At 35.2% G+C, this 57,671-nt stretch carries 51 protein-coding genes (2 of these 51 cut by a window edge); 31 read left to right on the forward strand and 20 right to left on the reverse strand.

The genetic code is table 11. The annotated features are described in order from the left end of the window. The 5 genes from MKY00_RS03010 to MKY00_RS03030 all read left to right on the forward strand — a co-directional run. Positions 1–598 carry the 3' portion of a response regulator transcription factor gene (locus tag MKY00_RS03010; RefSeq protein WP_001238610.1) on the forward strand. The gene continues 74 nt to the left of window position 1, outside the view, so 598 of the gene's 672 nt are visible here — the last part of the coding sequence; its start codon lies beyond the left edge, outside the window; it ends in the stop codon at positions 596–598. Beyond that, positions 595–1,845 (forward strand): sensor histidine kinase, encoded by a 1,251-nt coding sequence (locus tag MKY00_RS03015; RefSeq protein WP_341034433.1) that lies wholly within the window; start codon positions 595–597, stop codon positions 1,843–1,845. The genes MKY00_RS03010 and MKY00_RS03015 overlap by 4 nt, the downstream gene beginning before the upstream one ends. Positions 1,846–2,050: 205 nt before the next feature. Next, positions 2,051–2,872 carry a hypothetical protein gene (locus MKY00_RS03020; RefSeq protein WP_016716421.1) on the forward strand — a complete coding sequence of 274 codons (822 nt, stop codon included), beginning with the start codon at positions 2,051–2,053 and terminating at the stop codon, positions 2,870–2,872. A 647-nt stretch (positions 2,873–3,519) separates the two neighbouring features. Next, positions 3,520–4,650: an RNA-guided endonuclease InsQ/TnpB family protein gene (locus MKY00_RS03025; protein ID WP_016716422.1), complete on the forward strand. Its 1,131-nt coding sequence runs from the start codon at positions 3,520–3,522 to the stop codon at positions 4,648–4,650. A gap of 150 nt (positions 4,651–4,800) precedes the next feature. Further along, a complete protein-coding gene (locus MKY00_RS03030; protein ID WP_029141047.1) occupies positions 4,801–5,526 on the forward strand; it encodes a C39 family peptidase in 726 nt (241 codons plus the stop codon). Positions 5,527–5,566: 40 nt separating this feature from the next. Here the strand turns inward: MKY00_RS03030 and MKY00_RS03035 are convergent, their stop codons facing one another. Beyond that, the gene (locus MKY00_RS03035) at positions 5,567–6,100 is read right to left on the reverse strand and encodes a DUF4871 domain-containing protein (RefSeq protein ID WP_016716424.1); all 534 of its coding nucleotides are present in this window, start codon (positions 6,098–6,100) and stop codon (positions 5,567–5,569) included. Positions 6,101–6,215: 115 nt separating this feature from the next. Then, a complete protein-coding gene (locus MKY00_RS03040) occupies positions 6,216–7,142 on the reverse strand; it encodes a DMT family transporter (RefSeq protein WP_016716425.1) in 927 nt (308 codons plus the stop codon). Between the two features lie 120 nt (positions 7,143–7,262). Between MKY00_RS03040 and pdxR the strand changes: the two genes are divergently transcribed. Continuing rightward, on the forward strand, positions 7,263–8,684 hold the full coding sequence (pdxR, locus tag MKY00_RS03045; RefSeq protein ID WP_016716426.1) for a MocR-like pyridoxine biosynthesis transcription factor PdxR: 1,422 nt from the start codon (positions 7,263–7,265) through the stop codon (positions 8,682–8,684). Between the two features lie 18 nt (positions 8,685–8,702). On the opposite strand, the gene MKY00_RS03050 is transcribed toward pdxR, so the two are convergent. From MKY00_RS03050 to MKY00_RS03060, 3 genes are all read right to left on the reverse strand, one after another. Then, positions 8,703–9,215 carry a GNAT family N-acetyltransferase gene (locus tag MKY00_RS03050; protein ID WP_000351212.1) on the reverse strand — a complete coding sequence of 171 codons (513 nt, stop codon included), beginning with the start codon at positions 9,213–9,215 and terminating at the stop codon, positions 8,703–8,705. Between the two features lie 292 nt (positions 9,216–9,507). Then, positions 9,508–10,971 carry a HAMP domain-containing sensor histidine kinase gene (locus MKY00_RS03055; protein WP_016716427.1) on the reverse strand — a complete coding sequence of 488 codons (1,464 nt, stop codon included), beginning with the start codon at positions 10,969–10,971 and terminating at the stop codon, positions 9,508–9,510. Positions 10,972–11,036: 65 nt separating this feature from the next. Beyond that, entirely contained in the window at positions 11,037–11,708 is a 672-nt protein-coding gene (locus MKY00_RS03060; RefSeq protein ID WP_000238954.1) for a response regulator transcription factor, read from the reverse strand. Positions 11,709–12,037: 329 nt separating this feature from the next. Between MKY00_RS03060 and MKY00_RS03065 the strand changes: the two genes are divergently transcribed. Beyond that, positions 12,038–12,160: a hypothetical protein gene (locus MKY00_RS03065; protein WP_001068392.1), complete on the forward strand. Its 123-nt coding sequence runs from the start codon at positions 12,038–12,040 to the stop codon at positions 12,158–12,160. 59 nt (positions 12,161–12,219) lie between these two features. On the opposite strand, the gene MKY00_RS03070 is transcribed toward MKY00_RS03065, so the two are convergent. From MKY00_RS03070 to fdhD, 3 genes are all read right to left on the reverse strand, one after another. Next, a protein-coding gene (locus tag MKY00_RS03070) for an IS3 family transposase (RefSeq protein WP_341034438.1) occupies positions 12,220–13,379 on the reverse strand; the annotation gives its coding sequence in 2 pieces (ribosomal slippage) (positions 12,220–13,121 and positions 13,121–13,379; 1,161 coding nt in all). Positions 13,380–13,927: 548 nt separating this feature from the next. Next, positions 13,928–14,434: a GNAT family N-acetyltransferase gene (locus MKY00_RS03075; protein WP_000405875.1), complete on the reverse strand. Its 507-nt coding sequence runs from the start codon at positions 14,432–14,434 to the stop codon at positions 13,928–13,930. Between the two features lie 231 nt (positions 14,435–14,665). After that, positions 14,666–15,472, reverse strand: coding sequence for a formate dehydrogenase accessory sulfurtransferase FdhD (fdhD, locus tag MKY00_RS03080; RefSeq protein WP_016716428.1), 807 nt, complete (start codon positions 15,470–15,472; stop codon positions 14,666–14,668). 300 nt (positions 15,473–15,772) lie between these two features. Between fdhD and fdhF the strand changes: the two genes are divergently transcribed. The 7 genes from fdhF (at position 15,773) to MKY00_RS03115 (ending at position 27,449) form a co-directional block, all read left to right on the forward strand. Further along, positions 15,773–18,709 (forward strand): formate dehydrogenase subunit alpha, encoded by a 2,937-nt coding sequence (fdhF, locus tag MKY00_RS03085; RefSeq protein ID WP_016716429.1) that lies wholly within the window; start codon positions 15,773–15,775, stop codon positions 18,707–18,709. A gap of 12 nt (positions 18,710–18,721) precedes the next feature. Beyond that, positions 18,722–19,204 (forward strand): DUF1641 domain-containing protein, encoded by a 483-nt coding sequence (locus MKY00_RS03090; RefSeq protein WP_001040528.1) that lies wholly within the window; start codon positions 18,722–18,724, stop codon positions 19,202–19,204. Positions 19,205–19,364: 160 nt separating this feature from the next. Further along, on the forward strand, positions 19,365–21,236 hold the full coding sequence (locus tag MKY00_RS03095) for a glycerophosphoryl diester phosphodiesterase membrane domain-containing protein (RefSeq protein WP_001164743.1): 1,872 nt from the start codon (positions 19,365–19,367) through the stop codon (positions 21,234–21,236). A gap of 521 nt (positions 21,237–21,757) precedes the next feature. After that, on the forward strand, positions 21,758–22,891 hold the full coding sequence (gene ald, locus MKY00_RS03100; protein ID WP_001219742.1) for an alanine dehydrogenase: 1,134 nt from the start codon (positions 21,758–21,760) through the stop codon (positions 22,889–22,891). A 103-nt stretch (positions 22,892–22,994) separates the two neighbouring features. Then, positions 22,995–24,410 (forward strand): amino acid permease, encoded by a 1,416-nt coding sequence (locus tag MKY00_RS03105; RefSeq protein WP_001284877.1) that lies wholly within the window; start codon positions 22,995–22,997, stop codon positions 24,408–24,410. Between the two features lie 265 nt (positions 24,411–24,675). Further along, positions 24,676–25,053 (forward strand): ArsR/SmtB family transcription factor, encoded by a 378-nt coding sequence (locus tag MKY00_RS03110; protein WP_000918377.1) that lies wholly within the window; start codon positions 24,676–24,678, stop codon positions 25,051–25,053. A 23-nt stretch (positions 25,054–25,076) separates the two neighbouring features. Then, positions 25,077–27,449, forward strand: coding sequence for a heavy metal translocating P-type ATPase (locus MKY00_RS03115; protein ID WP_016716430.1), 2,373 nt, complete (start codon positions 25,077–25,079; stop codon positions 27,447–27,449). 353 nt (positions 27,450–27,802) lie between these two features. Here the strand turns inward: MKY00_RS03115 and MKY00_RS03120 are convergent, their stop codons facing one another. Then, positions 27,803–29,266 (reverse strand): nicotinate phosphoribosyltransferase, encoded by a 1,464-nt coding sequence (locus MKY00_RS03120; RefSeq protein ID WP_016716431.1) that lies wholly within the window; start codon positions 29,264–29,266, stop codon positions 27,803–27,805. A 200-nt stretch (positions 29,267–29,466) separates the two neighbouring features. Between MKY00_RS03120 and MKY00_RS03125 the strand changes: the two genes are divergently transcribed. From MKY00_RS03125 to MKY00_RS03135, 3 genes are all read left to right on the forward strand, one after another. After that, on the forward strand, positions 29,467–30,738 hold the full coding sequence (locus tag MKY00_RS03125; RefSeq protein ID WP_341034443.1) for a helix-turn-helix transcriptional regulator: 1,272 nt from the start codon (positions 29,467–29,469) through the stop codon (positions 30,736–30,738). A gap of 2 nt (positions 30,739–30,740) precedes the next feature. Continuing rightward, entirely contained in the window at positions 30,741–30,866 is a 126-nt protein-coding gene (locus tag MKY00_RS03130; RefSeq protein WP_000738188.1) for an NprX family peptide pheromone, read from the forward strand. 167 nt (positions 30,867–31,033) lie between these two features. Beyond that, on the forward strand, positions 31,034–32,734 hold the full coding sequence (locus tag MKY00_RS03135; protein WP_016716433.1) for a M4 family metallopeptidase: 1,701 nt from the start codon (positions 31,034–31,036) through the stop codon (positions 32,732–32,734). A gap of 63 nt (positions 32,735–32,797) precedes the next feature. Here the strand turns inward: MKY00_RS03135 and MKY00_RS03140 are convergent, their stop codons facing one another. Further along, the gene (locus MKY00_RS03140; protein ID WP_000852208.1) at positions 32,798–33,346 is read right to left on the reverse strand and encodes a TVP38/TMEM64 family protein; all 549 of its coding nucleotides are present in this window, start codon (positions 33,344–33,346) and stop codon (positions 32,798–32,800) included. 377 nt (positions 33,347–33,723) lie between these two features. On the opposite strand from MKY00_RS03140, the gene MKY00_RS03145 reads away from it, so the two are divergent. Continuing rightward, on the forward strand, positions 33,724–34,242 hold the full coding sequence (locus MKY00_RS03145) for an RNase A-like domain-containing lipoprotein (protein ID WP_000822717.1): 519 nt from the start codon (positions 33,724–33,726) through the stop codon (positions 34,240–34,242). 15 nt (positions 34,243–34,257) lie between these two features. Continuing rightward, positions 34,258–34,530: a hypothetical protein gene (locus tag MKY00_RS03150; protein WP_016716434.1), complete on the forward strand. Its 273-nt coding sequence runs from the start codon at positions 34,258–34,260 to the stop codon at positions 34,528–34,530. 46 nt (positions 34,531–34,576) lie between these two features. Here the strand turns inward: MKY00_RS03150 and MKY00_RS03155 are convergent, their stop codons facing one another. The 3 genes from MKY00_RS03155 to MKY00_RS03165 form a co-directional block, all read right to left on the reverse strand. Further along, a complete protein-coding gene (locus tag MKY00_RS03155; protein ID WP_016716435.1) occupies positions 34,577–35,839 on the reverse strand; it encodes a VanW family protein in 1,263 nt (420 codons plus the stop codon). A gap of 234 nt (positions 35,840–36,073) precedes the next feature. After that, a complete protein-coding gene (locus MKY00_RS03160; RefSeq protein WP_014893323.1) occupies positions 36,074–37,090 on the reverse strand; it encodes an LCP family protein in 1,017 nt (338 codons plus the stop codon). A gap of 187 nt (positions 37,091–37,277) precedes the next feature. Then, the gene (locus MKY00_RS03165) at positions 37,278–38,456 is read right to left on the reverse strand and encodes a NupC/NupG family nucleoside CNT transporter (RefSeq protein WP_000668861.1); all 1,179 of its coding nucleotides are present in this window, start codon (positions 38,454–38,456) and stop codon (positions 37,278–37,280) included. A 91-nt stretch (positions 38,457–38,547) separates the two neighbouring features. Here MKY00_RS03165 and gloA2 point away from each other — a divergent pair, with 91 nt between their 5' ends. The 3 genes from gloA2 (at position 38,548) to aspA (ending at position 41,936) form a co-directional block, all read left to right on the forward strand. Next, a complete protein-coding gene (gene gloA2 / locus MKY00_RS03170; protein WP_014893322.1) occupies positions 38,548–38,934 on the forward strand; it encodes an SMU1112c/YaeR family gloxylase I-like metalloprotein in 387 nt (128 codons plus the stop codon). A gap of 107 nt (positions 38,935–39,041) precedes the next feature. Beyond that, complete coding sequence (locus MKY00_RS03175; RefSeq protein WP_000353306.1) at positions 39,042–40,340, forward strand: hemolysin family protein; 1,299 nt, start codon at positions 39,042–39,044, stop codon at positions 40,338–40,340. Positions 40,341–40,502: 162 nt separating this feature from the next. Continuing rightward, complete coding sequence (gene aspA / locus MKY00_RS03180) at positions 40,503–41,936, forward strand: aspartate ammonia-lyase (RefSeq protein ID WP_000562153.1); 1,434 nt, start codon at positions 40,503–40,505, stop codon at positions 41,934–41,936. Positions 41,937–42,108: 172 nt separating this feature from the next. Here aspA and MKY00_RS03185 read toward each other — a convergent pair whose 3' ends face one another. Continuing rightward, positions 42,109–42,474 carry a DUF3139 domain-containing protein gene (locus MKY00_RS03185; protein ID WP_001035535.1) on the reverse strand — a complete coding sequence of 122 codons (366 nt, stop codon included), beginning with the start codon at positions 42,472–42,474 and terminating at the stop codon, positions 42,109–42,111. Positions 42,475–42,589: 115 nt separating this feature from the next. Then, a complete protein-coding gene (locus tag MKY00_RS03190; protein ID WP_016716437.1) occupies positions 42,590–44,209 on the reverse strand; it encodes an L-lactate permease in 1,620 nt (539 codons plus the stop codon). Between the two features lie 811 nt (positions 44,210–45,020). Here MKY00_RS03190 and MKY00_RS03195 point away from each other — a divergent pair. Together MKY00_RS03195 and MKY00_RS03200 are read left to right on the forward strand one after the other, a co-directional pair. Further along, positions 45,021–45,308, forward strand: a complete 288-nt coding sequence (locus MKY00_RS03195) for an ArsR/SmtB family transcription factor (protein WP_000081429.1) — start codon at positions 45,021–45,023, stop codon at positions 45,306–45,308. Between the two features lie 189 nt (positions 45,309–45,497). Further along, complete coding sequence (locus tag MKY00_RS03200) at positions 45,498–45,677, forward strand: acid-soluble spore protein H (RefSeq protein ID WP_000382683.1); 180 nt, start codon at positions 45,498–45,500, stop codon at positions 45,675–45,677. Between the two features lie 43 nt (positions 45,678–45,720). On the opposite strand, the gene MKY00_RS03205 is transcribed toward MKY00_RS03200, so the two are convergent. Beyond that, a complete protein-coding gene (locus MKY00_RS03205) occupies positions 45,721–47,070 on the reverse strand; it encodes a peptide MFS transporter (protein WP_000338308.1) in 1,350 nt (449 codons plus the stop codon). A 381-nt stretch (positions 47,071–47,451) separates the two neighbouring features. After that, positions 47,452–48,417: an ABC transporter substrate-binding protein gene (locus MKY00_RS03210; protein WP_016716438.1), complete on the reverse strand. Its 966-nt coding sequence runs from the start codon at positions 48,415–48,417 to the stop codon at positions 47,452–47,454. 162 nt (positions 48,418–48,579) lie between these two features. Between MKY00_RS03210 and MKY00_RS03215 the strand changes: the two genes are divergently transcribed. The 3 genes from MKY00_RS03215 to MKY00_RS03225 are packed head-to-tail and all read left to right on the forward strand — an operon-like array spanning position 48,580 to position 51,473. Further along, on the forward strand, positions 48,580–49,584 hold the full coding sequence (locus tag MKY00_RS03215; protein WP_016716439.1) for a FecCD family ABC transporter permease: 1,005 nt from the start codon (positions 48,580–48,582) through the stop codon (positions 49,582–49,584). After that, positions 49,581–50,639 (forward strand): FecCD family ABC transporter permease, encoded by a 1,059-nt coding sequence (locus MKY00_RS03220; RefSeq protein WP_016716440.1) that lies wholly within the window; start codon positions 49,581–49,583, stop codon positions 50,637–50,639. The genes MKY00_RS03215 and MKY00_RS03220 overlap by 4 nt, the downstream gene beginning before the upstream one ends. 12 nt (positions 50,640–50,651) lie before the next feature. After that, positions 50,652–51,473 (forward strand): ABC transporter ATP-binding protein, encoded by an 822-nt coding sequence (locus MKY00_RS03225; protein WP_001167956.1) that lies wholly within the window; start codon positions 50,652–50,654, stop codon positions 51,471–51,473. A 32-nt stretch (positions 51,474–51,505) separates the two neighbouring features. On the opposite strand, the gene MKY00_RS03230 is transcribed toward MKY00_RS03225, so the two are convergent. Next, positions 51,506–52,237 carry a class I SAM-dependent DNA methyltransferase gene (locus MKY00_RS03230; protein ID WP_016716441.1) on the reverse strand — a complete coding sequence of 244 codons (732 nt, stop codon included), beginning with the start codon at positions 52,235–52,237 and terminating at the stop codon, positions 51,506–51,508. A 213-nt stretch (positions 52,238–52,450) separates the two neighbouring features. Here MKY00_RS03230 and MKY00_RS03235 point away from each other — a divergent pair, with 213 nt between their 5' ends. The 4 genes from MKY00_RS03235 (at position 52,451) to MKY00_RS03250 (ending at position 55,715) form a co-directional block, all read left to right on the forward strand. Then, positions 52,451–53,641, forward strand: coding sequence for a glycine C-acetyltransferase (locus tag MKY00_RS03235; RefSeq protein ID WP_000095907.1), 1,191 nt, complete (start codon positions 52,451–52,453; stop codon positions 53,639–53,641). 44 nt (positions 53,642–53,685) lie between these two features. Further along, positions 53,686–54,651 carry an L-threonine 3-dehydrogenase gene (locus MKY00_RS03240; RefSeq protein WP_016716442.1) on the forward strand — a complete coding sequence of 322 codons (966 nt, stop codon included), beginning with the start codon at positions 53,686–53,688 and terminating at the stop codon, positions 54,649–54,651. A 112-nt stretch (positions 54,652–54,763) separates the two neighbouring features. Further along, complete coding sequence (gene pyrE / locus MKY00_RS03245) at positions 54,764–55,306, forward strand: orotate phosphoribosyltransferase (RefSeq protein WP_016716443.1); 543 nt, start codon at positions 54,764–54,766, stop codon at positions 55,304–55,306. After that, positions 55,293–55,715 carry an NUDIX hydrolase gene (locus tag MKY00_RS03250; RefSeq protein ID WP_001189933.1) on the forward strand — a complete coding sequence of 141 codons (423 nt, stop codon included), beginning with the start codon at positions 55,293–55,295 and terminating at the stop codon, positions 55,713–55,715. The genes pyrE and MKY00_RS03250 overlap by 14 nt, the downstream gene beginning before the upstream one ends. Before the next feature lie 39 nt (positions 55,716–55,754). On the opposite strand, the gene MKY00_RS03255 is transcribed toward MKY00_RS03250, so the two are convergent. Next, positions 55,755–57,635 (reverse strand): vWA domain-containing protein, encoded by a 1,881-nt coding sequence (locus MKY00_RS03255; RefSeq protein WP_016716444.1) that lies wholly within the window; start codon positions 57,633–57,635, stop codon positions 55,755–55,757. A 3-nt stretch (positions 57,636–57,638) separates the two neighbouring features. Continuing rightward, positions 57,639–57,671: the 3' portion of an ATP-binding protein gene (locus MKY00_RS03260; protein WP_016716445.1), read on the reverse strand. 861 nt of this gene lie beyond the right edge of the window; only the last 33 of its 894 coding nucleotides appear in the window; its start codon lies off the right edge, out of view; the stop codon is at positions 57,639–57,641.

A 57,671-nucleotide genomic window follows, 5' to 3' on the forward strand; every position in this document is an offset into this window, starting at 1 on the left:
AGTAGATACAGCATTGAATGGAGAAGATGGATTATTTCTAGCATTACAAAATATATATGACGCTATTTTACTTGATGTGATGATGCCAGAAATGGACGGTTTTGAAGTAATTCAAAAAATACGTGATGAAAAGATTGAAACACCTGTCTTATTTTTGACAGCGAGAGATTCTTTAGAAGATCGCGTGAAAGGGTTGGATTTTGGCGGGGATGACTATATCGTTAAGCCGTTTCAGGCCCCAGAATTAAAAGCAAGAATTCGTGCTTTATTAAGGCGAAGTGGTAGTTTAACAACGAAGCAGACTATTCGATATAAAGGGATTGAACTGTTTGGAAAAGATAAAGATGTTCAAGTAGATGGACAAAGTATGAAGTTAACATTAAAACAATATGAGCTTCTAGAGTACCTCGTTCAAAATAGCGGAAAGATTTTAATGCGTGAACAAATTTTTGATCGTGTTTGGGGATTTGATTCAGATACGACAGTGGCAATTGTAGAAGTGTATGTACATCATTTACGTAAAAAATTAGAGCCATTCGGTTATCAGAAAGATATTCAAACCGTTAGAGGTATTGGATATATATTAAAAGAACAATGAACAAGGGAAGTATGTTTCAGAAGACGCGTATTCGATTGACTATATTGAATTCATTAGTATTTATCATTTTGATAGGCGTATTAGGTAGTATCATTTATTCTTACACATATAAGCGTATTTATAGTGGAGTAAATGAATCGATAGAAAAAGCCGTTCAACATAGAAAGAATGCAGATGATAAAAAACTACCTAAAAAAATTAGGGGATATCCTCCAATTGGGGATCCAAGGATAATGGAGTTAACTTGGATGGGAAACACGGTGGAGATAGATATTGAAAACGGCAAACGTCGTTTTATCTTTGAAGATAATTTGGAAAAGTTTTCTCCAAAGAAATTAGGAACTTTGCAAGATATAGAAGTACAAGGACAATATTTTAGAATATTTGCATTTCAGAAAGATGCAAAAATAGTTCAAATTGCAAGGGATATAACAGCTGAAAAAGAAATGTTACATACTTTATTTTTAATTCTTGTGATAGGTTGTAGCGTAGGAAGTTTATGTGCAATAGGAATTGGCTTTTTCTTAGCTGGCAGGGCACTTGTACCCATTCAAAATTCATGGGAAAAACAGCAGCAATTCGTTTCTGATGCATCACATGAACTAAGGACACCCCTTGCAGTTATTCAATCAAAAACAGATGTTTTATTCCAGTCACCATCCGCTACGATAGAAGAAAAAGCGATGGATATTTCTACAATTTCAAAAGAATGTAGGCGGTTATCAAAACTCGTTAGTAATTTATTATTGCTAGCACGTTCTGATTCTAATCAAATTGAGATGGATAAGAAAACATTTGAACTCGATAAATTGTTAGAAGAAATAGTAGCTCCATATAAGGAGATTGCTTCTTATCAAGAAAAAGAAATGATATTAAAAGTAGAACGTGGCGTATCTTTTATGGGTGATAGAGAGCGGATTCATCAAATGATGGTCATATTGTTAGATAATGCGATGAAGTATACGAATGAAGGTGGTCATATTCAAATCGATTGTACGCAAATGAACAGTTCAATTCGTATACGAGTGAAAGATGATGGGATAGGAGTGAAAGATGAGGATATCCCAAAACTATTTAATCGTTTTTATCAAAGGGATAAAGCGAGAAGTGCGTCAGAAGGAGCGGGATTAGGCCTTTCAATCGCGAACTGGATTGTAGAAAAGCATTATGGGAAAATATTAGTAGAGAGCAGATGGGGAGAGGGTACTTGTTTTGAAGTGATTCTTCCGAAAAACCAAAGAATATAAGTGAGAAGACGATCTTGTTTTTACAAGGTCGTCTTTTTTTAAGGGAAAGTTAAGAAACTATTTTTAACATGTATTATATACGGAAAGTTCGCCCTATAAAGAAGCGATTATAAAAAGGTATTTGAGTAGATTACATCGATCATAATATAGTATTAAAATTTTATGGGAATGATGGAAAAGAAAGTGTAAGAGGGAGGAATTAATTTTGAAAAAGAAAATGATGACGGTATTCACTATTGGAGTAATGAGTTTAAGTATATTAGGGGGTGCCTCTCCTTCTGAAACATCAAAAGGAAAGACAGATTACAAGCAGCGCAGCAAAGAACAATTAAACAATGGAAAGATACATGCTGTGCATACAGAAGAAAAGGCGGAGAATTTAGGGATTGAAACGGCAGGGAAAGAACAAATTACGCTAGAAAAAGAAATCCATGAGACGGAAGTAGGAAGAGAAGCAGAACAGTTAGGAATTTCGATTGAAGGAAAAGATGTTGGAACTCTTTCAGAAGAAATCTATGAAACAAAAGTGAAGCAAGAAGCGTTAAAGCTAGGCATATCAATAGAAAATACATCAATTGTAAATTTGATTACTCAAATTAATACGATTAAAATTAGCGATGAAGCGGATAAATTAGGTATTTCAACAAATGGAAAAGAAATAGAGGAAATTGCGGAAGAAATCTATGGAACGAAAGTAAGAGAGGAAGCAGGGAAGTTAGGTATTTCAAAAAAAGGAAAAGAGATAGAAGAGTTAGCACAAGAAGTGTACGAACAAAAAGTGCAAGAAGAGGCAAAAAAATATCATATTGATTTGTATGGGAAAGATATATATCAAGTATTAAGTGAAATTAATGAACAAAAGGTGTTACAAATGGCAGATGAACTTAATATGGATAAAACGAATATGAACACTCAAGAACTAGCAGAAAAAATAAAAAAAGATCAGCCTGAAAAAGGAAAAGAACTAAATTTTGTACCGGTAATTCGCACGGATGCGGACGCGTTTTATTCGTATTTAACGAACTAAGAAGGGTAACTAACTGTTACGATTTATTTAACCAATTATAACGAAAGTTAATTAAATATATCAGTAAGCCCTGCTAGTCAAGTGATTGGCTAGTAGTGAGGGTTAACTGCGGGCAATCCCTAAAGCTGATTGAACTACAACGTGGCTAGAAATAGTGAGCGTGAATGTCGCGAAAGCAGAAAAAATCAATCAGATGGTGCAAGGTTAAATCCTAAACACTAGAACAATGGGTCTTCCGCCTCGAATCATCTAAGTCAAAAGTGATAAGATGAACGTTCAACGACTATCTCGTATAACTGACGAGAGTACACCACAAGCCTATGGTGGTGGAAAAATCCTCTATCTCTAAAGAGATAAACATATAGTCTGCGCTCATGTGAAAACATGAGAAGTTCATAAGAGAACTGGCTAAGGAATTGCGCCCTTAGTTGAACGAGATACATTTAATTAAATCTATCAAACCTCATTGAACATACCGAACGTACGTGCTATGATAGGTTCAATGAGGTAAGAATAATAATGAAATTTTTACGAGTTAGTCAAGTATCAGAATTAACAGGTTTGCATCCGAGTAGTCTCAGGAGAATGCTGGTGGAACACGCTACGATTCAGAAGAACAAATCTTTCATTAAAGGAGTTACATTCTGATGATATTGGCGAAGAAAGTTAGACTGATTCCAACGCCTGAACAAGAACAAGTGCTGAGAAACCATGCTGGTGCTGCAAGATTCGCTTATAACTATTGTAAAAGAATGAGTGATAGATACTATAAGCTATTTGGAAAATCTGTTTCACAGTTAGCTTTACAGAAACGATTTACAAAGATCAAGAAGCGAAAGAGGTATGAGTGGTTAAAAGAAATCAATGCACAAGTTCCTAAACAGGCTTCAAAAGATTTTGATACGGCGAGAAAAAATTCGTTCAAAAAGTACAAAAATGGGTATCACACTTCTTATAAATCCAAAAAAGATTTGATTCAAGGATTTTATGCCAATTATGAAAGACTGATTATAGGAAAGAGAGTAGTTCATATTCAGTCTATTGGAGAAGTGAAAACAAGCCAACAACTACCAAGAAATAAAAAACCATCCAATCCAAGAGTTACCTTTGATGGTCGTTACTGGTGGATTAGTGTAGGATTCCAAGAAGACTTTGAATCACAAGAACTAACGAATGAATCGATTGGTGTGGATGTTGGTTTAAAAGAACTTTTTGTAGCTTCTAATGGTATGAAAGAACGAAATATAAACAAAGATGCCAAGGTTAAAAAACTTTTGAGAAGGAAAAAGTCAGCGCAAAGAGATATGTCTAGGAGATTTAAAAAAGGTGTGAAAATTCAATCTGCTGGATATGAAAAAGCAAAAATCGAGCACCTGCGGTTATCTAGGAAAATTATGAATATCCGAAATAACCATATCCATCAAGCAACAGCTAAATTGGTGAAAACCAAACCAATGAGAATTGTTGTGGAAGACTTATTTATCTCAAACCTGTTAAAAAACAAAAAACTATCGAAAGCATTTTCATTTCAAAAATTAAACTTCTTCTTTCAATGTTTATCATACAAGTGCGAGAAGTATGGCATTGCGTATGTAAAAGCTGATAAATGGTTCGCCTCAAGCAAGATTTGCTCATGTTGCGGAGTAAAATACGACCATTCAGTTCAACCAGAAGGACAGTGGAGTTTAAAAATACGTGAGTGGCGTTGTGCTTTATGCAATAGCCATCACGATCGGGATGTAAATGCGTCGATAAATTTATCAAGATGGGTAAAATAAATGCTTGATAATAGGAGGTAACGATACTGCCTCGTGTGGAGTGTTATACCCCTCGTCCCTTCGGGGTTGCGAGAACACGATGAAGCACTAACTTGTATAAATTTGATTGAATTGTATAGATTTAGTTAAGTTTATCGTATCGGCGTGAGAGTGATACGGAAATGGAAGTGGTATATATGTATGGCCTTACTGGGTATAGTAGCATGGAACGTATACACAAATGGAATTACAAAGTATGTGGAGAAGTTAACATTCTTCAATATACAAAGCGGAATGAGTAATAATGATGAAAAGGTCATCTTATCAAATGTACCTTTCATTCAGCAGTTACCAGAGTTAGATAGAGGTTGTGAAGTGACGAGCTTAGCGATGATGTTACAATACGCAGGTATTACAGTGGATAAGATGAAATTAGCAAACGAAATAAAGAAAGTTGATTTTATGAAAGATGGTGTACGTGGGAATCCGAATGAAGGATTTGTAGGAAATATTTATACCTTTTCTGAATCAGGATATGGTGTATATCATGGACCACTTTTTCAATTAGCGAAAAAGTATTTACCTAATAAAGCTGTGGACTTAACAGGGAAGAGTATAGAAGAACTTTATAAGAGTGTAACATCAGGACAACCGGTAGTCATGATTACAAATGCAACATTTGCGCCATTAGATGAAGATGAATTTACTACATGGGAAACAAATAGTGGAGATGTTTCTATTACGTATAATGAACATTGTGTAGTACTTGTTGGATATGATAAGGAATTTGTATACATTCGAGATCCTCTAAGTGATAGTTTAGATGTAAAGGTACCGAGAGAAAGTTTTGAAAAGGCATGGGTACAAATGGGGAGTCAGGCGATTAGTTATGTATAAGATAAATAAAATGAAGGAGGCTACTTTAGCCTCCTTCATTTTATTTGTTTTCTGTCGCATTGATTACAAACTGATCATAATATTTTTCATTCACATATATATTTAATAACCATAATCCAGATGAAGGTAGTGACATAGTGAGAGGGAGTTCGTTTGTAGTGGAATCAATTGTATTTGAAGTAGTCCAAGTTGGTTTGGAAGTTTCTTGTTGAAAGAGTACGGGTGTTGGAGTTACTGATCCTTGCTTTAGTGCAATAATAGATAGTTTTCCAGTGGGCATTTTGGGATCTAAAAAGTACCACATCATTTCATTTTTTTCATTTGCGATAATAGGGCTATCGGCCATTGCAATTTTGTCTTCGATACCTCTTAAAGGTATTTTTTCTTGTATGAAGGAGGGTGTTTCTTCCCAATTTACATCTTTTAAAATGCTAAGGTGAAAGAAGGAAGGTGCATTAACTTGAGTGGATGACGTTGCGATAGCTTCTTTTTTAGGTAATTCTGAATCAGGTTGCAATTGCGAGCATCCAGTGATGAGAAAGAAGAACAGTAGCATAGTTCCGATTTTTTTCATGGTGCCACACTCCTAATTTTGATTGTTAGTGTAATTGTATTTGCTAGAAAGCGGGACAATTCCTTTAAAGTATAAAAAGAGGTCGTAAGTTTTGTACGACCTCTTTTGACATTTTTTATATTTGTTCAGATGTAAAGGCTGGCTCATTCTCTTTTTGTGGCATCGTTAAGAAAATAACAGAAAGAACGATACATACGCCGCCTAATAATTGATATGCTCCAAAAGATTCATTCAGCCAAGCGATTGAAACGATGGCAGCTACAAGTGGTTCAATACTAGATAAAATGCTTGTTTCTGTTGCTGCTAAATATTTCAGACTACCGATATAAAGAAGAAAAGAAAGAGTTCCACTTATGATGATAAGAATAAGCATTGAAAAAGTTTTTGTTGTAAAAGTTTGCGAAAGCTGAGTCCATCCAAACGAGCGATTACAAATAAGCAGGGCAATGCCGCCAATTAACATCCCCCATCCAATTACTAGGGTTGTTCCGCATTCTTTAATAAGGGAAGCTGGATGAAGGGTATAAAATGCAAATCCAATTGCTGTTAATAGGCCAAAAATAATGGCTTCTTTCGATAAAACAATATTTTCAATTGAACCGTTTGTAATAATAAAGTACGTTCCCGTTAGCGCAGTTACAATTGCGAGTAGTTGCATAGAAGCAGGGAATTTTCGTTGTTCAAATGCGACATAAATGGTAATAAAAACAGGACCTAGAAATTGAAATAGCGTTGCTGTGACCGCATTACTAATATGAACTGTTTCGATAAAGGCGTATTGTGCACCGAGCATGCCGAGAATAGAGAAAATAATAAGTTGTATAGAATGTCTAGGGTGTTTCCAAATTTGAAAAATGTTTTGTTTCTTTATCAGTAAAAAAGATAAAATAAATATTCCCGCAAGCAGCAATCGAATTGTTAAAAAATCAATTGAGGATACATTAGTATGCTGAAATAGCCACTGAATCATTGGACCAGATAATCCCCATAATGTAGCTCCTGTAATAATCATAATGAGTCCGATACGTCTACCATTGTTCATTATCATGTTTCTCCTCTCCAGTATTTGATTTTTTATGTGTGACATGATAAAAGGAATTATATATAACTTCTGGTACTGTAAAAAGTATCAGATTTCAGTTTTATTAAGGGGTCAGATATCATGTTAGAATTAACGCCTAATTTAAATGTGAATAGTAAAAGAGCATTGTACGTGCAATTGTATGAGTATATAAAAAAAGAGATTAAAGATGGAACGATTGTCCCTTTTACGAAATTACCGGCTAAGCGAAAGTTAGCGATACATTTACAAGTAAGTAAAAATACAGTAGAGGCAGCGTACGAACAATTACTTGCAGAAGGTTATATTGAGTCGATATCGAGAAAAGGTTATTTTGTATGCAAGATTGAGCAAATGGTTCATGTAGAGGATAGCGAAGAGAGAATAGAAGAAGTACTGTTTCAGGAGAAGAGTTATAAATTTGACTTTACACAAACAGGCATTGATACAAATGCTTTTCCATTCAATATGTATCGGAAAATTGTAAATGAAGTATGGCAGCCGTATAATAACGAACTTCTCTTTCTAGGACACCCTCAAGGGGAAGCGAGCTTAAGAGAAGAGATTACGAATTATTTGTATGAATCTAGAGGTGTACGTTGTTCAGCTAGTCAAATTGTATTAGGTGCGGGAACACAAATATTAGTGAAACTATTGTTTCAATTGTTAAAGGGAAGCAATTATGCAGTGGAAAACCCAGGGTATCATAGGAAAATGGTCGTTTTTGAACAGGGAGAAGAGAAGGTTCAAATGTTGTCTTTAGATAGGGACGGCATTTGTATGGCAGATTTAGAAAATAGCAATGCGAATGTTGTATTTGTTACACCTTCCCATCAGTTTCCGTATGGAATGATTATGCCTATTACGAGAAGGACGCAGCTTTTACAATGGGCGAAGAAAGCGAAAGACAGGTATATTATTGAAGATGATTATGATAGTGAATTTCGCTATTCTGGAAAGCCTATACCGGCGCTGCAAGGGTTAGATACAGAGGGGAAAGTTATTTATATGGGGACGCTATCTAAAGCATTATTGCCATCGCTACGGATGAGCTATATGGTGTTGCCGAAGAAATTAATTAAAAAGTATCAACAGCAATATTTATTTTATACACAAAGTGTTTCAAGAATGGACCAAGAAGTGATTAGAAAGTTTTTAAATGAAGGCTATTGGGAAAAACATATTCATAAAATGCGTGTCGTCTACCGAAAAAAGAGGGATCGACTTGTCTTTGAAATAGAAAAGTATTTCTCTAATCGTGTTGAAGTGATAGGAGAAGATTCAGGATTGCACATTTTATTACAAGTGCATAATGGAATGCGAGAAGAAGAATTAATTCAAGAAGCTGCGAAACATAGTATTAAAGTATATCCTGTTTCTACGTACTATAAAGACGGTACTGCACCTGAAAATGTCGTTTTACTTGGGTTTGCGATCTTATCAGAAGAAGAAATTGCAAAAGCGATTCAACTATTAAATACAGCGTGGTTTAGAAAAAAAGTAAAAAAACATCCTCATACATGAGAGGATGTTTTTTATTATTTATTTATTTTCGTCTAAGAATAAGACCATATGCTCTTCGTCCCAATATTGTCCGTTATATTTTAATGAACGTTCTTGCACACCGAATGTTTTAAATCCTAATGATTCATAAAGTTTTTTTGCTCCATCGTTGCCAACAACAACATCAAGCATAACTTGTTCTACTTCTAAAGATTTAGCAAGTTCAAGACATTCTTTAATAAGTGCTTTTCCTGCTCCAAGTCCGCGTGCTTTTGGAGACACATATACAGAACCGATTTTAGCTTTATGTTCTTGTTTTACATATGGTTTCGTTTCCAGTGTTGCAACCCCAATTAATTTTCCATCTTTGAATGCACCTAGCGTATAGTTTTCATCTTGTGCTAATTTTTGTGCTTTATATTCAATCGCACACTCTTTATTAATAATATCTTCATAAGAAGAGCTAAAAGCTTCAGGGTTTTGCTTTAATCCTTCTACACGAAGTTCTAAGTAAATTTCCGCTTCGTCTTTTGTTAATACATGGATATCCAATTATATCACCCTCCAAATCTTTGACAAATGTATCTTTACTCCGCTATTTGTGGGCAGTAGACTCCAACTTTAAAATCCAGCGAATGCGCGGAAGTTAGATTGGAGATAACTGCCCGTAAATGCCCGATTGGTTCAACTAATGATCCATGGGGTGAACCCTTCCATGGATTAAAGTTTCACTTTATTTTATATTGAAATAAGAATAATTTCAAAAGCTTAGCCTAAATGAGCTGATTTTATGAACAAAATAACACCAGTAGTGTTTACTACTACTGGTGTTTTCACACACATATTATTCAAAAGGTAGCTCAATTATAAAGGTTGTTCCTACGCCTAATTTGCTTGTTACTAGAATGGAACCGTTATGCAATTCCACAATTTCTTTCGCAACAGCTAGCCCGATACCTTTTCCTCCAGTAGCTCTCGTTCTAGATTTATCAACACGATAAAAACGATCGAAAATATGCGGAATATCTTCCTCAGGAATACCTTCACCTTCATCTTGTACACTTATTGTAAAAGAATTTGTTTCTGTGAGTACGCGTATTGTAATAGTGGTGTTTTCTAGCGAATGTTGATAAGCATTGTGTAATAAATTTAACATAACTTGTTCCATACGTCTTTCGTCTATGCAAACTTCTAAATCGTCTTTGCAATATACATGGAGTTGCATTTGTTTGTTAGTTAATGTTGTTTTTGTTTTTTCAACCATTCGTTCTAAAAATGGTTGAAGGGTCACTTTTTGTTTTTTTATAACAAATTGGTGTTGTTCTAATTGTACAAGCATAAATAAATCTTGAACGAGATCAGTTACACTATCTGTTTCATCCTCAATGATTTGTAAGTATTCTTCTCGCTCTTCTTTCGTTAAAGTGTCTCTCTTTGCTACTTTCGCATAACCTTTCATATAGGTCAATGGAGTTAATAGTTCATGGGCGACACTAGCAAGAAATTCATTGCGTTCTTTTTTCATATAAGTTAGTTCACTGGACAAATCTTCAATCGTTTTTGCTAAGCTTCCAAGTTCATCATTCCGTTTAATACCTAATTGAATTGGCTTATTTAATTTTGACATTTTTTCTGTTGCCCTCTTCATTTTTATAAGCGGTTCTGTAATAACACGAGAAAAAACAAAGACAGAAATAGTCGTTAAAATAACAGTCAAAACACTAATGATAAGAAATTGGTTCATGAGTTTAAGCAACATATTTTCTAAAAAAGATGTTTTTAATAACATATATAACTTTCCTTGAAACTCTGCTGTATTAAGTGGGCTTACCGTTGTGATGAATTTTGATTTTTTCCAGTTTTTTTCGACAACTAATCCGTTTTCTGGAATATGTTGTGTTTTACAAGTAAGTTGTTTTTGCATCGCCTTTGTTACAGGTTCTGAAGTGGAAATGATTTTTCCATTATTGTCCGTTATAATGATAGCTATATCAGAGTTAGCAATTGATTCTGATTCAACTAAGTGTTCAGCTTCATCAGCGATATCGAACTCTGGGTATATAGGGCGCTTAGGATTTTTATTGTATTCAGCGCGTTCGCCGTGTTTCTTTTCTTTAGCAAATGCACTCCACTTTGCGCGTTGTGTAATTTTGTTACTATAGCGATTACCTTTTTCTAAAAGAGCAAGTGTTTCTTCCTCAATCCGCATTGTTGAAATGCTTTTGTAAAAAGATACGAAAGCAATTGTTTCAATACATAAAGCTAATATTAAAAAGTATGTCCCAATTTTAAGTGAAAGTTTACTCATTTTCTCACCATACCTTATTTCATATAAAGGGTCAGTGGTATGGTATTTTCCACTGACCGAAGTAATTATTCACTTTTCCATTTATATCCGACCTTATAAACAGTTTCTAAGTAATTTTCAACTGGAAATCCTTTTTTACGTAATTTATCACGGATATTGCGAATATGTGAATCGATTGTTCTATATTCAATGTCTGTTTCATAACCCCAAATTTTTTCGATTAAATCATCTCGGCTATAAGCACGGTTTGTATTTTGTAAAAATAGTCCAAGTAACGAAAATTCGATAGGAGTCAGTGAGATTTTTTCATCATACACTGTGACAGTATGTTTCGTTTTATCCCACTCAATACCATTGAAGCTAACAAATCCATCTTTCTTTGTCCGGCGTAATATAGCCTCAATTCGTGCAACTAATACATGCTCATCAAATGGTTTTGTAATATAGTCATCTGCGCCGATCGTAAGGCCTTTTACCATATCGTAATTTTGATTACGAGCTGTTAGCATAATGATTGGAACGTTGGAAATTTGACGGATTTGATAACAAGTATCCCATCCATCCATATTCGGCATCATTACATCTAACAAAACAATATCGAAGTCTTTTTGTTCTATTAACTTTAGTGCTTCAAGGCCAGAGGTAGCTTTCATACAAAAATAGCCACGAGGACTTAAGAACAGATCTAATAATCGTAACATACGTTCTTCATCGTCTACTAATAAAATTTTTACCATAATCTTGTGCACCCCAAACTGTTCATTCTACTTGTATAGTTTACATGAAAATGATAAAAAACTCTTTTTATGTGATTGAGTGGAAGAGTGATTTCTCGCTCAGAGTAATTGACATAAAAAATGCACTAGTTTTGCACAACTATTTTTTATAATAGAAAACGTAGCGACACAAAATACCCTATGTTGCGACATAACGTCATGTCATTTTATTTATAAAATGACAATTCCATTCTATTGTGTATGTGAGATAGAGAGGGTTTTCGTATTCACCTCGCATCGGATAAGAAAAATTTCCTATCTCACACTTTTTTTAAAAGGAGATCATACACATGAATCCAAAAGAAGAAATTTCAAAAAAAGAAAAGCAAGATCGTAATACGGTTGTCATGTGCGTTGCCGTATCTATGGTTATTATTATAAGTTGTGTAAATAAAATTTTGGGGATTTTATAATATAAAAAAAGCTTATTGCTGGTCATCTCCCTGTCAAGTAGACAGTCATAAAAAGAGTATTATGCCACGGCCTTTTCCCGATATTCTATCGGGGAAAGGCCGTGAAGTTTTTCTTGGAACCTTTCTGTATTATAGAATTGAATGTATTCTTGAATTGTTTGATAAGCCATTTCATACGTTTTTGGACGCACTAAATACAACTTCTCTGTTTTTAAATGTGAGAAGAATGATTCAATACATGCATTATCAAAACAGTTTCCACGTCTAGAATGACTACCGATAAATCCTAATCTTTCTAACTGCTTTGCGTAAGACTTTGATGTATATTGAAACCCTTGATCTGAATGTAAAAGTGGCTTAGTAGATAAAGATTTCCCCTCTAGTTGTTGTAATGTAGTTAAAACCAAATCTAAATCATTTCTTCGAGACAACTTCCAAGCAACGATTTCATTGTTATATAGATCTAACACAGCTGACAAATACGCGAACTGATCTCCAATTCGTACATAAGTAATATCCGTCACATACTTTTGATTTTGTTTGTCCGCTTGAAATTCTCGATTCAAATGATTTTTAAATATCACCGATGTTTTTCTTCCGTAAAATGGACGTTTTTTCCGGATAATAGATTGAACGCCTAACTCCCTCATGAGACGACGAACACGTTTATGATTCATTACCATTCCTTCTCGAGCTAAAGCACGGGTCATACGTTTATATCCATAGTAAGGGTGCTGACGATGAATAGATAAAATATGTTCTTTATGCCACATATCCCTTTTTTGATGTAAACGATGCACGTTATGATATTTTCGCCATTTATAGTATCCAGCCTTAGACACTTCTGCAATTTGAAATAACCATTTGAGTGGGTATGTTTGGCGTAGTGAATCGATAAGAGAAAATCGTTCTTTCTTTAAGACCATTCCTTCCCGTGTAGATTTGGATTGCGCTTTTTTAAATATTCAACCTGCGCCTTCAAATATGCATTTTCTTCTTCAAGACTATTAAAATTCTTACGATTCCAAGCACCACGTTGATCATCAAATGACTGCCCTTGTTGAGAGCGTTTTACCCATTCTATAATTTGTGCATCGCTCTTTATACCAAGGTGTTCACGAATTTCCCGTAATGATTTTCCTTCTTCTATTCGAAGACGAACTGCTTCTCGCTTTAGTTCTTCTGTATATTTTTGAAATGATTGTCCCTTTCTTGCCATAAAAAAATCCCCTCCAGATAAAACAGTATTGAGTCCATCATACCAGATGGACTCTTTTTTTACTGTCTACCTAAAGGGGATAATACCATGCTTCTTAAGAAGCAATAAGCTTTTTTCGTTGTTAGGGGGAGTATTTTTATCCGACTTTAATGGGCAGTAAGACCCCCACTTCAAAATGCAGCGAAAGCAAAGAAGTTAGGTGGGGGGCGGGCTTCCCATAAAAGTCCGATTGGTGAGGGCTGATTAAAGTTTCACTTTATATAATAAACCAAGGTAAAATTGCTAATCCAGAAGTTACAATTGCTGTAGTAAATATTAAAACCATAGCTCGTTTGTTTTGTTTCATGTCACATTCTCCTCTACATATCAAGTACATGCGATCAGCGTGGGATGTAGTTCCCCACTGAGTAAAGTTTCACTTTACACTTTTAGTATAATGAATGGAAAGGTTTGGTACGATCGATAAAGGTGACATGAAGATTACATTGCTGTAATGAAAAAAGCACCTTTCTTAATAAGAAGATGCTTTTAAAAACTATATTGAAGTATTAATCATTTAAGAATAGAACCATATGTTCCTCGTCCCAATATTGACCGTTATGTTTTAATGAACGCTCTTGTACGCCGTAAGTTTGGAAACCTAATGATTCATATAATTTTTTTGCTGCATCGTTACCAACTACAACATCGAGCATAAGTTGTTCTACATGTAATTTATCGGCATTCTCAATAATTGCTTTAATGAGAGCCCGTCCTGCTCCAAGGCCACGTGCTTTAGGGGAAACAAAAACGGAACCGATTTTTGCTTTATGTTCTTGTTTAATGAAAGGCTTTGTTTCTAAAGTAGCAATGCCGATTAAATCGTTATCTTTGAAGACCCCTAGAGTATACTTATCCGGATTGCTTAATCGTTTTGCCATAGCAGCTACAGGATCCTCATGTTTCAGAACATCTTCATAAGAAGAGCTAAAAGCTTCCGGGTTCTTCGTTAAACCTTCCATACAAACTTTTAAATATATTTCTGCGTCCTCTGTCGTTAATAAGCGAATTTCCATCGTTGTAACCTCCTTGGTCGATTTTAAATCAAATAAATCCATTACATATATAAGAATGTGTATGCGTTTTGTTAGCAGTCTCTTTTAATTTGTAAAAGAATGAAAAGATATATGCTACAATATTTTGTTTTTAATTATGTAATGAAATTATATATTAACTTTATTAACTATTCAAGTGTTTGATATGTTACATTTTCATAACTAAAATAACTCCTCGATTGAGGAGTTATTTTAGTTATTCGATCGATAACCATCAATTCGATGTGGATGTGTGTAAATATTACAAGATTCATTTCTAATAAATCCTACGACGGTAATGCCTAAATCGTGAGCGAGTTGCAATGCTAATTTTGTTGGTGCGGATTTAGATAGAACAATTTCACATCCGATTTTTGAAACTTTGAGTAAAATTTCGGATGAAATGCGTCCGCTAAATGCAATGATTTTTCCTTTAACAGATATATCGTTGCGTAAACAATGTCCATATATTTTATCTAATGCATTATGTCTTCCAATATCCATTCTTGATAGGAGGATATTGTTTCGATCACATAGCGCGGTATTGTGAACACCGCCAGTTTGGCGAAAGGTAGTGGAAGATTGTTGTAAAGTATTCATTAAGTAAAAGCATTCTTCAGGAGTAATTTTTACATGTATATCATGTAAATCTTTTGCTTTTGCTGCATCGTTAACGAAAATAAAACCTTGTCTACCTTTTCCGCAGCAGGAAGTGATGTATCGTTTATTATATAAATTTTGATAGAGCGGATTTATTTTTGATGATGTTACATGGACAATTCCGTTATCTTTTTGCACCCATAGTTCTTCAACATCTTTATAAGAAGAAATAATCCCCTCAGAAATTAAAAACCCAATTACCATATCTTCAATATAATTTGGTGTACATACGACTGTTACATATTCTTCACCATTCAATTTAATCGTGATAGGAGATTCTGTAACAATCTCATCCAGTTGTTTTGAAAATGTACCAGATTGATAGCGTACAATTGTATACGTTTCTTGCGTAGGCTCCATATTAAATTCCCCTTTTTTATGTATTTCTCTCCCATATTTATCATAAAACAACGGAAAAAATAAAAACACCTATTAGGAAGAAGATCACAGATTATTTTGGTTATTATTGTATATGTACGATATAATAGAACTGTAGAATAGTGATATTTTCAAGCTTTCGTAGTTATACCTTATAACATCTAGAATCGACTTCATAAGAAAGCATTTGGGCAGAGCGTTTCAAAAATATGTACAGTAATGCGATTTTGAAAACGGATTCATAATTGTGTTGTACAGTTGGTTGTAAGGAGAGGGGAAACTATGGCAGAACAGACAGTCCGTGTAACCGTGGATGGTAAAGAATTTTCCACATCGGGTGAAAAGACGATACTACAATTATTTAACGAGAGTAATTTGGAACATCCTCAAATTTGTCATGTACCAGAAGTAGATCCAATTCAAACTTGTGATACGTGTATTGTAGAAGTAGATGGGAAGTTAATGCGTGCTTGTTCAACGAAATTAGAGAACGGTATGCATATTGAAAGACAGTCACAGCGTGCAAAAGAAGCACAGACTGAGGCGATGGATCGAATATTAGAGAATCACTTATTGTATTGTACCGTGTGTGATAACAATAATGGTAATTGTAAAGTCCATAACACCGTACATATGATGGGAATTGAAGAACAGAAATATCCGTATGAGCCGAAAGTAAGTGCTTGTGAAGTGGATATGTCACATCCGTTTTATCGGTATGATCCAAATCAATGTATTGCTTGTGGACAGTGTGTAGAAGTATGTCAAAACCTACAGGTTAATGAAACTATATCGATAGACTGGAGCTTAGATCGTCCGCGTGTTATATGGGATAATGGTGTAAGTATAAACGATTCATCTTGTGTAAGTTGTGGGCAGTGTGTAACAGTATGTCCATGTAATGCGTTAATGGAAAAATCAATGTTAGGTGAAGCAGGATTCATGACAGGATTAAAACCAGACGTGTTAGATCCGATGATTGATTTTGTAAAGGATGTAGAGCCTGGATATAGTAGTATTTTAGCGGTTTCAGAAGTAGAGGCTGCGATGCGTAAGACGAAAGTTAATAAAACAAAAACAGTTTGTACATTTTGTGGTGTCGGTTGTTCATTCGAAGTATGGACGAAAGATCGCCATATATTAAAAGTGCAACCTGTTTCAGATGCACCGGTTAATGGTATTTCCACATGTGTAAAAGGTAAATTTGGATGGGACTTTGTAAATAGTGAAGATCGAATTACGAAGCCATTAATTCGCCAAGGAGATATGTTTGTTGAAGCTTCATGGGAAGAAGCGTTAGAAGTTGTTGCTTCTAACATGCAGCATATTAAATCTGAATACGGCAGCGATGCATTTGGATTCATTTCTTCATCGAAAGTAACGAATGAAGAAAATTACCTTATGCAAAAACTAGCTCGACAAATATATGGAACGAATAATGTAGACAATTGTTCTCGTTATTGTCAATCTCCAGCAACAGATGGTTTATTTAAAACCGTCGGTATGGGCGGCGATGCTGGAACAGTGAAAGATATAGCTGAAGCAGGCCTTGTCATTATCGTTGGTGCGAATCCAACAGAAGGACATCCTGTACTCGCGACGCGTGTAAAACGTGCTCATAAATTACACGAGCAAAAACTGATTGTAGCAGATCTTCGTAAACATGAAATGGCAGAGCGTGCGGATTTATTTATTCATCCGCGTCAAGGTACAGATTACGTATGGCTTGCTGGTATTACGAAATATATTATTGATCAAGATTGGCATGATAAAAAGTTCATAGCTGAAAATGTGAAGAACTTTGATGAATATAGCACAATGTTAGAAAAGTATACGCTTGATTATACAGAAGAAATTACGGGAATTTCGAAAGAAAACCTGAAAGAAATGGCTCGTATGGTATATGAAGCAGATGGAACTTGTATACTTTGGGGAATGGGTGTAACGCAAAATACAGGAGGAAGTACAACATCTGCTGCCATTTCCAATTTACTGCTTGTTACGGGGAACTATCGTCGTCCTGGTGCAGGCGCATATCCATTACGAGGTCATAATAATGTACAAGGTGCTTGTGATATGGCGACATTACCAAACTGGCTTCCAGGTTATCAAGCAGTATCGGATGATACGCTTCGTGCTAAGTTTGAAAAAGCATACGGCACAACGATTCCGAAAGCACCAGGATTAAATAATATCGCAATGTTACTTGCGGCAGAAGAAGGAAAACTACGTGGTATGTATGTCATGGGGGAAGAAATGGCTTTAGTCGATTCCAATGCGAACCATGTGCAACATATTTTAGCGAATTTAGACTTCCTCGTTGTTCAAGATATGTTCTTATCAAAAACAGCTCGTTTTGCTGATGTTATTTTACCAGCGGCACCAAGCTTAGAAAAAGAAGGAACGTTTACGAATACAGAGCGACGTATTCAAAGATTATATGAAGTATTAAAACCACTAGGTGATTCAAAACCAGATTGGTGGATTTTACAAAAAGTTGCTCGTGCACTCGGCGGGGATTGGAATTACGAAAGTCCAAGTGAAATTATGGACGAAATCGCATCGCTTGCACCGTTATACTCTCAAGCAACGTACGATCGTCTAGAAGGATGGAATAGTTTATGTTGGGGTAGTCATGATGGTAGTGATACACCGCTATTATATGTAGACGGATTTAACTTCCCAGATAAACTAGCTCGTTTATCATTAGATGAATGGATACCACCAGTTGTAGCGCCAGATGAGTATGATTTACTTTTAAATAATGGACGTATGCTAGAACATTTCCATGAAGGGAATATGACGAATAAGTCGGCTGGTATTTTATCTAAAGTATCTGAAGTGTTCGTTGAAATTTCACCTGAACTTGCTATAGAGCGCAATGTGAAAGATGGTGGTCTTGTAGAATTAGCATCACCATTTGGCAAAATTAAAGTACAAGCGCTTATTACTGAGCGTGTAACGGGGAAAGAGCTATACTTACCGATGCATGCAACGATAAATGAAGAAGCGATCAATATTTTAACTGGGACGGCAACAGACCTTTATACGTGTACACCGGCGTACAAACAAACGATGGTGAAAATGCGTGTATTACGTGAAAAAGGAAATCGTCCGTTACCATCTTCAAACCCGCGAGATAAAAAGCGTAATCCGCAAAATGGTGTTGAAATCGAGCAAAAATGGCAAAGAAAACAATACGTATCACTCGTGGACTAGGGGGCGGAGATAGTGGCGAAAGAGATTACTTTAATTAAAAAGAAAGTTGTAACAGAGGAAGAACAGAAACAGCAAGTAGCAGATGAACTTCTAAATGAGCTATCTAATAATCGTGAAGCAGTAGAAGAAACGATGCAGCTGTTAGCGCAGTTACAGAAGGCTGGAATATTAGATGCGGCGATTAGTTTACTTGCTGCTAAGGAAGATGTTTCAAAAATCGCTGTGGAGCAATTAAATCGTGAACCAGTTAAAAATGCACTTAACAATATGATGGGGGCGGGGGAAGCACTGTCCTCAGTTGACCCAGAAGTAACAAAGCAAATCACATCGAGTTTAGTCACTGGATTGCAATTTGCAACAGATGAATTAAAGAGTGGTAAAAAAACAAAAGTGATGGACTTCTTTAAAGTGTTAAAAGATCCAGATATCAATAGAGCCATCACATTCGGATTTAGCTTCTTGAAAGCATTTGGACAAGGGTTAGAGAAAAAATAGAGTAAGTGAAAAGTGATGGGAAGTAGCCATCACTTTTTTCATTGTATGTATAAGAGTGTTCATGTTAAGCGGAATATATTATTATTATTATTAAAGGGATGGGTTAGAAATGGAAATGTGGAATCCATCTCAAATATCGTTTTAGAATGTGGAGGAATATATGCAACACCGTAAAAGACTATCTATACCAGGAGTAATGAGACATTCCTTTCAAACTGTTAGATTTGCCTTTTGGAATGTGTTAACATTCCAACTTGCTTATAAATTGTTAGCAGCGATTGTGTTTATCCCACTTTTCGGTATTATTTTCAATAAGTTGTTGTACTTTGGTGGGTATGCAAACGCAACAAATGATGAGTTATTAGCATTTTTGAAAACCCCATACGGGATTTTGGCGATCGTAATTTTATCTATATTGGCATTGTTCCTGATTTTTACAGAGTTTGCAGTACTTATTATCATTTCGTACTTCGCTCATAAAAGGCAAAAGGTGAGATTACGTCCGATTTTATATAAAACAGTAACGTATTTACCTTCTCTGTTTACATATTGCTTACCTGGCTTTGTTTTGTATGCAGTTGTACTATTACCACTATTAAGTATGGGATATAAATCTGCATTGATTCCTGAAATTCAAATTCCTAATTTTATTACAGGTGAACTATTTAAGACAACAATGGGGCAAGTTGGATATTATACTTTCTTTGCTGTAGTTGCCTATTTGAACCTTCGTTGGATTTTTGTTTTACCTATTATCGTTTTAGAGGAGAAGCCGTTCCGTACGGCAGCACGCAAAAGCGCAAACTTAGTAAAAGAAAGCTTCTTTAAAGTTTTGTTCTTTTTAGTAGGTTTTTTCATATCTGTAGGAATTGTTTTTCTTTTATGTGTAGGAGTTTATTTACTTTGTCTGTGGGGAGTATATGAATTTACAAACCCAGAAGGGACATTTGCACTACTAGCAGAGTCAACTATTTCAGTTTTCCTAACAAGTACATTGTATCTATTTAGCTTTATTATGACGCCGTTCTATATTATGGCGTTAACAAGATTGTATTTACAAAAGGTTCCAGTCGAAGATGTTTTATTAGAAGAAGGATTAGATTATTCAAAGACGAAGGCAGATAAATGTTTCTTCCAAAAACATCGTTGGAAATTTATTGGTGTATATATTGTAGGAATTATTACGGCGGGAATGGTTGTTGCTTTCATTGTGACCTTTATTACAAACACATATAAAGAACCGATTATTATGGCTCATCGCGGTTATATTTCAAAAGGTGTAGAAAATACGAAAGAAGCTGTGCAGGGAGCTATTGATGCGAAAGCAGACTACGCTGAAATAGATGTATTACAAACAAAAGACGGTGAACTAGCAGTTATACATGATTTGAAGTTGAAACGTCTTGCCAATGCTAACGTTCATGTTTCGGATTTAACGATGGAAGAGTTAAGGCAGCTTACCCTTAGTCAAGATGGTTTTTCAGGACAAATCAGTACGCTGGATGAAATCATTAAGTTGGCAAAGGGTAAAATCAAACTCAATATTGAAGTGAAGCTTCATGGGGGCGAAAAAGACTTTGTAAACAAAGTATTAAAAACGATTAAAGATAATGAATTTGAGAAGCAATGTGTTATTCAAACGTTACATTATCCGCTTATAAAAGAGTTTAAGCGTGCAAATCCAAATATAAAAGTAGGATATATATTATATGCAAGTAGAGCTCACTTAAAGAATGTAAAGGCTGATTTTTATGTAGCGGAAGAATACATGTTAAATAAGAAATTAGTAAAAGAAGCAAGGAAGTTAAATAAACCAATTTACGTATGGACGGTAAATGATATGGAAAGTTTAAAGGGATATTATAAATTGAACGTAGATGGTATCATTACCGATTATCCTGAATCGGCACGTGAAACAATTAAGATGTTAAAAGAGCAAGAAGAGGAAGAAAGTGATCTGTTTGATAAAATTACGGAAACAACAGATGATTTATTTTCCAAGTTATTTATAAGTTATCCGGCTGCTAGCTAAATGCTAGCAGCTGTTTTTTTATCCCGCATTAACGGGCGGTAAGACCCCCACCTCAAAATTCAGGGGAAGCAAAGAAGTTAGGTGGGGGATCAACTGCTCGTAAAAGCCCGATTGGTGAGGGCTGATAATCAGTGGGGATGAACAAAACCCCCACTGATTAAAGTTGCACTTTATAAAAAGAATATATCTCTAAAGTATTGTGTAAATTAATAACTGTATATGTATACGGCATCATTGAGATTTCTTACATCGTTACATTATTGTCAAATAATAAATGATTACTACTTATTTTGAAGGAGTATAATAAAAATAGCGTGATAGATAATGAGATGGAACAAAGAGGCTAATAGAATCAATGTTCCATATATTTACACTATTCTAAATATATAAACTTTAAAAATATAGTATGTTAGCGTTTTCATAACTTTTAAGTTATGCTAGAATAAGGACATAAGTTATTAATTATTACAAAAAGAAAAAAGACTTTCTTTTTTCTGTTAATTATAAGGGGGCATTTCATTATGCGTATTGGGGTACCAGCAGAAATTAAAAACAACGAAAACCGTGTGGCAATGACACCAGCAGGTGTTGTGCATTTAATTCGTAACAATCACGAAGTATTCATTCAAAAGGGTGCAGGTTTAGGATCTGGTTTCACAGATGCTCAGTATGTTGAAGCAGGAGCGAAAATTGTTGATACAGCTGAAGAAGCTTGGAACATGGAAATGGTTATGAAAGTTAAGGAACCAATTGAAAGCGAATACAAACACTTCAGCGAAGGTTTAATTTTATTCACATACTTACACTTAGCTCCAGAACCAGAATTAACAAAAGCATTAATCGAAAAGAAAGTTGTTTCTATTGCATATGAAACAGTACAATTAGAAAACCGTTCTCTACCATTACTTGCACCTATGAGTGAAGTAGCTGGTCGTATGGCTGCACAAATTGGTGCACAATTCCTTGAGAAGAACAAAGGCGGTAAAGGTATCTTACTTGCAGGTGTTCCAGGGGTTAAACGTGGTAAAGTAACAATCATCGGTGGTGGACAAGCTGGTACAAATGCTGCTAAAATTGCAGTTGGACTAGGTGCGGATGTAACAATCATCGACTTAAGTGCAGAACGTCTTCGTCAATTAGATGACATTTTCGGAAACCAAGTAAAAACTTTAATGTCTAATCCGTACAATATTGCAGAAGCTGTAAAAGAGTCTGATCTTGTAATTGGTGCAGTATTAATCCCAGGTGCAAAAGCGCCAAAACTTGTAACAGAAGAAATGATTAAATCAATGGAACCAGGTTCTGTTGTTGTAGATATCGCGATTGACCAAGGTGGTATTTTCGAAACAACTGACCGTATTACAACTCATGATAACCCAACTTACGAAAAACACGGCGTTGTTCATTATGCAGTTGCAAACATGCCAGGTGCGGTTCCACGTACATCAACTCTTGCATTAACAAACGTAACAGTGCCATACGCAGTACAAATTGCTAACAAAGGCTACAAAGAAGCTTGCTTAGGCAACTCTGCATTACTAAAAGGTATTAACACATTAGATGGCTATGTAACATTCGAAGCAGTTGCAGAAGCTCACGGTGTAGAGTACAAAGGTGCTAAAGAATTATTAGAAGCAGAAACAGTATCTTGCTAATAGAAGCATTATACAAAACAAAATCGAACAATATATAAACCAACATGATAAGAGCTAAGAGTGAATATCTCTTAGCTCTTCTTGGCAAAAGGGGGCATACATCGTGGCCAACCTATTTAAAAAGAAATCCGTTACGCAATTGTTAGGGGAAAGTAAAAGTAAAACTTTAACGAAAACGCTAGGGGCATTTGACCTAACAATGCTAGGGATTGGTGCGATAATTGGTACAGGAGTACTAGTATTAACAGGATTAGTAGCAGCAAGAGATGCTGGTCCAGCAGTTATCTTTTCATTCATGATTGCAGCAATTGTTTGTGGATTTGCAGCATTATGTTATGCAGAAGTTGCATCTACACTTCCGGTTTCAGGTAGTGTGTACACATATTCATATGCGACAATTGGTGAGTTTATTGCCCATCTAATGGGATGGACATTACTATCTGTATATGTCGTAACAACTGCTGCAGTAGCAGGTGGATGGACAGGTTATTTTAATAACTTAGTGAGTGGATTCGGATTAGAAATTCCAACAGAGTTGTTAAAGATTCCATCACAAGGTGGGATCGTGAATTTACCAGCAGTAGTCATTACATTAGTTTTAACTTGGTTACTATCAAGAGGTACGAAAGAAAGTAAGCGTGTGAATAACATAATGGTATTAATTAAAATTGGTATTGTTATTTTATTCATTGCAGTTGGTGCGTTCTACGTACAACCAGAAAACTGGACACCATTTGCACCATACGGTATTAGCGGAATCTTTGCCGGCGGAGCAGCAGTATTCTTTGCTTTCTTAGGATTTGATGCATTAGCAACTTCTGCTGAAGAAGTAAAAAATCCACAACGTGATTTACCGATTGGTATTATTGCTTCGTTAGTTATTTGTACAATTATTTATGTTGTAGTATGTCTCGTTATGACAGGTATGGTTTCTTATAAAGAATTAGATGTACCAGAAGCTATGGCATATGTGTTAGAAGTTGTAGGACAAGATAAAGTAGCAGGTGTAATCGCAGTTGGAGCTGTAATTGGTATTATGGCTGTAATCTTTGCTTACATTTATGCAACGACACGTGTATTCTTCGCGATGAGCCGTGATGGTTTATTACCAAAATCATTTGCGAAAATTAATAAAAAGACAGAAGCACCAGTATTTTCAACTTGGTTAACAGGTATTGGTAGTGCTTTAATTGCTGGATTTATCGATTTAAAAGAATTGTCGAATTTAGCGAATATTGGAGCATTGTTAACATTTGCGATGGTAGGTGTGTCAGTTATTATTCTTCGTAAAACACATCCGAACTTAAAACGTGGCTTTATGGTACCACTTGTACCAACGCTACCGCTTATTTCAATCGCATGTTGTCTATTCTTAATGTTTAACCTACCATTAACAACATGGATCTACTTCGGTATTTGGTTAGCAATTGGAGTAGTTGTATACTTTGTTTATTCGAAAAAACATAGTCATTTAAAAGACGATGGAAGTTCGCAGGATAATTTAGAACAAGCTAATTAAAAGCTTGGTTAAAAGGGATATAAGTATAGTAAGCCTTGTGCGTCTAGGGAACGCGCAAGGCTTTTTCTTTTGTGCAAAGTGTATATTCTTTTTGTATGAGAATGTAATGGATGCGGAAAATATGTGTAGATCTTTTTTAAATGTGAACGAAATGTTCAAAAAAATGTATGAGATTTCATTGACACATATGAATGGACGCTCATATAATAAAGGTATAAGATATATGAATGATTGTTCATATGTTCAAATAAAGAGGTGAGCTATAATGGCTGGAAATAAAGTAGAAACACCACAAGAGACATGTTCTCAAACGATAATTCATGAAGAAGTTGTTGATCAAGTAAAACAAACAATTCCAACGGATGAAAGTTTAAGTAAAGTAGCAGAATTATTTAAAGTATTAGGCGATCGTACACGTACGAGAATATTACATGCGTTATTTGAAGCTGAAATGTGTGTTTGTGATTTAGCGTATTTATTAGGAATGACACAATCATCTATTTCACATCAGCTTCGTGTGTTAAAGCAAGCGAAACTTGTAAAGAATCGTAAAGAAGGAAAGGTCGTTTATTATTCGTTAGCTGATCAACACGTAATTCATATCTTCGAGCAAGCGTTTGAACACGTAAACGAGGAAGAATAAATAGAACGCGAGGAGGGAGAACGATGGCTGAAGCATTAGTGAAAAAGAAACTGATGTTAGAAGGTTTAGATTGTGCGAACTGTGCAATGAAAATTGAAAAAGGCGTTGGAAATATAGAAGGAGTAAATTCTTGCTCTGTAAATTTCGCGACAAAAACAATGGTTTTAGAAACAGCGCAAAATAAAGAAAGTGAAGTTGTTACAGAAGCAAAACAACTCGTTACAAAATTAGAACCGCACATTAAAGTGCAAGAAGAAAAAAACGCAAAAATGGCAAAAGAAGTGTTTATATTAGAAGGTTTAGATTGCGCAAATTGTGCGATGAAGATTGAAAATAAAGTTAAGGAAATGCCGACGGTTTCAGCAGCAACTGTTGATTTCGTATCAAAGAAATTACGAGTTGAAGTAGCGAATAAAAGGGAACTAGAAGCGACTGTAGCTAATATAACAAATGTCGTTCAAAAGTTAGAACCAGATGTGAAAGTTGTTCGTGAAGAAAAGGGTGGTCATGACCATGGACATAGTCATGATCATGATCATGGTGAAGCAAATGTGAAAAAGATGGTAGGACGATTAGTGGTCGGCGGAATTTTGACAGCAATTGCTGCATTAGCTGGCTTACCACAAATGATCACAATTCCGTTATTCGTCCTTGCGTATGTATTAATCGGTGGAGATATCGTTTGGAGAGCAGTAAGAAACATAACTCGTGGCCAAGTGTTTGATGAGAACTTCTTAATGGCAATTGCAACACTAGGAGCTTTCGCAATTCAACAATACCCAGAAGCGGTTGCAGTAATGTTATTCTATCAAGTAGGAGAACTATTCCAAAGTATTGCGGTAAACCGTTCTCGAAAATCAATTACTTCATTAATGGATATTCGTCCTGATTACGCGAATGTAAAGGTTGGAAATGAAACGAAACAAGTATCACCAGAAGATGTACAAATCGGCGATTATATTATCGTGAAACCTGGTGAGAAAGTACCGTTAGACGGAAAAGTAGTTGAAGGAACATCAATGGTAGATACTTCAGCATTGACTGGTGAATCTGTACCACGTGAAGTTGAAATTGGAAATGATGTATTAAGTGGTTTTGTGAACCAAAATGGTGTATTAACAATTGAAGTTACAAAAGAATTTGGTGAATCAACTGTATCAAAAATTTTAGATTTAGTTCAAAATGCAAGCAGTAAAAAAGCGCCAACAGAAAACTTTATTACGAAGTTCGCGCGTTACTACACTCCAGTTGTAGTAATTACAGCAGCGATCATGGCGTTTATTCCACCACTTATTTTAGAAGGAGCTACATTCTCGGATTGGATTTATAGAGCTTTAGTGTTCTTAGTAATCTCTTGTCCATGTGCGTTAGTTGTATCTATTCCTCTTGGATTCTTTGGAGGTATCGGTGGCGCATCTAAAAGTGGTGTGTTAGTAAAAGGAAGTAACTATTTAGAAGCTTTAAATGATGTGAAATATATTGTTTTTGATAAAACAGGCACATTAACAAAAGGTGTCTTCAAAGTTACAAAAATGGAACCAAGCGAAGGCATTACAAATGAAGAATTATTAGAGTATGCAGCATTTGCTGAAGTGTATTCTAACCATCCAATTGCACAATCGATTCGAAATGCATATGGAAAATCAGTTGATGAAAAAATAATCGATGATTATAACGAAATTTCTGGTCACGGTACAGTCGTAAAAGTACAAGGAAAAGAAATTTTTGCAGGTAATGCTAAATTAATGAGAAAAGAGAACATTACATTTAAGCAACCAGAAACAGTAGGTACATTAGTTCACGTTGCTGTAGATGGAAAATATGCAGGTTATATTGTTATCTCTGATGAGGTAAAAGAAGATTCAAAACAAGCAATTCAAAGGTTAAAAGAACTAGGTATTAAGAAGACAGTCATGTTAACTGGTGATGCAAAACCAGTTGGTGAAGCTGTTGGTAAAGAATTAGGTTTAGATGAAGTTCACGCAGAACTATTACCGCAACAAAAAGTAGAAGAGATTGAAAAAATTGATGCAGCGAAGCATGGAAAAGAAAAAGTTGCTTTCGTTGGTGATGGTATTAATGATACACCGGTATTAGCAAGAGCCGATGTTGGTATTGCAATGGGTGGTTTAGGATCAGATGCAGCAATTGAAGCAGCAGATATCGTTATTATGACTGATGAGCCTTCAAAAATTGCAACAGCTGTAAACATTGCAAAACGTACACGACGCATTGTGTGGCAAAATATTATCTTTGCATTAGGAGTAAAAGGATTAGTTTTATTACTTGGTGCTTTCGGTATTGCAACAATGTGGGAAGCTGTTTTCTCAGATGTTGGTGTGACACTACTGGCAGTATTAAATGCAATGCGTGTACTACGAGTGAAAGATTTATAAAGTGAAACTTTAATCAGTGGGGGGGGCTTTATCCCCCACTGATTATTAGTTGAACCAATCGGGCTTTTACGGGCAGTTGATCCCCCATCTAACGCCCTTGCTTTCGCTGAATTTTGAGGTGGGGGGTCTTACTGCCCGTTAATGCGGGATAAAAAAGAGGACGCAACCTGCGTCCTCCTTTTTTAGGTTATTCTGTTGAAATTGACTCAATAAAATAATAACAAATATTATTTTAAAAATAAATAACGTAATATTGAAATTTACAAATAGAAAATATTTGTCTTGTTATTTTAATATATTTTTTACAAAGATATATAGCATTGAAAAAACAGAGAAGGAGCAGCTTCTCTGTTTTATTTTTGTATATTTTTTTCAACTTGTTCTCGAACAGTTTGAATGTAATTCATTTTATGATCCCAGCATTCTTGACTTAAATCGACAGGGTATTCTTCAGGATTTAAAGTTCGCATATATTCTTCCCAAAATAGTGCGAGACTTTGTTCATTATATTTTTGAATATCTAATATGCCTGGTAGTTCATATGTTCTTTCACCGTTAACGAAAATGTCTTTATGCAGTTCGCGTGCTTCAAAGTTGGTTACAAATTTACTTATATACGTGTGAACAGGATGAAACATTTTTAGGCGCTCTTCTTTTCCTGGTTCTTCACAATCTAATGCAATATAATCGCCTTCAGCATGATCGTTCACTCGATTGATAATGCGATAAATTCGTTTCAGTCCTGGAGTAGTAATTTTTTCAGGATTAGATGAAATTTTAATTGTATCATTTAATTTTCCATCAGTATCTTCAATCGCAACGAGTTTATAAACAGCTCCTAAAGCGGGTTGCTCAAAGGATGTAATCAATTTTGTTCCAACGCCCCATACATCAATTTTTGCTCCTTGAGATTTTAAGTGCATAATTGTGTATTCATCTAAATCGCTAGAAGCAATAATTTTTGTATGTGTAAAGCCAGCTTCATCTAGTAGTTTTCTTGCCTTTTTAGATAAATAAGCCATATCACCACTATCAAGGCGAATTCCGTAAAAATCGATGCGATCCCCGAACTCTTTCGCCACGCGAATTGCATTTGGAACACCAGATTTTAATGTGTCATATGTATCAACGAGAAAGACGCATTTTTTATGAGTTTCAGCGTATTTCTTAAACGCAACATATTCATCACGGTATGCTTGAACGAAAGAGTGTGCATGTGTGCCGGCTACAGGTATTCCGAAGCGTTTCCCAGCCCGTACGTTACTCGTAGATGAGAAACCACCGATAAAGGCAGCACGTGTACCCCAAAGGGCTGCATCGAACTCGTGGGCACGTCTTGTGCCGAATTCTAAAAGTTCATCGTTATTTGCAGCGTGCTTCATACGAGCTGCTTTCGTTGCAATTAATGTTTGGTAATTCACAATATTTAACAGGGCGGTTTCAATAATTTGTGCTTCGCCGAGTGGTGCATCGACACGTAATAAAGGCTCGTTATTAAAGACAACTTCACCTTCTTGCATACTTCGAATCGTCCCAGTGAATTTCATATTTTGTAAATACTGAAGAAATTCTTCTTCAAATTGTAATTCTGCTAAATAAGCGATATCGCTTTCGGTAAAGCTGAAGTTTTCTATGTACTCTACAATTTTTTCAAGACCAGCAAAAACAGCATAACCATTCTCGAATGGAAGTTTTCGAAAGTATAAATCAAACACCGAGCGGCGGTTATGAATACCATCTTTCCAATATGTATAAGCCATATTAATTTGATATAAATCTGTATGTAAGGCATAGCTATCGTCTTTATAATAAGTCATCGCGAAAACACCTCCATAATTTGGTTATAGTATACCAATTTTTCACGGCTCGTAGCAAAGAATGGATATGAAAGTATAGTCAAGTGGGAAAAAAATGAAATATTGCATATTTTTTAGAAAATTAACATTTATCAATTTATATTTCTCAAGATTTTATGTATTATTAAAGTAATGGGGGTAAATGAGAATGGAGGAGGACAATGCAACAAACATTAGAAAAGATAGGCAAACAAGTCTTTTATAAGCGGCTACAGCAAAAAATGACACAAGAAGAATTATGTCAGGACATTTGTTCTGTCTCATACTTAAGTAAAATCGAAAATGGAAAGATCGAAGCATCAGAAGAGATTCTACAATTGCTCTGCGCAAGATTAGAAATTGCCGTGACGGATTTGAGAGATGTAGAAGAAGATGTGAAGGGGAAGCTGGATGAATGGTTAAATGCATTAGTTCATTTGGACAAGCCACAAGTAGAGCGCATATATGAAGAATTACAAGGTGAAATGAAGCATGTTTTGGATTTTGAAATTATAAATTATTATAAACTGCTTTATACGCGTTATTTAATTATGAAACGAGATTTTCCTGCTGTTGAAGAAGAATTAGAGAGCTTAAAAAAGATGTACAAAAAGTATTCGCCATTCCAGAAATTGTTATATACGTATAGTAAAGGTCTATATTATTTTTTACAGCATAAATATAAAACGGCCCTAGATTATTTAGTTCAAACTGAAGTGATGGCGAAAGAACAAGGCTATTATGAAACTGGGATCTATTATAATTTAGCTCTCGTTTATAATGAATTAGAAATAGAACATATGGCTTTACATTTTGCTCATTTAGCTATGGAAGGCTTTAAGAATGAATATAAATTTCGTCATGTGATTAATTGCCAGTTATTGATAGGGTTAAGTTATATACAGAAAAAACAATATAATGAAGCTTTAGGAATTTATAGAAATATTTTAAGAGAGGCTAATTCTTTTGCGGATAAAGATAACATAACAGCGATTGCTCTAAATAACATGGGGTATTTACATTACCATTTAAAGGATTATGCAAAAGCGAAAGAGTATTACTTACAATGTTTGCAATACAAGAAGGAAGAAGATTTAGATTACATTGATGCTGTATATGAGATTGCATTGCAATGTATTGAATTGAAGGAATTTGAAGAAGTAAAAGAGTGGATTAATAAAGGGATAGAAGTTGCGAAAAGAGATGAGAAGTATAAAAGTATGTTATATACACTTTTAATACTTCAATATAAATATTTTGAAGAGAAGGGGGTGTATAAAAAGTTTTTAGAAACAGAAGCTTTAACATTTTTTAAGCAAGAGGAAAATAAAAAAGATTTAAAAAAGGTATATTTAGAATTAGCAAAATATCATGAGGAAGTATTAGAATTCCAAGAAAGTAATCGATACTATAGACTAACCATTAATTTATTAGAAGAAAAGGGAGGAAGATGAATATGAAAAAAATGATTTTTGGTGCATTAGCATTGGTGGCTATATTAGTAGTGTTAGAACCTCAATATGCTTGGACTGGAGATATGTACGGTCAAGCTAAAGAAGTAATAGAAGTAATAAATTCTTAATAAAAAAACCCTTTCCAATCGGAAAGGGTTTTTTCAATATTTGTTCCCCAAAATTCTACAATACTTGAGAAAATAATTATTTGAATTTTTAGTATATTAATAGTGAAAACATAATGCTAATATGAAACTACTCTTTTTCAAAAAATAATTTATTAGGGGGAAGGTTCATGAAAAAGAAAAGTTTAGCATTAGTGTTAGCGACAGGAATGGCAGTTACTACGTTTGGAGGGACAGGCTCTGCGTTTGCAGATTCTAAAAATGTACTCTCTACGAAGAAGTACAATGAGACAGTACAGTCACCGGAGTTTATTTCTGGTGATCTAACTGAAGCAACTGGTAAGAAAGCAGAATCTGTTGTGTTTGATTACTTAAACGCGGCAAAAGGTGATTATAAGTTAGGGGAAAAGAGTGCGCAAGATTCTTTCAAAGTGAAACAAGTGAAGAAAGATGCTGTAACTGATTCAACGGTAGTACGTTTGCAACAAGTATACGAAGGAGTACCTGTATGGGGTTCTACTCAAGTAGCTCATGTGAGTAAAGATGGCTCTTTAAAAGTATTGTCTGGAACAGTTGCGGCTGATTTAGACAAAAAAGACAAGCTGAAAAATAAAAATAAGATTGAAAGCGCAAAAGCAATTGAAATTGCGCAAAAAGATTTAGGGATTACACCTAAATATGAGGTAGAACCAAAAGCGGACTTATATGTATATCAAAACGGTGAAGATACAACATACGCATATGTTGTGAATTTAAACTTCTTAGATCCAAGTCCAGGAAACTACTACTATTTCATTGAGGCAGAAAGCGGTAAAGTATTAAATAAGTTTAATACAATTGATCATGTGACAAATGATGATAAGTCACCAGTTAAACAAGAGGCTCCTAAGCAAGATGCAAAAGCAGTTGTAAAGCCTGTAACAGGAACAAATAAAGTAGGAACTGGTAAAGGGGTATTAGGAGATACGAAGTCGCTTAATACAACATTATCTGGATCATCTTACTATTTACAAGATAATACACGCGGAGCAACAATTTTCACATATGATGCGAAAAACCGCTCAACATTACCAGGAACGTTATGGGCGGATGCTGATAATGTTTTCAATGCAGCGTATGATGCAGCGGCAGTAGATGCTCATTACTATGCAGGTAAAACATATGATTACTATAAAGCTACATTTAATAGAAATTCTATTAATGATGCAGGAGCACCGTTAAAATCAACAGTTCATTACGGAAGTAATTATAATAATGCATTCTGGAACGGATCGCAAATGGTATACGGAGATGGTGATGGTGTAACATTCACTTCATTATCTGGTGGTATTGATGTTATTGGTCACGAATTAACACATGCAGTTACGGAAAATAGTTCTAATTTAATTTATCAAAATGAATCAGGTGCGTTAAATGAAGCAATTTCTGATATCTTTGGTACATTAGTAGAATTCTATGATAACCGTAATCCAGATTGGGAGATTGGGGAAGATATTTACACGCCTGGCAAACCTGGAGATGCGCTTCGCTCTATGAGTGATCCAACGAAATACGGTGATCCAGACCATTATTCTAAGCGTTACACAGGTTCAAGTGATAACGGTGGCGTTCATACAAACAGTGGCATTATTAATAAACAAGCTTATTTATTAGCAAATGGCGGTACACATTACGGTGTAACTGTGAATGGTATCGGAAAAGATAAATTAGGTGCAATTTACTACCGTGCAAACACACAATATTTCACGCAATCTACTACATTTAGCCAAGCTCGTGCTGGTGCAGTACAAGCTGCAGCTGACTTATATGGTGCGAATTCTGCAGAAGTAGCAGCAGTTAAACAATCATTTAGTGCTGTTGGTATCAACTAAGGCTTTAGAGGATAGCTATTAATAAAATACCTCAAAAATAAAGAAGGAGCATAGGCTCCTTCTTTATTTTTTTCTCCATTTTTTCCACAAATAATACAACCCAATGCAACCTGCGATTGTTACAATCCACTTCGCTTCATTTGTGCCATTCATGACATGGTATGCAGAATATACCTCGATTAACAATGCCGGTATTTTACCTATTGTACTGGCAATACTGAAGGATAGTAATGACATTTTGCCTAGAGCTGCAAATAAAGTCACGATACTAGACGGAATGAAAGGAATGAGGCGGAACGATAGGACGAGTAGAAAGGCCTCTCTACCTTCTACATAAAGTAGGCGTTCTACCTTTGGATACTTATTTACTTTGCTGTGAGTGAATTTCTGAAGACCTATACGATAAATATAAAACGAGATAATAGCCCCTAATGCCTCACCAGCGATCGAAATAATAGTTCCATTTGTTACACCAAAGAGCTGTATGTTAATAGCGGTCAAAAAAATACTAGGGATAACGCCTAAAAGACTAATGACTATGTTGATTAAGATGCTAAGTGGAATTGCGATTGAATAATAGTCTGTTAAGAAGTTTTGAATTGTTTCAGCCATTGTTTAAAATCCTTTATCTTTTTTTGCATTACACCATATTTCCATTGTATAGGCAAGTGCAAATTTACATAATGTAGAAAACGTTGATAAAACACCATTCATATACCTTATATAGGTATTGGGTATGTATAATAAGGGGTATATTTTAATAAATTAAAAAACACCAAATAAACCCTTTGTTTAAAGGGTTTATTTGGTGTTTTTATAGGTGTTTAAACTTGGGAAATAATTATAAAAACATAGGGGTATATTTATAAAAGGTCAAAAATAGCGGTTTTATGAAAAATAGATGAGGAATTTGAAAAATGTATATGTTTTTTCGGTGTGAAATTGACTTTTAGTGAAGTTACGATAATAATCATGAAAGAGGTGATATGATGAAACGAATAAGTAGTCTTTTCGTGAGTAGTTTATTGGCACTCATGCTGATCTTAAGTGGATGTGCAGGAAAAGAACAAAAAACAGAGAAACAAACAGGGAATCAATCGGCATCAGTAGAAAAAATTAGTGATAATATTTTAGATGAAATGGAAGGGCCACCTAAAAATGGTCACACGATTGAAAGACATGTAGGCAAATCAGAAGAAGATTTGAAGAATCGCTTGAAGACAGATAAAGTATCAGCAGCAAGTACATACTATGACAAGGAAACGGCAACGAAAGCTGTAAAAGATAGTTTGAAGCAGCATGATAAGGAAATTCAAGATTGGTTAAAAAATTCTAAAGAGGCTCGTCTCGTATTAAATACAACACATTCATTCCCGGTTGGAAAAACGGTAATAAAGAAAAATATGAATGTAAAAGACAAGTTAGTCAAAACTGTTACTGTTTTAGCGAGAGATAAGTCAGGAGATTTAGGATATAAGATCATTACTTCTTATCCATCTGATAAATAAGAAGGGGGAGTAAATATGTATACGACATTACAATATTTTTTCAAAGCGTATTGTACGTTAAGTATCCATGAGGATGAAGTAGTAGGCGTGATGGAAGAGTTTATAGAGCAAGAGGACGAAGAAAGTGTTTTGAAATTACGCGATGAATTATTCTATATGCAGAAAAAGGATGCTTGGGAAGAGGCGTGCGTATTAGCTGCGAAGCAAGGAAATCGTATGTGGTCGTTAGAAGAAACGAAAGACCATCTTACAACCTTTTTAGTATTATTGCAAAAGAAAAAGGCGTGACTTATTCACGCCTTTTCTTTTTGGAATTTGTTCGTTTAATAGTGTCTTATTGTTTTGGAGCGCTTTTATATACGCTTTTTGAAATTTGCCCATTAGATATTACTTCACCGTTTTGTGTAACTTTTTTATATGTAACTGCTGTTATTTTATCATTAGTTCTACTAATTACTTGAGAAGAAACTTCAACATTTTTACCAGTATTTGTGCCGAAAATACGTGTAGTAATACTACCTCCATTTGAAAATGCTTGAATATAAATATGATTGCCTGTATTGTTTTTAAATTTTAAATCTGGACCATAATCTGCTACTGCTGCATCTTGCCCAAGTGGTAAATAATTTACGGGCATAGAATGGTTGCTTCGAGAAACAATTCCTAAATCTGCTCTTAAAGCTGCGCTATATAAAGTACTACTCACTTGGCAAACGCCTCCGCCTGCACTTTGTATAACTTTCCCCTGTGAATATACAGCTGCGGATTTATAACCATGAGCAGCATCCGTTACGCCAACGCGGCCATTAAAACTAAATGTTTCATCAGGTGCGACAATCACTCCACTTAAAGTATTAGCTGACTTATTTACGTTAAAGGATTGATTCCCATTACGGCCAGCCATTGGAGTTGAATATTCAGCAATTACTTCTTTAATCCCCATTTTCTGTATATCTTCTGTAGAACGTTCAGGCTTTAATAGTGTAACGGGTAATGTAACGTCAGATGTGCCAGAAGTAATGGCTTGCTGCGTTAAATCAGTTAACTTTTCTTTATCGATTTTTTCTCCATTTTGGCTCTGGCTAATATTTACTGTAGTGCCTTCAATACTCAATTCAGCATTAACGGGATTTTTTAATGTTTCATTATATTTATCCTTCATAAAGCTTTTATAAGCAGTTGTATTTAATTGAGGTGTTAATTTATAGTCACGTTTTAATTCACCGTTCTCAGCTTGTTTCCGCATTTTGTAACGATTTATTGCGTTGCCTTCTTGTTCTTTAAAGATTTTGTCGATAATATCTTTTTCTTTATAATTTATCCCTAAATCTTTCCATGTGTAAGTTTGTTTATCGTTTTGGAATATGTACGTAAGTGATTTTTGATCTAATTCAGTGATTTTTTGATTAATAATAGCTTGAATATCTTTTTTATTTTTTCCATCGAGAGAAATACCTTCAAATGTAGTATTGGGTAATGCAGTAGTATCTAATTGATTATTTAGTTTGGATACATATTGATATCCGCCAACACCGCCAACACAAAGTAATATGCCTCCAGCAATTGCAGAACCGATCAGTATTTTACTTAGCTTCATTTATTTCCCCCCAGAAATTTTTGTATAAATATATGTATTACATTTTTTGTATAAAAATGATGAAAATAACATTATGTACGTACTAGTATACTATTATTTTCACTATGTGTGTAATATTTTTATAAAAAATGTTACACTGTTGTAATAATTGTCTCTTTTTGTCACAATGTGTACGAAAAATATGTTGAAAATTATAATAAAAAGGCTGTCTAGAAAGTTCTAGCAGCCTTTTTATTATAATTTTTTATGTTCATTTTTATTCGTAACACCGAGATGTTCTTGTAGTGTTGTCGAAATCGTATTGACGCTTTTTTCGTTTGGAACGTAATAATAAATACCACCTATATATTTATCAGTACCTTCTACTTGCATTTTGTCCATTTTTAAATTGGAATCCATTGAATTTTTTGCAATTGTCATCATATCATCAAAAGTTAAATTTGTTTTTAAGTCTTTATCGACAGCGTCTAATAGACCACCGATCTTATTAATGGAATTAAGTGATAGTGCTTTTTGAGCGATAGCTTCTAAAACAAGCTGTTGTCGTTGACCGCGCATATAATCACTATCGATATGACGAGTTCTTGCTAGTGCCAGTGCTTCCTCTCCATTTAAATGTTGACGTCCCTTTTTAAGGTGAACTGCATCTGCTTCATCTTTACTATTTTGTTCTGTGAACTCCACTGGAACATCTACAGTAATCCCACCAAGGGAATCAACAATTTTGATAAAGGATTTAAAGTTGAATTTTACATAGTAGTCAACTGGAACATCTAAAAAGTTCTCTACCGTATCAATCGTGCTATCTACACCACCGAATACGTGCGCATGTGTAATTTTATCGTATTTATCACGTGATTTAATGTATACACGTGAATCACGTGGAATACTGACAAGCTTAACAGATTTATCGTTTTTATTAATTGTGGCAAGTAATAGTGCATCTGTACGAGTTGCTTTTCCGTAATTTTTGTCCCTGATTTCACTTTCATCAACCCCCATAATGAGTACAGAAATGTTATCAGTCATAGGTTTAACGGCTTTTTCACGTTTGCTGGATTTATCCCCACGGCCCAGTTCAGAATAGGCATTACTTAACACAGACTTTGCTTTACTGTATATATGGAAGGAATAGCCTCCGGCTCCAAGTGCTACAACCAGTAATGGAATAAGCAGGAACCAAAGTAGGCGTTTTTTCTTTGAGCGTCCTTTTTTGGCTCGAGTATCTTTGTTCATATCGGATTTCATCATTTTTTCTCCTTTAAAACTATCAAAGTATATACATCTAGAAGCGCATTCAAACACATAAAAAATATTGTACGCTAAATAAAAGCGATTGTACATGTATAAAAAATAGATGTCTTGATTATTTATAAAGACATCTATTCGTTATTGTATACAAAAGATAGGGAGAAGAAAATGATAAAATTTTACCTAATTACAACATAATGCTTACGATAATTGCAGATAAAATGCTAACGAGAGTTGCTCCGTATAGTAATTTAAGGCCAAATCTGGCAACGACGTTTCCTTGTTCTTCGTTTAATCCTTTTACCGCACCTGAAATAATGCCGATAGAAGAAAAGTTGGCAAAAGAGACGAGGAAGACAGAAATAATACCAACTGTACGAGGAGAAAGGCTATTAGAAATTTTACTAAGATCCATCATGGCTACAAATTCATTCGTTACAAGCTTCGTTGCCATAATGCTACCAGCTGTGACAATTTCAGTACTTGGTACACCGATAAGAAACGCAATTGGTGCAAAGACGTAGCCGATTAATTGCTGGAAAGTAATGCCGAATATAATGAGGAATAGATCATTAATGCAGCTAATTAATGCGACGAATCCGATAAGCATAGCACCGACAACGATAGCTACTCGAAAGCCATCTAGAATGTACTCTCCAAGCATTTCAAAAAAGCTTTGCTTTTCGCCTTTTATTTCTAAAATATCTTCGTCATCCCTCACGTCGTAAGGGTTAATGATAAGTACGATAATAAAGCCGCTAAATAAATTGAGAACGAGTGCGGTTACTACATATTTAGGTTCGATCATAGTCATATAGGCACCTACGATAGACATAGATACAGTTGACATGGCAGATGCACAAAGTGTATAAAGACGGTGTTTTGGAATTTGAGCTAATTGTTTTTTGACCGTAATAAAAACTTCTGATTGGCCGACAATGGCAGATGCGATAGCATTGTAAGACTCTAATTTCCCAAGACCATTTATTTTGCTAAGGAAGTAACCAATCCAACGAATGAAAAATGGTAGTATTTTGAAATGTTGCAATATACCAATTAAGACGGAAATGAAGACAATTGGTAATAAGACAGTAAGGAAAAATGGCATTTCACCTTTATTGGCAAGGCCGCCAAATACGAAGTTTATACCATCAGCAGCATACTCGAGTAGCTTTGTAAACAGACTAGAAATGACCCGAATAAGTATGAGGCCAAATTCTGTATTTAATAATAAATAGGTTAAAATTAACTGTATAATAAGCATGATGAAAATAGGTTTCAATTTAATATGTTTCTTATTGTTACTAGCAATATAAGCAAGGAAGAAAACAACGATAAGTCCTACGAAAAAAGTAATAAATTTCATAGTAAGCCCCCTAATAGAGATATTCTGCTATATATGTTTTTCATTTCAAGGGAGAATATGCATCTTTGGTAAAGAAAGGAATAGAGAGAGTATGAATATATGTAGAATACACCACGTTGCAATTATTTGTTCAAATTATGATGTGTCAAAAGATTTTTATAAGAGGATATTAGGTTTTAAAGAGGTAAATGAGGTATATAGAAAGGAACGAGATTCTTATAAGTTAGATTTATGTGTAGGGGGAGAGTATCAAATTGAATTATTTTCATTCCCAAGTCCGCCTGAGCGCCCAAGTTTTCCAGAAGCGTCTGGACTTAGACATTTAGCATTTGCTGTTACAAATATAGAAGAGGCTGTAAACCATTTAAACGAATGTGGTATTGAGACTGAGTCGATACGTATTGATGAAATAACCGGAAAAAAATTTGTTTTTTTCCAAGATCCGGATGGTCTACCTTTAGAATTGTATGAGGTTTGAAATTGGTGAATTTTATATAGGGTTGCTTTTGAGTAAATGAAGAAACTAAAGTGAAACTTCTTTTTTAAAGGAGGTGTCACTTTAGCTAAGAAAGCTAAAGGATATATGTGGATATTTTAAAATTACTGATGGTAGTCATTCTTATTGCATTAACAGGTTTTTTTGTAGCTGTTGAGTTTGCAATTATTAAGGTGCGTAGCAGTCGTATTGACCAACTCGTTAGTGAGAAACGACGAGGAGCATTGGCAGCAAAAAAAGTAACTTCAAATTTAGATGAATATTTATCAGCATGTCAGTTAGGTATTACAATTACCGCTTTAGGGCTTGGGTGGTTAGGCGAGCCGACTATAAAACATTTACTTGAGCCGTTGTTTTTAAAACTACACCTATCTTCTGCAATTGCAAGTACCGTTTCATTTATTATTGCTTTTGCAGTTATTACGTTTTTACATGTTGTTATTGGTGAACTTGCTCCTAAGACGTTCGCCATACAAAGAGCAGAGCAAGTTAGCTTATTATTATCGAAGCCACTTATTTACTTTTACAGAGTAATGTATCCGTTTATTTGGGCTTTAAATGGTTCTGCAAGGCTTGTAACAGGACTATTTGGGTTACATCCAGCTTCTGAGCATGAAGTTGCTCATTCGGAAGAAGAATTACGATTAATCTTATCTGAGAGTTATGAGAGCGGGGAGATTAATCAAAGGGAATTTAAATATGTAAATAATATTTTTGAATTTGATAATAGAGTAGCAAAGGAAATTATGGTGCCTCGTACGGAAGTTGTAGGTTTATATGAGGACGAACCATTTGAAACACATATTAAAATAATCGCACAAGAAAAATATACAAGGTATCCTGTATTTGGTGAAGATAAAGATGAAATCATTGGAATGGTTAATGTAAAGGATTTATTTATTCGTTATATGGATGGTAATCGGGACGAGGAGTGCTCGATTATGCCATATACAAGGCCGGTCATTGAAGTGTTAGAAAATATTCCAATTCATGATTTACTATTACAAATGCAAAGAAAACACATTCCATTAGCTGTGTTGTATGATGAATATGGTGGTACAGCTGGGATTGTTACATTAGAAGATATTTTAGAAGAAATTGTTGGAGAAATTCGAGATGAATACGATGAAGATGAACACCCGCCTATAGAGCATATAAGTGAAGGGTGTAAAATTGTAGAGGGGAAAGTGCTTATTAGTGAAGTAAATGATTTATTTGGCATCCACTTAATCGCTGATGATGTAGATACAATTGGTGGCTGGATTATGGTACAAAAGCAAGTCGTTGCTGAAGGAGATATTATTGAAAAACACGGCTTTTCTTTTAAAGTTCTAGAAAAAGATATGCATCAAATTAAACGAGTGGAAATAAAGAAGGGAGAAGAATGATTTTCTATAAAAGATATATATAGAAAATTAAATGTTTGCGCTTTCAAAAAAGGTGCTATATAGTGAAGGTGGACACTGAAAAATTCTTCTGAATGATACTCGTATTTTTAGAGGGCGAATTTTTTAAATAGGGATTTAGAATGAAAAGTATAGGTGATGAAAATGATAGCAACGAAGGATATACGTATAGAAAAAGATTTTTTAGGTGAAAAGGAAGTACCAAGTAGAGCTTATTATGGTGTACAAACATTACGTGCGGTAGAAAATTTCCCGATTACAGGGTATCGCATTCATCCATCACTCATTACGGCAATGGCAATTGTGAAAAAAGCGGCGGCACTTGCAAATATGGATACTGGTTACTTAGCGAAAGACATTGGACACGAAATTGCAGAGGCAGCACAAGAAATTGTTGATGGGAAATTTCATGATCAATTTATTGTAGATCCAATTCAGGGCGGTGCTGGAACTTCTATTAATATGAATACAAATGAAGTAATCGCTAATCGAGCGTTAGAACGTATGGGATATGAAAAAGGCGAGTATGCAAAAATTAGCCCAAATACGCATGTAAACATGGCTCAGTCAACGAATGATGCGTTTCCAACGGGAATTCATATTGCAACTCTTATGATGTTAGAAGAACTTCTTATTACAATGGAAGAACTTCATGCTGCTTTCCTTGCAAAAGCAAAAGAGTTCGATCACGTCATTAAAATGGGACGTACGCATTTACAAGATGCTGTTCCGATTCGTCTTGGACAAGAATTTGAAGCGTATAGCAGAGTGCTTGCGCGTGATATAAAAAGAATTAAACAATCTCGCCAACATTTATATGAAGTGAATATGGGGGCGACAGCTGTTGGTACGGGATTAAATGCAAACCCTACCTATATTGAACAAGTGGTTAAACACTTACGAACATTTAGCGGATTCCCACTTGTTGGTGCAGAGCATTTAGTTGATGCAACACAAAATACAGATGCATACACAGAAGTATCTGCAGCATTAAAAGTATGTATGATGAATATGTCTAAAATTGCGAACGACCTTCGTATTATGGCATCTGGTCCACGTGTTGGATTGGCGGAAATTCAATTACCAGCGCGTCAACCAGGTTCATCTATTATGCCAGGTAAAGTAAATCCTGTTATGGCAGAAGTAATTAATCAAGTCGCTTTCCAAGTAATTGGTAATGATCATACAATTTGCTTAGCGTCAGAAGCAGGACAACTGGAGCTCAACGTAATGGAGCCTGTGCTTGTATTTAATTTAATTCAATCTATCAGTATTATGAATAACGGATTCCGTGTATTCCGTGAATATTGTATTAAAGGAATTACAGCAAATGAAGAACTGCTGAAGCAATATGTTGAGAAAAGTGTTGGAATTATTACAGCAGTTAACCCTCATATTGGTTATGAAGCAGCGTCACGTATTGCACGTGAAGCAATTGAAACAGGAAAATCTGTTCGGGAGTTATGTTTAGAACATGGTGTACTGACAGAAGAAGAATTGGATATTATTTTAGATCCATTCGAAATGACGCATCCCGAAATTGCTGGTGCTTCTTTACTAAAGAATAAGAAGATGTAATGTGAAAAAACACCTCCATTGAATTTACATACGTAGTATGCAAATTCAGGAGGTGTTTTTATATCACTATTCAAATTTACTTTATGTTGAGAGGGGGGAGTTATATAAGACGAACAGCAATATAACAATACAAAACTTCTTATAAAAAGACGTTTTTGAATGGATTAAAGAACTACTTTAATGGAGGATGTTTTAGCATGCTTAATTCTTCAGCAGTTAACCTATTTCCACCCCAAGCTTTCTCTTTAATATAATCTGGGTCATTAAGGTAAGCGGAGAAAGTTACTTTCCCATCTTGATAATGATATACATAGTGAATGTTTTCTTTTTCATCATTTACGTACGTAAACAAGTTGTATCCGCCGCGCTTATAATCTTTTTTAAAATCGACGTATTTTAATTGCTTTTCTGTAATTCCTTGTTTGGATATATAGTTATAAATACTTTTTTTCGCTTGTTCTTTAGTAAATAAAATGTATACAGTAACTAAAACGATAGGAATTAGAATTGAGATTAATATAATCAATTTTTTGTTCAATCTTCCTTCCCTCCTAAATTTAACCATTAAAATGATTTATTAAGAAATTGAAAAAAGGAAAAGTCCCGATTTGTAACGGGACTTTTTCCTTCTTTATTATCACTTATTTTAATTTTTAAAAGATATTAAATACAGCGTTTAATTGAAGTAAGCTAATGATAGCTAAGAAGATTAAACTGTATTTCATTGCTGTTTTAAATAGGGCAGATTCTTTACCAACTAGTCCAACTGCTGCACAAGCAACTGCTACAGATTGTGGTGAAACCATTTTTGCCATTGTACCACCTACTACGTTTAATGCAACAAGAGTAGAAGGAACGATGTTTAATTGATCTGCAGTTACTGCTTGAAGCGGTGCGAATAATGAACCACTTGATACTACTGAACCTGTAATGAATACGCCAATCCATCCTAAGATTGGAGAAAGAATTGGGAATGCATTACCAGTAGAAGAGAATGCAAGTCCAAGTGTAGATGACATACCAGAGTAGTTTTCCACGTAAGCTAAAGCGATAACACTACAGATTGTATACACTGGAGCTTTTAGTTCTTTTATTGTTTCAACCATTAATTCTTTAACCATTTTACCTTTTACGCGGTACACGATAAGTGAAACGATAATTGCTAATACGATTGCAGTAGTTGTAGATGAGAATACATCAAATTTGAAAACCGCTGCGAAAGGTGTATCAGCTTTTGTAATTGGTGTAGTTTTCATAACAGCGTTATGAAGACCAGGGAATTGAATGTTAAATACTAGGTTTGCTAGTGCGCCATCCGGAGCAAATAAAGCTTTAATTGGTTTTAAATTAAAGATTGTTACAAATGCAGTTAAGAATACGAATGGAGACCAAGCATATAAAATTTGATTGAATGTATGAGATTCTTTTTCTTCTTGTTTTTCTTCTTTAGCAGAAGATTTTGGCTGCCAAACACGTAAGAATAATGCAAGAGAGATCATACTTACAACGGCTGCGAAAATATTAGTAAGTTCTGCACCTAAGAAGTAAGTTACAACGAACTGAGTAATTGCGAAAGAAATACCACTTACAAGAATACCTTGCCAAGTCTCTTTAATACCTTTAATTCCATCGACCATTGAAACAAGTAAGAAAGGTAATACAATACTAATGAATGGTAGAATAAGAACAGTTTGACGACCGATAGTTAATGCATCTAATTCAGTTAATTGTGCTGGTACTGTAACTGGGATACCCATAGCACCCATAGCACCACCAGCGATGTTTGCTACTAAACAAATACCTGCTGCTTTTAATGGATTAAAGCCCATACCTACAAGTAGTGCAGCTGTAATAGCAACTGGAACCCCTAGACCAGCTGCGCCTTCTAAGAAAGCACCGAAAGAATAAGCGATTAATAATACTTGTAAACGTTGATCATTTGTAATGCTTGAAATACTATCACGAATGATGTTGAATTGCTCTGTTTTAACAGTTAATTTGTAAAGGAAAATTGCTGCGATAACGATAGTACAAATTGGGTAAAATCCGGATAAAATACCGAATCCGGCAGATGCTACAGCTACTGTTGCTGGCATTTTATAAACGAATATAGCAAGAATAATAGCGACAATCACACTGTAAAGCCCAGCGATATAACTTTTCATTTTCAGTCCCATTAAACAAATGATGAAGCAAAAAATTGGAAGTGCTGCGATTAGAGCAGATAACCAAATATTGTTTAATGGGTCATAAATTTGTGTCCAAGTACTCATAATAATGACAACTCCTATCTATTTTATGTGAAGAAATTCACATTATTTGTGAAACTATTCACAATCAACTTACATGCTTAGTATATTCTCCTTCAACACTATTGTCAACGTAAAAAAGTATAATTATTCCATAATAGTGTTAAAAGAAATGCTTTGTTCATAAAGTAGACAAAAAGCCCACTCAAATCTATTTGAGTGGGTGAGATAAATGATTTACATATTCTTTTCTTATAGTTGTTTATACATTATTGATCCTACAGCTCTATAATAGAGACCGTCTTTGTATTAAATATAGAGCTGCAGAATGTACCGCTTGCCCTATTTGATCAAGTTAGGAGTGGGACAGGAAATGTATTTAATAGGAAGTATTCCATCATAGTTCAAGCTAGTGAATATGAATTAAAAAGTAATAAGTTAATATTTAATGTTACGGCAGCTCTTTTTACTGAAAATTCCTTTTAGCGTAACAAAGAGGTTAAATATAACCCAAATACGTTACGATAGGTTATCAATTATAGACGGTATTTTACAATATCATTACTGCACATTGCAATGAGGTAAAAATATAACAAAAATCCTGATAAAACAACGTTTGCAAGCAAAGTATTTGCAGCCCGTTATTTTGCTTTTTCGTTATATCGTATAGTATAATATTCAAAATCAGCAAGGAATTTTTCCTGAGTCCTTTGCTGGTTAAGGTGGAAAAATTTTTCAGCTTTATAGGTTGATAAAGTTATGTCGTAACAGGAAATATAAGAACAGATATATAAATAAATAAAAAGAAAATAAAAACGAAAATGAGGGGAACTTTATGAGCCAAAATCAATTCGAATGTCGTATTTCAGAAGAAGATGTACAAATGTTAAGAGCGTTAGCGCATCCGTTGCGTCTACGCCTAGTAATGGAACTAATGCAACGTGGAACATGTAACGTAACACAATTACAGGAAGTGTTAGAAATTCCGCAATCAACAGTTTCGCAACATTTAACGAAATTAAAACAAAATAAAGTAGTACGCTTTGAACGACGAGGACTGGAAGTGTATTATCAAATTCATAATGATAAAGTAAGTGAAGTAGTAAAAACATTATTTTCTTAAAATTTGAATATTATGGAAAAAGACGTATGGGATCTACGTCTTTTTTTATTTGTTAGAAGGTGATATGAGAAAGAATGTTAATATGTAAGGAAAAAAGGATAACCATTAAAATGTTGCTATATGGAATATATTCTAAAAGGAAAAGAAAAGATAGAAAGGAGTGTAATAAGTAAAAGGAGGGATAGTAGAATGGATGTAAAACGTGTGAAACAAATTTTATCTTCTTCAAGTAGAATCGACGTTACATATGAAGGTGTACCAGTATGGATTGAGAGCTGTGACGAGCAGAGTGGGGTTGCTCAAGTGTATGATGTATCTAATCCTGGAGAAAGCGTCCACGTGAACGTGACGGCTTTAGAGGAGAAGTAATAGAAAAGACGCTTCTAAATGTTTAGAAGCGTCTTTTTATTTCTTATTCCATCATATGTGCAATTTTCTTAGAGAACATAAGAAGTACTAATCCGAGTACGATTACGATAATACCGATACTTGCGAATACTTCTAAATATCCTAAAGATTGAGTGAAAGCAGCTAATTGTCCTGCTAATAAGTTTGCGAAGCCAGTACCAGCTAACCATACACCCATTAATAATGATGCTAATTTAACAGGAGCGATTGCACTTACCATAGATAATCCGATTGGTGATAAGAATAATTCACCAATTGTATGGAACATGTAAGTGAATACGATGAATAGTAAGTTTGCTTTCATTGTAATGTTACCTTCGTCGCTACCAGTTTTTAATACAGCTAAAGTTAGAACTAAATATCCAATCCCTAGTAAAATCATACCAAATGCCATTTTTGTTGGGATTTTTAAATCACCATTTTTTGTTTTCGAAAGTTTAATCCATAATGCAGAAACAGGTAATGCTAGTAAGATAATGAATAGTGGGTTTACAGATTGGAACCAAGGTGTTGGAATTGTAAATCCACCAATTGTACGATCCACAAACTTATCTGTGTAAAGTGTTAAAGAACTACCTGCTTGCTCAAATCCTGCCCAGAAGAATACTACGAAACAAGTTAAAATTAAAATTGCAGCAGTACGTTTTTTCTCTTGTGTTGTTAAAGGTTTTTTCTCGATTGCTTTTGCATTTTTTTCTTTAGATTTTTTCCCTACAACAGTTGTTCCGATAGACCCTAAGTAACGAGGTGCTAAGAAATTAAAGGCAAGCTGTCCAATAATCATACCGATACAAGCTGTTAAGAAACCGTATCTATAGTCTGCGAAGTAACCGCAAATGAATGGAGCGATAAGAGCACCTAAGTTAATTCCCATGTAGAAGATAGTGAAGGCACTATCACGACGAGAATCGTTTTCGCTATATAATTGACCTAATAAAGTCGAAATATTTGGTTTGAAGAATCCGTTACCAATAACTAATAATCCTAATCCTAAAAATAGTCCAGTTTTTGTGTTCATTGAGAATAGTACAAAGTTACCAATTGCCATGATGATACCACCAATAGTAATAGCATGGCGCTTCGTAATGAAATGGTCAGTTAACCAACCACCGATAATCGGTGTGAAGTATACTAACATTGTGAAAATACCGTAAATTTGAACTGCAACTGCTTTATCAAATCCTAAACCGCCGCTTACTAAGCTCGTTGTTAAATAAAGAACTAATAAGCCACGCATTCCGTAATAACTGAATCTTTCCCATGCTTCTGTAAAGAACAACAAGTATAACCCTGGTGGATGTTTTTTTGGTGATTGTTGCTCTCCAGCTTTGTCTAATTTTAAAGCTGCATCCATTTTTGTTTCCCCCTAATCCTGTATAACGGATATTTATGTAATCATTTTAATTTACAAAATATTTAGAAGTCAATAGAATTATATGGAAATAGAAAGAAAATTTCTAAAAAAGTTCTATTTTACTTCAACCGTTACTGTATTTTGCCCTGAAAACGAGATGATAAGCGTTTTCAAATGTAATAATTGAATTCTAAAAGAAAATAAAATAGTGATTAATCAGAAAATTTAGATTAAAATATTTATTCTGATATAAAGAAAATACATTCTATTTACTTTTATAATATAACATATTGGGAATAAAAATACAAAATGAAATAATGTGACATTTAAGTGAATTGAAAAATAACCAGCTCCATAGAAGCAGAGCTGGCTAAGGAAAGATTATTTAACAAAGCGTTTTTCGATATCATCTAATAGTAGGTTAGCAGCCATTACACCACCAGCTGTATTCCAAATCACATCATCAACTTTGTATGCTTTACCATTTTTTACTGCATTTAAGTTTTTAAATAGCGGATCATTGATATATTCTTTTTCTAATTCAGAGCCTTTTTTCTCGTTTCCTTTATCGAATGTGAAGTAGAATAATACATCGCCATCCATTGCAGAAATACGTTCTTTAGATACGTTACGCTCTGCGAAGTCATCTTTATTTTGATCACCAGGACGTTTAAATCCAAGTTCTTTTAAAATAACACCAGAGAATGTATCACCATGATAAATACGAACATCACCAGGCATGAAGCGAACCATAGAGATTTCTTGATTTACTTTATCACCTAGTTTGGCTTTTAAATCTTTCATACTTTTCTCGTAATCAGCTAAAACCTTTTGGCCTTCTTTTTCTTTATTTAATGCTTTCGCATAAAACTTGAAGTTATCTTTCCATTCACCACGTAATGTTTCAGAGAACACAGTAGGTGCAATTGCTTTTAGTTGCTCGTACACTTTTTCGTGACGCATTTTGTTACCGATAATTAAGTCTGGTTGTAAAGAAGCGATTGTTTCTACGTTCACTTGTCCTTCATCACCAACAACTTTTACATCTTTCATTTTATCTTTAATATGTGGATACCATGGATCACCAGTCCAAGATTTTACAGCCCCAAATGGTTTCACACCTAGCTCAAGTAAAGCTTCAGTTCCTTCGTTTGTTAAAATAACTACACGTTTTGGATTAGCAGGAACTTCTGTTTTCCCCATTGCATGTTCAACTGTAATCATTTCTTTTTTTGTATCTTCTTTTGTATCTTCTTTCGTATTTGATTTTCCACAAGCACTTAAAAGTAGTGAAAAGGCTAGTAAAAATACAAATACTGTAAACGATTTCTTTCGCATGAAATTCATTATGTACCCCCTACATAGTGAGAATTTTTTTCAATAGCAAGCATGATAATAATACTTCATGGCCTCGTTGTCAATGAAAATAATTCTCATTTCCGTTGACAATGAGAATTAAGTTGAAATACACTTACAACGTATCATTATACATTGAAGGGGAAACGCTGCATGTTATTAAAAACAAATCGAGCAAAATGGATTGGATTATTTGTTGGGATCATTGCAGTCATTACTTGTATTTGGGGAAGTATTATTTTCGGATATACAAATACGAGCTGGAAATTAGCGTTAGATGCTTTTTTTCATTTTAATGGTTCCAATGAACATATTATTATTCAAAATGTGCGTCTACCAAGGGCACTAATTGCAGCAAGTGTTGGTGCTAGTTTAGCCATTGCAGGTTGTCTTATGCAAACTTTAACGAAGAATCCACTTGCTTCTCCAGATTTTATTGGATTAAATTCAGGTGCTGCTTTCTTCATCGTTGTAGCAATTGTTATTTTTTCCGTGACATCACTATCAGCTTTCACGTGGATTTCCTTTTTAGGGGCAGCAGTTGCAGCTGTACTTGTATTTGCTTCTAGTTCTTTAGGAAAAGAGGGGACAACACCTCTTAAGTTAACATTAGCGGGGGTCGCAATTAGTGCGTTATTTTCATCATTAACACAAGGATTACTTGTTTTAAATGAAAAGGCGCTTGAAGAAGTATTATTTTGGCTTGCCGGATCTGTGCAAGGAAGAAAGTTAGAAATTTTACAATCTGTATTCCCGTATTTATTAATAGGCTGGATTGCATCTATTATGATGGCAGGGAAAGTAAATACATTGATGATGGGGGAAGACGTTGCAAAGGGACTTGGGCAACGAACGATTTTAATGAAATCATTCGTGTTACTTATTATTGTCCTGTTGTCTGGTGGTTCAGTTGCCGTTGCTGGTCCAATTGGATTTATTGGAATCATTACCCCGCACTTTTCCAGATTTCTTGTTGGAGTAGATCATAGATGGAGAGTGCCGTATAGCGGCTTGTTAGGTGCAATACTATTAATCTTAGCTGATATCGCAGCAAGATATGTCATTATGCCACAAGAAGTACCAGTAGGAGTTATGACAGCATTTATTGGTGCGCCGTTCTTTATTTATATTGCACGTAAGAGAGGGCTTAGCAAATGAAGAAGTATATTCCGTTTCGTATAGGAAAAGGCGGGCTCTCGTTTTTAATGTATAAACGAGCTTGTCTCGTCTTATTCAGTTTACTAGTTGTTTTAATAGGATTATTTTTTGCGAGTGCAGGTATGGGAGACATGAAAATTGCTCCTTATGATGTATGGCAAGCGATCACTGGAAATGGCGATGCGATGGCAAATATGGTTGTAAATAAGTTTCGTATGCCGCGTATTTTAATTGCTATTCTTGTAGGGATCGCACTTGCGATCGCAGGATGTATTTTACAAGGCCTCGTCCGAAATCCACTTGCTTCTCCGGATATTATCGGGATTACAGGTGGTGCAAGTGTTGCAGTTGTATTGTTTTTAGCTATATTTAGTGATAAAAATAATGCGCTAACTGTAAGCATTCATTATATGCCGCTAGCAGCCTTTGTTGGGGCAACAATTGTAGCGCTTTTTGTATATTTATTTGCATGGAGAAATGACGGGTTATCGCCGATTAGTCTTGTTTTAATTGGTGTTGGGTTTTGGGCATTAACGAAAGCGGCAACGACTTTGTTTATGTTATTAGCGCCAATTTATCAAGCAAGTCAAGCGAATGTATGGATTACGGGTACTGTTTACGGTTCTTCATGGCAAAATGTCATGGTACTTGCGCCGTGGGTTCTCATTTTAACGGTAATATCATTTATAGCTGCTAGACATTTAAATGCGCAAGAGCTAGGGGATGATATTGCGGTAGGACTTGGTGTTCCTTTAACGAAGTCACGCGTATTCATGTTATTACTTAGTACAGCTTTAATTGGTGGAGCAGTTGCCTTTGCTGGAGGAATTGGATTTGTCGGTTTAATGGCACCTCATATTGCACGAAGACTAGTTGGTTCTTTATATGGTGCATTACTCCCAGTTGCGGCGATTGTTGGTGCAATTTTAGTACTTGCTGCAGATTTAATTGGGCGTACAGTTTTCACCCCACTTGAAATTCCAGCAGGGGTATTTACATCAGCAATTGGTGCACCTTATTTTATTTATTTACTTTATAAAAGTCGGAATTCATAAAGGGAGATGAATATGCAAAAAGCATTGGAGACGAAACGTTTGACGTTGTCTTATGGTGAAACAATTATTATTGATGAGTTGAATTTAGAAATTCCAAAAGGCGAAATTACAATCTTCATTGGTTCTAACGGTTGCGGGAAATCAACTTTATTACGTTCACTAGCTAGATTGTTAAAACCAACAACTGGTGACATTTTGTTAGATAATCAAGCGATTCAAAGTATGCAAACGAAGCAAATTGCCCGTCAAATGGCAATTTTACCGCAAGGACCGCAAGCGCCAGAAGGTCTTACAGTATTGCAACTTGTAAAACAAGGGCGTTATCCATATCAAACATGGCTGAAACAGTGGTCAGAAAAAGACGAAGAAATGGTACAGAAGGCACTTGCAGCAACAGGGATGACAGAATTTGCTGAGCGTGATGTGCATGCTCTTTCAGGTGGACAACGACAACGTGCTTGGATTGCAATGACGCTTGCACAAGATACAGATATTATTTTATTGGATGAGCCTACTACCTATTTAGATATGACTCACCAAATTGAAGTGCTAGATTTATTATTCGAATTAAATGAAAAAGAACAAAGAACAATTGTTATGGTACTACACGATTTAAATTTAGCCTGCCGTTATGCAGACAATATTGTAGCCATTCAAGATAAACAAATATATGCACAAGGTAAGCCAGAAGAAGTAGTAGATGAGAAGCTAGTACGTGATGTATTCCGAATGGAATGTCAAATCAGTACAGATCCATTATTTGGGACGCCACTTTGTATCCCACATGGAAAAGGAAGACGTGTACGTAAAGAGGTTGCTCAGGCAATGAGATAATGAAAAAGACGATGAGAGGGTCATCGTCTTTTTTATTTTCGGCAAGAGAATAAGAGGAAGAGGGGGATACGTAAACGACGTTCATATTCTTCCGCGTTTTGAAAATAAGTTTGATCTGGTGTAGCTTCTTTTAAATTCGTAATTGTAAATCCAGCTTGTTGTAATAGTGTAAAATATTCTTCCGTTGTACGATGATATTTAATAACTTCTTGATCAATCCAAGGTTCAACCCGTTTGCCTAGTTTAAAGTAATCATCGACGAGCCAACTCGTTCTTTTTCCGCTCGTTTGCAAGCTTTCAAATGAAGAGGTAATAATAGGGTGTTGAACGCTAAAAGTAAAGGTTCCATTTGTCTTTAAAGTTTCGTACACATTTTGAAAAATGATAGGAAGATGTTCGATATAATGTAAGGCGAGTCTAGATGTTACTAAATCAAAAGTAGAAGGAGGGTATGTGTAGTCTTTGAGGTTTAAAAAATGAACGGCGCCATTTTTGTTTTCTAGTTGTTTTTTAGCTTTTTCATACATAAGTTCGGAGCCTTCAATACCAGTGTAAGAGTGGCAGCCTTTTTCTAATAACTCCTCACCGAACTTAGCATCACCGCAGCCTAAATCGAGAATTCGCTTTCCTTTAACATCACTAATGAGTTGAAAGAAGGCTGGTTTTTCAAGTGACTCATTTGGGCTATTTTCTCGATATCTTCGCTTCATATATTGTTCAAAAAATGCTTCGTTATTATATACATCAGATTCAGTAAATGCCATGATTGAAGCCCCCTTACATATTTTTTTTATTCTACCAAATATGAAAAGTAAATGATAGATTTCTTGTAATGAATCGTATATAATCTAGAATTGTAAGCGGTTACTTTAAACTATTTTTCTATAATAAATTCTGAAAACGTGTTAAGCTAGTAGAGGGATTATTAGAACTATTAAGACAATAATTCGCTTACATGAACGATGGGAGGCTTCACGATGTCTAGTAAAACACTTGCAAAATTTTTAGAAGAAAATTTAGAGGATTTAAAATCAAAGGGGCTTTATAACGTAATTGATCCGCTTGAAAGTTCAAATGGACCAATCATTACAATTGGTGGAAAAGAATATATTAACTTATCTTCAAACAACTATCTTGGATTAGCAACAGATAGCCGTTTGCAAGAAGCAGCAATTGGTGCAATTCATAAGTACGGGGTTGGAGCAGGAGCTGTTCGTACAATTAACGGTACTTTAGATTTGCATATTAAATTAGAAGAAACAATTGCAAAGTTTAAACATACAGAAGCAGCGATTGCTTATCAATCAGGATTTAACTGTAATATGGCAGCGATTTCAGCTGTTATGGATAAAAACGATGCGATTCTTTCAGACGAATTAAACCATGCTTCCATTATCGATGGTAGTCGTCTATCAAAAGCAAAAATTATCGTTTATAAACATTCTGATATGGAAGATTTACGCCAAAAAGCAATCGCGGCGAAAGAATCAGGTCTTTACAATAAATTAATGGTCATTACAGACGGTGTCTTCTCAATGGATGGAGATGTTGCAAAACTACCAGAAATTGTTGAGATTGCGGAAGAATTAGATTTAATGACATACGTAGATGATGCACACGGTTCAGGTGTACTTGGAAAAGGTGCAGGAACTGTAAAGCACTTCGGTCTATCTGATAAAGTTGATTTCCAAATTGGTACATTGTCAAAAGCAATTGGGGTAATTGGTGGATATGTAGCAGGAAAACAAAACTTAATTGACTGGTTAAAAGTTCGTTCACGTCCATTCTTATTCTCTACAGCATTAACACCAGCTGATGCAGCAGCTTGCATGAGATCCATTGAAATCTTAATGGAAAGCACAGAGTTGCATGATCGTTTATGGGAAAATGGTCGCTATTTAAAACAAGGGTTAAAAGAACTTGGCTTTAACATCGGGGAAAGTGAAACGCCAATTACACCTTGTATTATTGGTGACGAAGTATTAACACAAGAATTTAGTAAACGTCTAAATGAAGAGGGCGTATATGCAAAATCTATCGTGTTCCCAACTGTACCTAAAGGAACAGGACGCGTTCGTAATATGCCAACAGCAGCTCATACGAAAGAAATGTTGGATGAGGCAATTCGTAAGTATGAAAAAGTAGGGAAAGAAATGGGCATCATTTAAGTAAAGACATCTTTTGAATAGCTTGCAAATGAGGAGTGGGGAAAATGAAAAAAATTCTAGTAACCGGTTCTTTAGGGCAAATTGGTTCTGAACTAGTAATGAAACTTCGTGATGTATACGGCGCATCAAATGTTATTGCAACAGATATTCGTGAAACAGATAGTGAAGTAGTAACATCTGGTCCATTTGAAACGTTAGATGTAACAGATGGACAAAAACTACATGATATCGCAAAGCGTAATGAAGTAGATACAATTATTCATTTAGCAGCTTTACTTTCAGCAACAGCAGAAAAAAATCCATTATTTGCATGGAATTTGAATATGGGCGGACTTGTAAATGCATTAGAAGCAGCTCGTGAATTAAACTGTAAATTCTTCACGCCAAGTTCTATCGGTGCATTTGGTCCATCAACGCCGAAAGATAATACGCCACAAGATACAATTCAGCGTCCTACTACGATGTATGGGGTAAACAAAGTAGCAGGAGAATTACTATGTGATTATTATCATCAAAAATTTGGCGTTGATACGCGCGGTGTACGTTTCCCAGGTTTAATTTCTTATGTAGCTCCTCCAGGAGGGGGAACAACTGATTATGCAGTTGAAATTTATTATGAGGCGATTAAAAAAGGCACATACACCTCATACATTGCAGAAGGAACATACATGGATATGATGTACATGCCAGATGCTTTACAAGCGATCATTTCATTAATGGAAGCTGATCCAAGTAAACTTGTGCATAGAAACGCGTTCAATATTACAGCAATGAGCTTTGAGCCGGAGCAAATCGCAGCATCAATTCGTAAACACATCCCGGCGTTTACGATGGATTACGCTGTAGATCCTGCTCGTCAAACAATCGCTGATAGTTGGCCAAACTCTATTGATGCAACAGCAGCAATGAAAGAGTGGGGCTTTAAAGCAGAATACGATTTAGACAAAATGACAACGGACATGCTTGCTAAGTTAAAAAAAAAGCTCGCAGCTGAGTTAGTGATGAATTAATAGGAAGGGTCGATTCTTAGGAATCGACCTTTTTTGTTTGTATTTTAGGAATATACAAATAATTACAAGTGTGATAGAATGAGTTAATTTGTGTGTAAAGGGGAGACAGGGAATGGAGAAATGGGAGTTAGCAAAGGAAATTTACAATACGTCACGTTTAACGGGAACATTTAAACTTCGATCAGGACAAGTATCAAATCAATACTTTGATAAGTACTTATTTGAATCTAATCCAGTACTGCTAGTAGAAATTGCTAAACAATTGCAAGAGCTCATTCCTCCTGAGACAGAAGTGCTCGCAGGTTTAGAGATGGGAGGAATTCCAGTAGCAACAGCATTATCTTTACAAACAGGTATACCAGTTGTATTTGTAAGAAAAGAAGCGAAGAAGTACGGTACATGCAAGTTAGCAGAAGGCGTTGATATTGCTGGGAAAAATGTTTGTGTTGTTGAAGATGTTATTACGACAGGTGGTCAAATATTATTAAGCACGAAAGATTTAAGAGGATTAGGTGCGAAAGTCCACCATGTTCTAGGCGTGATTGAACGAACGAAAGAGGGAAAAGAAAACTTATTAGAAGATGGTTTACAGCTACATTCCTTATTTACAATGGATGAGTTAATTGAAGGAGAAAAGCAACATGCAAAGAGTTGATGTCGTATATGCACTAATACATGACGAAGAAACAGATAAAATATTGATGGTACATAATGTAGAACAAAATATTTGGTCATTGCCGGGTGGGGCTGTTGAAAAGGGTGAAACGTTAGAGGAAGCTCTAGTAAGGGAAGTAAGAGAAGAGACAGGTTTAACGGCTATGACAGGTGGACTTGTTGCGATCAATGAAAAATTCTTTGAAGAATCAGGGAATCATGCACTATTATTTACATTCCGAGCAAATGTAGTAACAGGTGAACTTATTGCAGAAGATGAAGAAGAAATTTCTGCAATAGAGTGGGTGGACAGAGCAATTGCAAATGAACGATTCCCATTCTACGATGGTGGATTTGAGGCATTATTAGAAGTAGCCATTCCATACAAGTTTCAGCCAGAAACAAAGTGATTGAAAGAAAAAAACAGGAGCGCAACGCTCCTGTTTTTTTTATTCAATCGTCTTCAGTAATAACTTTTTCAATAGTGGTTTAATCTTCAAACGTAAATCTTCAGCGTGATTTGCAACTAAGAAGTGATGGTTATAAATGTTCTTCATTAATTGATAAGTTGCTTCTTTTGCTTCGCCTTCTTCGATGAAGATCCCGATTACTTCCATGCCGCTTTTACGAGCAAGTTTGACAGCTTCATGCGTATCTAAAATACCGTCTTGTTGATAGTCTAGTGCAGAAGGCTCACCGTCTGTGAAGACAAGTAAGAATTTATGCTTTTCTGGTCTTTTTGCAAGCTTTTCAGAAACGATACGAATAATATATCCATCGCGGTTATCTTCTTCTTCGCGAAGCTGCATAATTTCGGGACCAACGTTTGGTAACGTTGAGTTTTTATACGTTACAACTTCATGGATAACGTTCGGCTTATCTTCAGGTTTAGCACTAGAAGCATCTTCCCAAAATCCGCTAATAGCGTGCGGGATTTTTAAAGATTTCAACGCTTCATGGAATAGGACCACACTCTTTTTCGTTTCTTCCATTTTGTTATACATAGAACCAGAGCAGTCCACTAGTAGTTGGAATGCAACGTCGAGCTCTTGTGATTCTTGCCCTTTTTTATAAAACATGCGAGGCTGCTTTTCAGTATAAATACGAAGGAATTTCTTACGAAGTCTTCCGTAATATTTATCACTATTTGCATTCGTTTTATTTTCAATCGTTTTTTCGATAATTTTCTTTAATTCTTTTACATCTTTATTAACGACTGATTTAATAGCTTGGTAATCCTTTTTCTCGTCAGGATTTGGTTTGCGTGCTTCTTTAAATGTATGAGAAGCGCCAGTATTATACTTACCGTATGCACCATCATTTTGACTAGAAGCGTGAGAGGCTCTTGCTTCCTCTGTATCAGCACCATCAAAGTTGGATTGTGTACTTTTTTGAGAAGTACCTTGTACAGAGCCAAGCGCTTGGTCACCATCTTCTGATTCGCGAGCAGTATCACCCATCATATTTGTTTTTGTTCCGCTTTCTAATTCAAAACGTAAAAAGTTCTCATTTTCATTGTTTTTATTTTCACGGTGCCATGTAGAGAAGCTTTCATTCATTTTATTTTTATTCTCATCATCAACGATTTGTGTATCATCATTTGCTAATTTTTCGGGACGGCTGTCTTTTTCATCTGCAATAACAGATAAGTAGAGCGGAGCATGTCCGAAATAGTTGTTAAGCATATCACTTTCAAGAAGCTCCTCTAAACGATAGCGAATTTTCTCAACGATATACATAATATCTTCCGTATTACGAGCTTGGAATGTTTCATGCAGAATAGCTTCAATTTGCTCGAAATATTCATTATTAAACATTTCATATTTATCGCTCGTTAATGAAAGATAGCATAGACAAAATAGACGATCACCGTGATAGTTACGAACGCGATTGATTTCATTTTGTGAGCTAAAGTAATTGCGATACATTTCTTTTCTTCTTTTAAAAACATGCTTTGTGCCAGGGCGTAAGTTTTTTACGATTTCCTCAACACGTAAATCTTCTAATAGAACAAATAATTGTGTTAAAAACTTTTTTAAGGGTGATTCTTGTAATTCAATCGCATAAGAACGAATTAAAGTCATGTCCGAGTAATGTTTATTACCAAGTGCTTTTAAAAACACTTCGCTTTTTAATCCGATTACTGTATCCTCTTCTTTTCGATCATCCCAAAAGTGACTAATGACAACCTTTTTTTCAATTTCGTCGTAGTATGCTTTATAGCCATACTCAAGGTAGGCATCATCTTCTTTGAGAAGGGCATACATTAAGTTTTCCATTTGTAGAAACAGCGACGCATCAATTTTTTTGTCACTAAAAATTTGTCTCATGAATTATCCCTCAAAGAAATAACTTTCTGCTAATTC

This window comes from Bacillus sp. FSL R9-9834 (assembly GCF_038006905.1).
In the GTDB taxonomy this organism is placed as follows: Bacteria; Bacillota; Bacilli; order Bacillales; family Bacillaceae_G; genus Bacillus_A; species Bacillus_A pacificus.

Coding starts and splice junctions, on each gene's coding strand:
- MKY00_RS03015 (WP_341034433.1), top strand. CDS start 595: ATGAACAAGGGAAGTATGTTTCAGAAGACGCGTATTCGATTGACTATA.
- MKY00_RS03025 (WP_016716422.1), top strand. CDS start 3,520: ATGATATTGGCGAAGAAAGTTAGACTGATTCCAACGCCTGAACAAGAA.
- MKY00_RS03035 (WP_016716424.1), bottom strand. CDS start 6,100: ATGAAAAAAATCGGAACTATGCTACTGTTCTTCTTTCTCATCACTGGA.
- MKY00_RS03040 (WP_016716425.1), bottom strand. CDS start 7,142: ATGAACAATGGTAGACGTATCGGACTCATTATGATTATTACAGGAGCT.
- pdxR (WP_016716426.1), top strand. CDS start 7,263: ATGTTAGAATTAACGCCTAATTTAAATGTGAATAGTAAAAGAGCATTG.
- MKY00_RS03055 (WP_016716427.1), bottom strand. CDS start 10,971: ATGAGTAAACTTTCACTTAAAATTGGGACATACTTTTTAATATTAGCT.
- MKY00_RS03060 (WP_000238954.1), bottom strand. CDS start 11,708: ATGGTAAAAATTTTATTAGTAGACGATGAAGAACGTATGTTACGATTA.
- MKY00_RS03065 (WP_001068392.1), top strand. CDS start 12,038: ATGAATCCAAAAGAAGAAATTTCAAAAAAAGAAAAGCAAGATCGTAAT.
- MKY00_RS03075 (WP_000405875.1), bottom strand. CDS start 14,434: ATGGAAATTCGCTTATTAACGACAGAGGACGCAGAAATATATTTAAAA.
- fdhD (WP_016716428.1), bottom strand. CDS start 15,472: ATGGAGCCTACGCAAGAAACGTATACAATTGTACGCTATCAATCTGGT.
- fdhF (WP_016716429.1), top strand. CDS start 15,773: ATGGCAGAACAGACAGTCCGTGTAACCGTGGATGGTAAAGAATTTTCC.
- MKY00_RS03095 (WP_001164743.1), top strand. CDS start 19,365: ATGCAACACCGTAAAAGACTATCTATACCAGGAGTAATGAGACATTCC.
- ald (WP_001219742.1), top strand. CDS start 21,758: ATGCGTATTGGGGTACCAGCAGAAATTAAAAACAACGAAAACCGTGTG.
- MKY00_RS03110 (WP_000918377.1), top strand. CDS start 24,676: ATGGCTGGAAATAAAGTAGAAACACCACAAGAGACATGTTCTCAAACG.
- MKY00_RS03115 (WP_016716430.1), top strand. CDS start 25,077: ATGGCTGAAGCATTAGTGAAAAAGAAACTGATGTTAGAAGGTTTAGAT.
- MKY00_RS03120 (WP_016716431.1), bottom strand. CDS start 29,266: ATGACTTATTATAAAGACGATAGCTATGCCTTACATACAGATTTATAT.
- MKY00_RS03125 (WP_341034443.1), top strand. CDS start 29,467: ATGCAACAAACATTAGAAAAGATAGGCAAACAAGTCTTTTATAAGCGG.
- MKY00_RS03130 (WP_000738188.1), top strand. CDS start 30,741: ATGAAAAAAATGATTTTTGGTGCATTAGCATTGGTGGCTATATTAGTA.
- MKY00_RS03135 (WP_016716433.1), top strand. CDS start 31,034: ATGAAAAAGAAAAGTTTAGCATTAGTGTTAGCGACAGGAATGGCAGTT.
- MKY00_RS03140 (WP_000852208.1), bottom strand. CDS start 33,346: ATGGCTGAAACAATTCAAAACTTCTTAACAGACTATTATTCAATCGCA.
- MKY00_RS03145 (WP_000822717.1), top strand. CDS start 33,724: ATGAAACGAATAAGTAGTCTTTTCGTGAGTAGTTTATTGGCACTCATG.
- MKY00_RS03150 (WP_016716434.1), top strand. CDS start 34,258: ATGTATACGACATTACAATATTTTTTCAAAGCGTATTGTACGTTAAGT.
- MKY00_RS03155 (WP_016716435.1), bottom strand. CDS start 35,839: ATGAAGCTAAGTAAAATACTGATCGGTTCTGCAATTGCTGGAGGCATA.
- MKY00_RS03160 (WP_014893323.1), bottom strand. CDS start 37,090: ATGATGAAATCCGATATGAACAAAGATACTCGAGCCAAAAAAGGACGC.
- MKY00_RS03165 (WP_000668861.1), bottom strand. CDS start 38,456: ATGAAATTTATTACTTTTTTCGTAGGACTTATCGTTGTTTTCTTCCTT.
- gloA2 (WP_014893322.1), top strand. CDS start 38,548: ATGAATATATGTAGAATACACCACGTTGCAATTATTTGTTCAAATTAT.
- aspA (WP_000562153.1), top strand. CDS start 40,503: ATGATAGCAACGAAGGATATACGTATAGAAAAAGATTTTTTAGGTGAA.
- MKY00_RS03190 (WP_016716437.1), bottom strand. CDS start 44,209: ATGAGTACTTGGACACAAATTTATGACCCATTAAACAATATTTGGTTA.
- MKY00_RS03195 (WP_000081429.1), top strand. CDS start 45,021: ATGAGCCAAAATCAATTCGAATGTCGTATTTCAGAAGAAGATGTACAA.
- MKY00_RS03200 (WP_000382683.1), top strand. CDS start 45,498: ATGGATGTAAAACGTGTGAAACAAATTTTATCTTCTTCAAGTAGAATC.
- MKY00_RS03205 (WP_000338308.1), bottom strand. CDS start 47,070: ATGGATGCAGCTTTAAAATTAGACAAAGCTGGAGAGCAACAATCACCA.
- MKY00_RS03210 (WP_016716438.1), bottom strand. CDS start 48,417: ATGAATTTCATGCGAAAGAAATCGTTTACAGTATTTGTATTTTTACTA.
- MKY00_RS03215 (WP_016716439.1), top strand. CDS start 48,580: ATGTTATTAAAAACAAATCGAGCAAAATGGATTGGATTATTTGTTGGG.
- MKY00_RS03220 (WP_016716440.1), top strand. CDS start 49,581: ATGAAGAAGTATATTCCGTTTCGTATAGGAAAAGGCGGGCTCTCGTTT.
- MKY00_RS03225 (WP_001167956.1), top strand. CDS start 50,652: ATGCAAAAAGCATTGGAGACGAAACGTTTGACGTTGTCTTATGGTGAA.
- MKY00_RS03230 (WP_016716441.1), bottom strand. CDS start 52,237: ATGGCATTTACTGAATCTGATGTATATAATAACGAAGCATTTTTTGAA.
- MKY00_RS03235 (WP_000095907.1), top strand. CDS start 52,451: ATGTCTAGTAAAACACTTGCAAAATTTTTAGAAGAAAATTTAGAGGAT.
- MKY00_RS03240 (WP_016716442.1), top strand. CDS start 53,686: ATGAAAAAAATTCTAGTAACCGGTTCTTTAGGGCAAATTGGTTCTGAA.
- pyrE (WP_016716443.1), top strand. CDS start 54,764: ATGGAGAAATGGGAGTTAGCAAAGGAAATTTACAATACGTCACGTTTA.
- MKY00_RS03250 (WP_001189933.1), top strand. CDS start 55,293: ATGCAAAGAGTTGATGTCGTATATGCACTAATACATGACGAAGAAACA.
- MKY00_RS03255 (WP_016716444.1), bottom strand. CDS start 57,635: ATGAGACAAATTTTTAGTGACAAAAAAATTGATGCGTCGCTGTTTCTA.